This is a genomic window from Rossellomorea sp. NS-SX7, from assembly GCF_052828565.1.
Map to the genome: position 1 here is coordinate 1,668,089 of NZ_CM128249.1, position 57,671 is coordinate 1,725,759.

Below are 57,671 nucleotides of genomic sequence, written 5' to 3' on the forward strand. Positions count from 1 at the left end.
AATCGGGGATTATGAACTGGTGGACGTTTCTGAGAAAAGGTCATGCTGACGTGTGGAGGACTTTTTTATGAAACATGGGATTTGCATAATCGGAATGATTATGATTTAATACATTTATATTAAATAAATCGTAATGATTACGATTTGAAAGTTAGGAGGAAATGCAATTGGCAAAAAAATCGAAAGTGGCTAAGGAAAAGAAGCGTCAGGAGACGGTTTTGAAATATGCAGAATTAAGGAGAGAATTGAAGGAGAAAGGGGATTACGATGCGCTCCAGAAGCTCCCACGGGATTCTTCTCCTACACGTTTGAAAAACCGATGTGAGGTGACCGGGCGCCCGCGTGGATATCTCAGGAAGTTCAAGATGTCCCGTATCGCATTCCGTGAACTCGCGCATAAAGGACAGATTCCAGGTGTGAAGAAATCAAGCTGGTAAGATAGAAAGGAGCATGACAGATGAAGAATGGCATTCATCCAGACTACCATGATGTAGTATTTATGGATATGAACAGCGGTTTTACTTTCTTGACGGGTTCTACGATGAGTTCAAATGAAACAATCGAGTGGGAAGACGGCAATGTCTATCCGCTCTTGAAAGTGGAAATCAGTTCCGACACCCATCCGTTCTATACGGGAAGACAGAAATTCTCCGACCGGGGCGGGCGCGCGGAACGCTTCATGAAGAAATACAATATGAAAAAATAACCGGAAGGGGCTGCATACATGTGCAGCCCGTTTCTGGCGTAAGAAAGGTGTTAGGCATGAACGGATATATGATGGAGATACTGGCGAGAGACATCGTAAAGTCACTTTCCCCGCGACAGAGAGACATGTATCAGTATGTAGTGCAGCGAGAAGACGAACTCGCGCGGCAGGCATCAACATCGGATGAATTCATGAGTCTCCTCATTCAGCACGCTCCCCACCGGCAGGCGGCCAATCACTTTCAACTCACGTTCGGAAAGTTCATAGTGGAGATGAGGGAGATTGAAAGAGAGATCGATCGTCAGTTGACCTCTAAACTGGAAAAGGTGAAGTGGGTGGATTGTACAGAAGTGATTGAGAGTGACGGGGCAGATTCGACGAATGTGAAGTATTACTATTTTTCGGTTGGGACGGGATCTGTCAGCCGGTAAGGCAGAGATCAGTCAATGTGAGCGGAGCGGAAGTTGTACGTTATTGGCGTTTTGATAATATAGTTGGATTTTTAATAAAAAGAGTCCTGTTTTTGATAATATATACGGATTTTTGATAATATCATGCCCGTTTTTGATAATAAGTAGGCTTAAAGTCAGGATTGGGGCTGCTGCCTGCCAGTGTTCCGGATCTATTCCCGGGTGATGGAAAATAAATCATTAAAAAATTAATATTAAAAGAGCATTTTTATCAAAAACAGCCATATTCAATGGATAAATAAAGGGGGATACAAACATGCCCGAACTTTGGGAATCAAGCTTTATCGCAAATCAAACGATGTGGGGATTCGAGCCTGCAGACTCTGCCATCCGCACGAAGGACCTTTTCGTTGAAAAGAACGTGAAGGAGATCTTGATCCCGGGGATTGGCTATGGCCGGAATGCAAAGGTGTTCACTGATAACGGGATCGATGTGACAGGGATCGAGATTTCGGGGACGGCGATTGACCTGGCAAGGGAGAGCGGACTTGAGATTCCTATTTTCCATGGTTCCGTATCTGATATGCCGTTTGACGATAAGCGGTATGGCGGGATATTCAGCTATGCGCTCATACACTTATTGAGTGAGCATGAGAGAGGGAAGTTCATCAAGGACTGCTATGAGCAGCTGAAACCTGGCGGATTCATGGTGTTCACCACGATTTCAAAAGATGCCCCGATGTACGGGAAGGGGAAACAGCTTGGGGATAACTATTTCGAAATCATGGAAGGCGTGAGAATGTTCTTTTATGATGACGAATCGATCAAGCAGGAATTCGGGAACTATGGACTGGTGGACGTTTCGGAGATTGTGGAGCCGCATAAGAATGCGGAGGGGAAGCCGCCGTTTCCGTTTCATATGGTGATATGTCAGAAAGAAGGGTAAGGTAATTCGATTGGGGGTGCTTCTCGGTAAACGAACGTGTTAGCGCGTACCGGGGCAGCCTCTTTATATGGAAGAGGCTGGGGCATAGTATTTCACAAAATCAATACGAACCATATTAGTTGAGGAAACCCGAACTCGTTTGCCTGAGTTCGGGTTTTCCTTTGATGAAGACATTTTCTCTTTACTGCAGGATTCCGAATGGAGTGCAGCATCAAGAGGTTCCTCATTGCCCTGGCCCAAGATGGAGAGAGTTTTCATCTTGGGCCAGGGCCGGTGTAAATGTAAGAATGGAAGTAATGAATACTAAGCTGCTGACAATGATAGATGAAATCATCGATTTGTTCTTATCTGGAATGATAAATGTTCCGGAATACGTTAAAAACCCTGTCATCGAGAAGGTAAGAGGTTCCGTTTAGGAGAAAAAATGACAAATAGCAGGCTAATTCGCATATGAATTAGGCCGGCTTTTTTTTGTTGTTGCATTTAATTTTTGATGAATGAGCACTCCAATGGGGTACTAAATGACTTGTTAATTCTAAGCCTGTGCTTGCGGAGAACTTTATTCTTAGAGCACTTTTAGAAAGATTTATGTGATAAAATTGTAAATAATGGATATTCAGTTGACGAGTAGAATGGTTCATTAATAAAAAGGAATGTGTGCAATAAGATTAGTCTAATAAAAAAGTAATGCGAAAAATTGAGATGAAGCACATTAGTATTTTTACAGGACATAAAAATATATGGAGGTATAGAGGTATAGTTATGTGGATCATATTAGGGGTTATTGCTATAGTAGCAACTTTTATAAATATTTATATGTATAAAGCAGGAAAGGATTACAAGCTTGCTATGGCGATGGGATTATCATTTACAGCAATAGCACTTTGTGCAGAATACAGTCTTGTATCGGTGTGGGTAGAAGTGGAAGATTGGGCAGCTTTAATGGATGTAGTACCTGGTATGGAAAGGGTATTATGGTTTTTGACCATTGTTTCTATCTTACTAAATATAGCACCTATACTTTTAGAACGAAAAGGTAAGAAATAATGACTTATTGTCACACCACTGCACTAAGACTTATAACAAAATGAAGTTCTTGATAGATTCCGTCAAGGCAATAGTATGAAAGAGTGCTTAATGAAGGAGTTGGATAAAATGAATGAAAGTAAAGGTACAGAAATAGAACGCTTTTCAAAAGCAGAAAACATTCTGACTCAGATTAATAGTAAGACGAAGCTAGGCGACTTACGAAAAATCGCGAAGGACATTAAAAAAGATCACGAACTAGCTATGGAACTTTGGTCAACCGGAGATTTTCTGCCGCGACTATTGGCAATCTTAATTATGGACAAAAAACTTCTTTCACAAGATGTGCTAAATAAGCTTGATAAGGATATGCAGACTCACACATTTGATGAGCGAAATAACTTAATGGATTGGTTAATGGCTAATCAGCTCACCAAAGACAAGAAGAACATTGCATTGATGGAGTCTTGGGAAAACAGTCCTTCTGCTCTTCAAAGGCGAGCTTTCTGGTATTATCAAGCGCGATTGAGATGGACTGGACAAACACCGCCTGATAACACCGCAGACTTACTATCTTCAATTGAAGCTAATATTACACAGGAAGAACCGGAAGTTCAATGGGCTATGAATTTCACCGCAGGCTGGATAGGCGTTTATGATGAAAAGAATCGTGCACGTTGTATTAAACTTGGTGAGAAAACGGGTCTATATAAAGATGATATGGTATCAAAAGGATGTACTCCCAATTATTTGCCGGAGTTCATTACGATTGAAGTTAACAAACGAATTAATAAGTAGTTACCACTGAAAAATTCATGAAGGTTTGATGTGAAAATAAAGGAGTTCAGAGCCTCAATATGAAAATAGTAATAGGCTTGGACATTCCAGCTGAACAGTACAAATATACTGTTCAGCTGGAAATAAAAAAGGACGATTTCCACATAAATGGTGATCGTCCTTCTTCAACTAATGGGGGCGTTTGCTGAACAAGCAGCCGCCCTGCCTTGGTTTCATCAAAGCGTCTTCAGCTAACGGGCAGTTTAACGTAATAACTCAATAGTTAGTATTGGAAGGAGCATTTACATAGAATGAAAAATTGTCTATCTCTAGCTATGATATGTCTTCTGGGGATATTAACTGGCTGTAATTTATTCAAAAATGAACAATTGCCGATAGAGTTGATTGCATTTAATAGTTTAACGAGGGAAGAGGAAGATAAAATTCCTGTCTCACCTAAGGATTCTGTTGTTGCTAAAGTGACTGTAAGTGAACAACTTGGTAAACAGTTAGGTGATAAATTCACTGGTAAAACAATATATACAGTGACTTTTAACAGTACTGAAGACGCCTCGAACGGTAGACTGGTTGTTTATATTAATAAAGATAAAGAAACCGTTATTGGCAAGGGTTATGAGAAGAAAGAGTAAATAGTTGCTTCTTCAATTAAAGGAGGCTTTAATGGAATAACCCATAATATAGGGGCGCTGCAATTCGTTTGCAGCGCCCCTTTTCTAGCCGAACGCCTTTGATTGTTTCGAACCCGGGGTTCTTTGACATTATTAATAGAGAAGAGGTCCCTCTCTTTACCTCTTATGAGGGACCATTACGTAAAGCAGCTCAGCTGGTGACGGCGATTGGAGAATGGTTGTGTATGATGAGCCTGATCCAACAGGATATTCGAAACCGCCTTGTCTTATCCACATTTTACAAAGTATTCTGTTGATGCTTGGGCTTTTGATTAATATTGGATAGGTGAATGAGTAGGGACGGCTGCATAACGCCGTCCCTTGAATGATTTACCGGCAGTTTTCGTCACCCAATTCTTCCAAGCCTCACTGCAACAGGATCTACATCCTCAAACCCCTCATCCGAGAAAAAGACTGTATCCAATCGTACATTCTGCTTCCTGCAAAAGACGAGACTCCATTCATCATTCCCGACCTCCACACATGAATCATCTTCATGAAGGACATCCAGATTCAGCAGGCGGGCAACAGACTCAGGATGCTCATTGAAGGGTGCATCAATCTTCATTTTATGAATCCTTGTATGCTGTTCTTCACCTACCACATCGCTCCTTCGCTGAAGCTCGATCCGAAACTTCCATGGAGTCGAAATAAAGGTTCTTCGTTCCCCTTCGTTGATGTGCCAGTTCAGTTCGCCGGCCCGAGCAAGAATGCCTTTGTATTCCTCGTCATCCACCAGCACACCGATATGATCGAACATGTCGCGTTTCCCCTGTCCGAATGTCACATTTGTCTGGCCTTTGACCATCTCAATGATCCTGAACGCAATCTCTTTTCCTTTAAAATCATCCCAGTTCAACGGAGGGTTGAAGGATTGCATCTCTCCATTCACCTTGCCGACCCTCAGCACGGTTTCGAAGCCCTGCTGCTGATAGAATTGCTCCATTTCCTTCACTTTGTCTGTCCACCAGTGATAATGAAAAAGTTTCATGGATATTCTCCTTTTACATTTGTATTTTGGACGCCCCATAAAGAATTGCCACTTTATATATAGCATACGGGTGATTGTGTGATTTGTCTTCATAGGAAAGTTTGAACCGTTGTAAGACTTTTGACATAATGAGGAAGGTGTTGGAGCTTTGTGAAGCTTGAAAGGTTTAATGGGAATCAAATAAATAGGAGAGGGGGATTATTTTGTACTTGATGCTATCGATTTTTTTAGCGAGTATACTAGGTTTTATATTATTTATATCGGGACCCTGGGTCGGCGGCATCCTTGCTTTTGGCATCATTGCAGGTTGTTTGTTCAGGGGGCTTTATTTGTTGAATGACATACATAGAAGAGTGGCGAAAGAAATGCCGAAGCCGGATGGACTTCCCCCACAACCGATTTTTTCCCTACAAACTAAAAAAGGATAGAGCGCATCCCCCTATCCCTGACTTTCCTTTTCCTTCTGCTTCAAATAGTTATCGTATACCTCTTTTGCCTTAGGGGAAGTATGGCATGTGGACTGTCCTGTCCAAGGTTTCAATACCAGCTACATGATTGTACACATTAAAATATGGGGATAATTCTATTACATTAGTTTTAGAAAAACTAATAATAACTACTAGTAGGGAGTGATTGCTGTGTCTATTTATGATGATACAAATAAGGAATATAAATACAGAGATGTTCCTCTTTATCCTGCAATTTGCAAAGAGCTTATTCTGGAATTATTTAATAAGAAAGGAGATGTCACGATAAAAGTTATAATAAAAGAGGTTACTAATCTACATATATCAAGAGGTGGGAAAAATGCTCAAGCCAATGATATACGCAGGATGTTTAGCTTAGCCTTAAGAAAATTAAAAAAAGACGGTTGTGCAGAAAACCCAGCAAGAACACATTGGAGAATTTGTGATGATAAGATGAAAGAGTCGTCTATAGATAAAAATAATGAAATTACAGAAGTTGAGCCCCTTGAAGACATTAAAGAAAAATATAATCTTACCTATTATGGTGAAGGGGATAAAGAAGTTTATTTATATTTTCTTCCCAATTATAAGGCTTATGCAGAAAGTAATGGAGAGAAATTTTGGAGATGTAAAATCGGTGAATCAGAGGACTCATTAAGAAGGGTGTTAGATCAGGTTTCGACGGCCTTACCTGAAAATCCTATCATCACAATAATACGGTTTAATAAAAGCAAGTTACTAGAAAATTTAATTCACAAGACTCTCGAAATAAAAGACCGGAAAATTATGGATATAAGAGGAGAGGAATGGTTTTTTACAAATCCAGAAGAATTTTTAAGTATATATTATCAATGCATTGAGAGAAGTTAGGAAGCGCGGAGAGGGATCTCGTGCTTCTATTTATTTTGGAGTTAGCATTAGATTCGTCTCGATTTTTCCCAAACCATATCTGAATAAAATCGAGAGCTGGAAAGCGACGCGGATTGCTGAGTGATAAAAACGAATGCCTCATTTTGGAACCAAATCCCATCTCAACCGTACATAATGTAAAGACTAAAAAGCGGGAGGCATGATTATGAAACAATTATATATAAAGCAAAAGGTATTCAGTCTAAGCGGGAAATTTACAGTCAAGGATCACGAGGAGAAGGATCGATATTATGTAGCGGGAAGCTTCATGAAGGTTCCGAAGACTTTCTCCATTATGGATACAAACAGGGATGAAGTGGCCCTCATTACGAAAAAGGTGCTCAGCTTTTTACCGAAGTTCTTCGTAGAGGTGAATGGCCAGGAAGTATTGACGATCAAGAAGGAGTTCTCCTTTTTAAAATCACGCTATACGATTGATGCGGCAGGAATTGAGGTACGGGGTAATTGGTGGGACATGAACTTTCAGGTATTACAGCATGGCAAGGTTGTAGGGGAAGTGGATAAGAAGTGGTTCAGTTGGGGCGACAGCTACAGGGTGCAAGTGCTGGATGAAGAGATGGAGACCATTGTTATTGCGCTGGTTATTGCGATTGATTGTGTGAAGGCGGATGAGTCGGCGGCTTCGTCAGGAGGGGCGGGGTAAAGTAGAAGTGTGAAAGGGAAGACGGACAGTTTATGAAGTGGGGGACTGATCTGGAGAAAGCGTCGGATTCCCAAATTTGCAAGCGTAAGTGTGCATTAATCAACTATAAAGGGAGAGCGGCAAGAGAGGTCGGGGTTCGTAATTTATAAGCAAGAGAAACCCCTGTCTTTCCGTGGTACCCTTCAAACAAAAGGAGCGGTAGATGTGAAACGACCGGTTATGAAACAAGTGTTACTTTATATAATAGGAATGTTGATCGGGCTTACGATAGGCATTGCATTTTTTATTCCGATTGTAGAGGATACGACCATAGGTCTTGTCATTGGATTTTGTCTGGGTATTATGACAGGATTGTCGCTGCAGCCGATTGCTAATAAGAAGTGGGTTTGAATTTAAGTGAATTCCTTGACAAAAATATCGGAAGATTTGGGGCCATTCCCCCGGCGCGCTAACGTGTTAGTGTGCCAGGGGAATGGCCCTGATTTAAAGAAAAAATCAGAAATATTTTCCGTAATAGATATAGGTAAGACAAGAAACAACGAGAGTATAGATGAGTGATATCCAAAAGGCAGGGGAACGCAAAACTTGATTTTTTGTATTGTTCACAAACGCTCTGTACCCCGGCCCATGACAATAAATAATTCCTGCAGTTATTAATACACCTATTACCATCGTCCATTCCATAAATGGACGACCTGTTTTCAAAAAAGCCCAATAAGGCAATCCCAACAATATGAGCAGAGTGAATATGACTGAACTCAGTCGCAACGAAAGGTTACTTACCATCTGTCCACCTCCTTTTTCCAGAATATTCTAATAGTATAAACGAACCAGTAAATTTATGGAATATATATCTGGGAAATTTGACAAAAAAGAATTTTGTGGCCATTCCTCCAGCAAACTTAAGCGTTAGTGTGCCGGAGGAATGGCCATGTTTTAATTAGTCTTTCAACTCAGCTTGCTGATTTGGACTATTATTTTGATTCAAGATTTTCGATATGTAGATAAACCCATAGATGGTTAACCCCGAGAGAGTCCAATTTAACACCTGCCTCAGGATCAACCCTTTATCAAAGGCTTCAACGCCGTATGTGACAATGAGCCACACTTTGATCGAGGCCAGCAGGATGTCCCTGAAAGCAAATCCAAAAGTGATGAGTTTGAAAAGGTTCAGGATTCTCTTTTGATAAAAGGTGTCTTTCATTGTCATTCGGTCATACCCCTGCATTTCAACAAAGTCCAAAGCAAAGAATAGAGCGATGGGTCTATTGATAAGAATGGTAAGCACGAAAAGTGAACTCATAAAATAAGAATAATAGACCTTGTTCCAAAGTAGATTCAGAGCAGAACCGGATAGGACGTCGATTAAGGTACCGGCAAGTAAGGTACCGATCATGAAGAGGCCTAAGAGATTCACCTTCTTCAACAGAATGAACCGGATCACACTATAGATGATTCCCGGTACCGAGGACAGAAGCATCGCATAGTAATCTCCGATATAATCCCTGCCCAGATTCCATATGACGATGGGGAAAATCAGATAAAAAATAAAGTCGCCGAGGACAATTTTCTTCTGCATGTAGGGTACTCCTTTATTTTTTTATCAAACTGTCAGACTGAATTTATTTTTTTGTGAACCGCACCCCTTTGGAAAAAGGAACGAGTCAACCTTACTATTTCCTCAGGCTGTTCGAGTATCGTCCAATGCCCGCTTTCTTTTATTTCGACAACTTCAACATGTGGAAGCTGTTTCTTGAATTCATCCTTCATATGCTGTGCTGTCAGAATGTCATGTGAGCCTTGGGCGATCATGATGGGAATGCTACTCAGCGTCTTTACATGAGGCAGCAGGCTGTATGAGTCCTCTATATTCTTGGCGATTTTGCTTTGGACCACGTCATTAAATGGTATGTGTTTTTTCTTTATTAAAGTGTGTTGCGTGTACACGTAGTACGGGTCAAGGAGGTTGAGAATCTGTTTGGTGCGATTGATGCCCAGAGTATGGAGTATGCCATTAGTTAGAAACGTTAATTTCTTGAAGGTACCGAGCCTTTTCATTAGTTCAGTCTTGAATGAGGTGTATGCTCCGTTTGTTAGACCGATGGCAGCCGTTAACATCAGCTTGTTTACATGGGATGGGTATGTAACTGCGTAAGATAGTGCCAGTATACTGCCCCAGGATTCACCGAAAAGATGAATCTTCTCTAAACCCAAGGTTTGTCTCAAAGCTTCTAGATTATCTACTTCATCCTGAATGGAATACCCATCTCCTTCAACCATATGGGACATCCCGCATCCAGCCTGGTCATACAAAATTACGGTGTAGTCTTCTGCCAGCCTCTCGGCAAAGGGAAGGAAAAACTCATGACTGCCTCCGGGACCGCCGTGCAGGAACACAATTGGTTCGCCGCTTCCGAAGCGTTTGACATAGATTGATTTACCGTTGAGCGTCAGGTGTTTTTCCATCATATCCATCCTTTACAGAGTGATAATAGTCGATTCATATAAAGCGTTTATTTGTTGTTATGCTTATGCGCCATGATGAAATCTAGCATCCAGAACAGCAAAGGCATGATCATGACATATGGTTTTTTGTCAGGTGGCAATACATAGGCAAGAATCATTCCGATCAGCGCAAATGGAATCACTAGTTTCCAGTATGTAGTTTTCTTCACTATCACAGCCTCCTTAAAGATGTGCAGGCTTCTCACACCGTGATAACCGTTACTTATTCTATGCCCCCCGCGTAATCCTCCTTCACCCAATAGGTCAGCGACCCGTCCTGGTTGATCTTGTATCGCAGATTCGCTTTCTGGAGTCCTTTGATCAAGAGGGGATGGAGCTGACTCAACTTCAGATTGCTTTCCTCTATGTAGGTCGACAGGATTTCAGGATGATAGGTATTCGATTGAGAAGAAGAGGCGAGATAATCGACCGCCGCTTGTTTGATCACATAAAGCTCCATCGTTTTGGTGTGGAGGTCTTTAAAATCGCGTGGGGGCTGCAGTTCCATGAGCTTCAAATAGTTTTGTTTCACCATGATATCCGTTTCATTGATATCCATCTTGAGCGAACTCAAGTCTCCATTAGCCTCATTGATCTTTGTCATCAGCTGCTTGAAGCTTTGGTCACTAGAGCTGAAATATTGTTCACGCTCCTGGAGGTAGCTTCGGATCTTCTGGTCATGGTGGATGGTCAGTTCATTGTAGATCTTCATCGGCAGACCGCTGGCAAATAAGGCGAGCAGGATGAAGCCGATTACTCCCCAGGACCATTTGGGCGGTGTTTTCTTTTGGCGGACGGGACGGTAGATGTCATCGTACCTCGTATCCCGATGCTGATTCAGCTGTTTCATCTGTTTCCTGAAATTTTTTTGTGCTGGTGTTGCCATGATAATTATCCTCGATTCATTCTTTTTCTAGTAAAATACTCCTTTTATGTTACCATAATATTACATAATAAAAATCTTTATTTTGAATTGAGGAATCTATCATGAACCATTTCAATCTCATGCAGTTCTTTGAAGGATACGTAAGAAATTATAGAAGGCTTAATTTGTCTATTAATCATAATCGTTCGATGTTTACAAAAAGGGAAATCGACTATTTTGCCAATTTGGGAGAAATGCTTGGTTTCGAGGTTTTCATTGAGGATAGGAAAATGGATAAGGTTAAGGGGCGGTCCCGTCCAATGGATCTGGCTTGGTGGAAATGGGATAAACGGATCAGTGAAGAAGAGTACGTGTCTTTAGATTTGCACCTGGAGAGGGAGAGTGTATGGGGGAAGGATGTTGAGACGATAGAGAAGTTGTTTTCTGAAACGGAAGAAGGCTTTGTCCCCACTAATGTGATTGGTGTTCAATACATAGAATCAGAGGGTAGAATAGATTTTTTAAACAATCTGGTTTTAGAGAAAAATCGGCAGCAGCAGTCAAGTGCATTAATGGTCTATCGGTATTGGGAAGAAGAAAAAGAAATGGAAAAAGTGAGTGCCTTCTGGTTTAATCCGAGTGGAAAGCAAGAGGAGCGTCATGCGTTTTGTAAGGAAGATGAGTTGGGGTATTGGTTTATGGGTTATGAAGAGGAAGTTAATTTACCGGTGATCCCCAGTCTGCTAAAGTATTAACACTGAGGGGATTAGACCTTGAACTCCGAAAAAGTTCTGATCTATCTTGCAAGAATGGACACAACAGTATTGCTGAATCCTGCATGACTCTATCAAAATGAAATCAATCTTGGCCACGAAAAAAGCTTGGGCAGTTCCAAGCTTCTTGTTATGGCTACATAACAATATTCTACTCTCCAACCATCCCGTCTCCATCATTATCCCGCATATGAGGGTATAACCAGTGATCGCTTGTGATCGGCATGCTGAAGCCAGCTGCTTTTGCTTCTTTAATTGTCACCAGTCCACTACCGTCCGTATCGATGCTTGAGAGATCGCCGTCTGTGTTTGAATTCGTTGAGTTTGTGTCGGAGCTCTTTGAAGCGGAAGGCTTACTTTCTGTCAGGCCGAGTGATTCGTTCACTTTATCAGGGTTCACATTGTCGAATGTATCAACGATTACGTTCCCTCTTAACGTATAGGTATACTTATAACTTGAAGGGATCTGCGTTTCCGTATTTGGATAGGTGATAATGGCTTCAAAGTTAGTGGCTCCACCTGCGTCCCGGATACTTTTTTCCATATACGCTTGATCACCGTGTCGGTTAAGCGTGCTGTCTTGAGGGGTGATATTATAAGCATTCGATACACCGCCGAGAGAGTCGGCGATGATATGACCTTCATCTAATACAGCACTTTCGACGCCGGGAACCTTTGCCTCATCAGAATAGTATCTGCCAGACGATGTTACCGGCTCCGTGCGGTCATCTTGTAATACGATTTCGTCTGCAATGACGCGCACTAGCTGACCGTATTCATTCGTGAATGCCCAATACTCACGGTCCCCAAAGCCAATGTCAACGACGACGCTCGGTTGACGATACCCAGACAAATCACCACCATCGACTTCTAGGAGATCGAATCCTGGAAACTCTTCATCATTTGGTTCGGGTGAGGTTTCCTCTGTGACTGCTTCCTCTCCTTCAGGCTCATCCACAACCTCTGGAGCAGCTACTTCTTTTTCATCTTTACTATCAATAGTCTCCGTGGCTTCTACTTTCGAATCTGCTTCATTATCTGGTGGGGCTGCACATTCTGCGTTGGCACAACCAACGATATACATACTCGTTAATAGCAAGAGAAATCCGTTTATTTTCTTTTTCATTTTAGGACACCCCTATAATATGTTTCTGAATAACCGACATCATTTTACCGCAAATTCTTATTATTCCTTTGAAGTTTCACTAATCTGAATAAAATCACATTTTAAATAATATGCTGTACTAATAAGAAACCCATACCGTGTGATACGGCAAGGATTATTTTTGCAAAAAAAACTGACACCCTTTTTCAGGTGCCGGCAATACAATACATATGCGAATGTCTTCTCATTTATACGTTGGATATAGCTCGTGATCTGGAATCTGGAATTCCCGGATCTCTATATACGAAAATTCGGGCCTGCCCCCCGGTCGTCTAACGTATAAACGTGGAGGGGGTCAAACCCTAAACTTTGCGAAATATGAAGGGGGAAACAACACAGTGTATTAGTAGCATTAAATAAAAAAGCAGTAGCTTATTCCCATCCCTAGCTGCTGCTTGCTTTCTTCGCCAACCTAATTACTTCCTTTACATCAGAACCCCTAAATATAGATGTCCTATTATCATTCTTCGTAATATACACCTCTCCATAGGCGTTCTTGTCATTAAACCCAACAATAATAAAATTGTAAACTTGCTTATCTTTCAATAAAACAAATTCCTGCTTTTTAATCTAAATCACCTCTATCGTTTAAATCAGTCTAGTGAAGTTATTTATGTAGAAGAATCACTGTCTTTATGTCCCCTCACATTCTCCCAAACTTCTTCATTTAAGCGATCCACGCTGATCGCCAGAGCCATTGCAATTTTTGATAGGGTATAGGATTCAGGGATTCGTTTACCACGTTCAATCTTACTTATCGTGGTTCTAGCAAGGTCTGCTTTTTCTTCGAGTTCTGCCTGAGTATAGCCTATTTCGTCTCTTCTTAACCTTAAAAAGATGGCTATGTATTTTCCGTATAATTGCCGTTCTGTCAATGGTTTATCCAATGCTTTGACCCCTTTTACAACCATTATCAAGTTGTGAAAAATGGTGCTAAACGGACATAACGTCAATATATTACAATAAATGGATATTATTTGAGTTTTTTTTACTCCGTCTGCAGCTTTTTGGAAGCTTGGAATATTGAGCATAAAATCTGCACTCCTCTTGCTAAATCCCAAATTTAACTAAATAATAGGAATATACTGTTAGACGAAAGGCTGACTAAAATGATCGTATATGAAGCTACTAAACAAGAGTTCTTGGAAGACGTTTTTCATGATGAATTAGTCAATAATATCTGCAGCAATTACACGTCGAAGATCGGTAAGATCAATGAGCGGGAGGTTCGCTCGTGGGATAATTCGATGCAGTACATGTATCGTGTCCTTAGTGATCAAGAGATTCCTGATGACGCCGGGGTGGCGATTGAGTTTAAGATCCCGCACACGTCGCGTCGGGTAGATTTCCTAATCTCAGGGAAGGATGGCGAGAAGAATTCCATCGTGATTGTGGAACTAAAGCAGTGGGAGTCGGTTGAGGTGATCAGGGGGAAAGAGGCGATTGTAAAAACGGCGATGAATCGGGGGCTGGTGGAGACGACTCATCCGTCCTACCAAGCTTGGTCGTATGCATCTCTCATCAAGGATTACAACGAGAATGCACAGAATGAAGAGATGGAGCTGTATCCTTGTGCATATTTACATAATTACTTAAATCAAGGAAAACACGATCCCCTGACTGACCCGGTCTATGAGTATTATATGGAGCAGGCTCCAGTTTTCGTAAAGGGGCAAGCAAAAAATCTGAGGGACTTCATTAAGCGTTATATTCAGTTCGGGGACAATAAGGAGAATCTTTATAAAATTGAGCATGGTCGCATCAGGCCATCTAAGTCGCTTCAGGATTCATTGAATCAGATGCTGAAGGGTAACGAGGAGTTTGTGATGATTGATGATCAGAAGGTGGTGTATGAAGAAGCCATTCATTTGGCAAAAGAAGCTCTTCGTAAGAATATGAAGCAGGTACTGATCGTGCAGGGTGGTCCGGGTACAGGGAAATCGGTTCTCGCTATCAATCTATTGGTCCACTTAACTAATCTTAGCATGGTTTGTCAGTACGTCACTAAGAACGCGGCACCTCGAAACATCTACTCTACCAAACTGAAAAAAGATTTCAAAAAAGGACATATCGATAACTTGTTTAAGGGTTCCGGTAGCTATATTGATGCTCCTAAAGATGGGTTTGATTGTTTAATCGTTGATGAAGCCCACCGACTGAACCTAAAGTCAGGGATGTTTCAGCATCTCGGTGAAAATCAAACTAAGGAAATTATCGAAGCCTCGAAGTTTTCCATCTTCTTCATTGACGAAAGACAGCGGGTCACGTTAAAGGATCATGGCAGCATGAAAGAAATTGAACGATTTGCGAAAGAAAACAATGCACCGCTTACTATCATGAACCTCGAATCCCAATTCCGCTGCAGTGGCTCTGATGGTTACTTAGCGTGGTTGGACGAAGTCCTACAGATTAGGAAAACGGCAAACGCCAATTACATAGGAGGCCAGTACGATTTCCGAGTGTTTGATGATCCGAATGAACTGAGAAATGAAATCGAGAGAAAAAACACCAACAACAAATCCCGAATTGTTGCAGGATACTGCTGGAACTGGGATAAAGAAGGGAAGAGAAGCACAGCCTATCATGATATTAAACTTGAAGAATTCGGCTTAAGTATGAGTTGGAACTTGGATAACTCAGCGACCTGGGCGATCGATTCCGATTCAATTAAAGAAGCCGGCTGCATCCATACATGCCAAGGTCTTGAGTTTGAATACGTTGGTGTGATCGTCGGGGATGACATGAAATATGAAAATGGCCAGGTCATTACAGATCATACAAAAAGAGCAAAGACAGATTCATCTTTGAAAGGGATTAAGAAAATGCTGAAGGAAGATCCTGAAAGAGCAGAGAAGGTGGCGGATGAGATAATAAGGAATACGTATCGGACGCTTATGACTCGGGGGCAAAAGGGTTGTTATATGTATTGTACGGATCCTGAGCTTGGACATTATTTTAGGGGACGGTTTGAGGAGAGTAGTTGGGATTATGGCGGAAATGAGTTCTTTGTGGCTAGAAGTATGGTAGCTGAGGTTAAAACGGATTATTAATAAGGTTTGATACTATCTAAAATTATAAAGGAGGAATTTTATTGCCTACATATAACAAACTAGTGCGGGATAGAATACCAGAAATCATTAAAGCAACCGGAAAGACGTTTACAACAAGAATTCTTTCAGAAGAGGATTACCTTACGGAATTAAAGAAAAAGAGCTTTGAAGAGTTAGAGGAATACCACAATGCAGTGACAAGGGAAGATGCTATAGAAGAATTAGCTGATCTGATGGAGATTGTTCATGCGCTTGCTAAGTCTCGTGATACGACTCTAGACGAAATAGAAGTCATACGGCGTGAAAAGGCTGAAAAAAGAGGCTCGTTTGATAAAAAGGTTTTTTTGAAGGAAGTAGAGGATTAACTTAAAAAGGATGGGTCCAAATGAGTCATAAGCTAAAGGTAGGAGAGTTAAGAGAGTCATACTTAACGGATGAAGAGATCTGGAGAGGCTTTACAATCGTCCTTTCAAGCAAATCTGTGAAATCCTCTACCTATAAGTACGCCCTAATCAAAGCACTGATAGAAAATTTATACCAAATTAATAAGGACCTCCAAGTAACGTACGATCAGTTGGCATACACATTTACAAAAGTGTATTGGAATTTGATTGTCCATCATAACTTAACGAATCAAAACAGAGGGAAAACAGCAAGAGTGGTAACAATTATCAAGGAAGAACAGAGCAGGAATTCTATCCCTCAAGAAATGATTTTTGATAAGATACCTGAATCTATACAGTTAAAGTTAGTTAGCGAAATAAAAACCACAATGAAAGAAAATGTATTTGGGGCATTATATGGCGACACAAGAGGTGAATTTTATGCCTTCGATCATAAAACTGAACGATTAAAATTCAATCCAGCAGTCCATAGCTTCATGTTGAATTATCAAAGACTTATCACAAATCTTACAAATTATCATATGGCAGCAATGATTGAGCAATTGAATGACATTCCTAGTATAAATTATCTTCTAGGAAAGGTAGAGAGCATTGCCAAGAGATCATCCCTTAGACCATTTGAGAACATACTTTTATCACATTTTACAGCACGTTGTTTTTATTGTAATAAGGCGTTGACTGGACAAAAAAGAGAAACACATGTTGATCACTTTATTCCATGGTCATTTGTACAATCGGATCATATTTGGAATCTTGTTCTGGCTTGTAAAAAGTGTAATAGTTCAAAAAGTGATAAGTTGCCGGAAAGAGGGTTTCTGGAAGAGATAATAGAGCGTAATGAGGAGTTATTGCTTCCTGTTAATAATGAGTTACATAAGCAGATGCACAATTATAACCCAAATAAAATGATTATGCTTTATGATTATTCTGTTAAGAGTGGATTTGATGTAATTTGGACTCCTTAATTTATATTTGGTAAGTGATTTTCAATAAAATAATTTAATATATTGCAGTTATTAGTTATTTGACAATATTGTAGCTACTTAATTTCTTATGTTACTCTAGTCTTATAAAGTCTCCACAAGGAGGAAGATATGAAAAAAAACATACACGTTGTTGGGGCAGTGATATTTAAAGATAGTAAAGTTCTCTGTGCCCAAAGAGGCACCGAAAAGTCTTTACCTCTTCTTTGGGAGTTCCCTGGAGGAAAGATTGAAAAAGGTGAAAAGCCAGAACAGGCTTTAAAACGAGAAATTCAAGAGGAAATGCACTGTACGATTGATATAGGTGAGAAGATTGAGCATACAGTACATGAGTATGACTTTGGTATTGTTCATTTAACTACATACCATTGCAAGCTGATCAAAGGAGAACCAGTCTTAACTGAGCACGAAGCCATTAAGTGGTTATCACCCGATGAGTTACATACTCTTGAATGGGCACCGGCAGATATCCCTGCCATTGAAAAAATCGCAAAAGTTTATGTATAACCGGAAAAGCTATCCATTATTTGGGTAGCTTTTCTTTGTGGATATGGTTTACAGTATTGGAAAATAGGATTACAATTTTACTATAATAACTGGAAATGACTGGCCATATCGAGTGTGAAATACAATGTGGAATGTAACTTTACTACAGATGTTTTATTAATGGTGAAAGCTCATTTCTCCACATAAAAAGTGATTCCTATTTTATAGGGAAATCTGAATTTTAGTTAGTCAGGAGATCAATATGGAATTTGAAAATAAACTAATTACCAATTCAAATAATCGGAACCTTTTAAATGAACTTGTTCAATCAATCAAAGAATGTAAAAGGTTTTATTTTAGTGTAGCATTTATTAATTTTAGCGGGCTACAGCTGCTACTAGAATCGTTAAAAATAGCTGAAGAAAAGGGTACAAAAGGTCAGATTCTTACGTCTACATATTTAAATTTCACTGAACCTAAAGCTATGGAAAAGATTAAACAGTTTGAGAACATTGATCTTAAAGTTTTTGTTACGGATAAAGAGATCGGCTTCCATACAAAAGTCTATGTGTTTGAATATGAAGAAAGTTATAAGGTTATTATTGGATCTTCTAATATTACTCAGAGTGCACTTAAGAGTAATATTGAGTGGAATGTAGAAATCGTTACTAAAGAAGATGGAGCCTTTATGAGAGGTCTTCTAAAAGAATATCAGCAATTATGGAAAAATAGTCAAAATGCAGACGAAGAGTTTATTTATCAGTACGAAGAGTTCCTAAACAAAATTAAACTAAACTCAAAATCTCAACAATTGATATTTGAGAAGGCGGAATATATTGTACCAAACAGAATGCAACGAAGAGCAATGGAAAATCTAGAAAGATTAAGAACCTATGGAGAAAACAAAGCATTAGTTATATCAGCTACCGGTACCGGTAAAACATATATGTCGGCTTTTGATGTAAAGGCATTTCAACCGAAAAAGTTATTGTTTCTTGTACATAGAGAAGAAATATTAAAAAAAGCAAAAGATACTTTTGAAACACTTATTGTGAATAAGGAGATAACCTTTGGTCTTTTTACAGGTAATCATAAACAAACGAGTGCAGATTATTTATTCTCCACAATCCAAACCATGACTAGATGTTATGAGGATTTTAAGCAAGATGAGTTTGATTATATTATTTATGATGAAGCACATCACGCTACAAGCCCCTCTTATCAAAAAGTGATGGATTACTTTACACCTGAGTTCACCCTCGGTATGACAGCCACACCAGAGAGAAGCGATGACGGGAACGTGTTTGACTTATTTAATAACAATGTGGCTTTAGAAGTACGTTTACATGAAGCATTAGATGATGAATTAATCATTCCGTTTCATTATTTTGGCATTACGGACGTTGAAGGTGTAGACCTGAGTGATGTTTCAGTCGATGATATTGCTGAAGTAACTAAAAGACTTAAGGTTAATAAACGGGTTGACTTCATTATCGAGCAGATGAATTTCTACGGCCATGATGGAAATAAGAGAAAATGTCTCGGTTTTTGTGCCAGCATAGAACACGCTGAATACATGGCAAACGAGTTCAATAAAAGAGGATATAAGAGTGTTAGTTTACATGGTGGGGATTCTATTGAAAAGAGAGAAAGTTACGTTAAGCGATTAGAAGACGATGAAGATGATTTAGAATTTATTTTTACTGTAGATATCTTTAATGAAGGGGTAGATATTCCTTCAATAAATTCTGTACTCATGTTGCGGCCAACAAACTCGCCAATAATATTTATTCAACAATTAGGTCGTGGACTTCGTAAACACGCAAATAAATCTTTTTTAACAGTTCTCGATTTTATAGGGAATCACAGTAAAGTATTTTTAATTGCCATTGCTCTAAATGGTAGCCGTTATTATGACAAAGAAAGCTTAAAGCTAGCGATAGCCACAGGGTTTGCCAATATTCCAGGAGCCACTCATATCCAAATGGATGAGATAGCTCAAGAGCGTATATTAGAACAGATTGATAGGGAAAACTTTAATTCCATGAAATATTTAAAGGAAGAGTACTTCGAATTTAAAAAGTTAAATCAAGGTAAGATTCCTTTATACCTTATGGATTATTTGAAGTATGATGGAGCACCAGATCCCACTAAATTCATTGATAAAGAAAAGTCATATCTTCAATTTGTAGCTAAAGTAGAAAAAGACGACAGGATTAAGAAGTTACTTTTGGATGATACGTTTGAAAGAATTCTAAAAGAGCTATCAAGCAAGTTACCTCTTAAGAGAATCTATGAATTTATTATCTTGCGTTACTTAATGAATCATGAAGAAATTACTCTACACAAGGCAAAACATGAAATTTTGAAAATTGTCGAAGGAGTAGAAGAAGATAGCATTTTTCATGCCTTTGAGTATTTAAATCAAGATTACTATGATAGTGTTCAAAAAAGAACTAAGGAAAAGTTAGTGGATCATCGTGACAGTCGATTAGTTAAAACGAACGCATTTAAGACTACTTTAGAAAACAAGGAGTATTATCTTTTCATTGAAGATATTTTGAATTACGGTATTTTCCGCTATGAAAAAGAATACAAAAATAAGAATTATGGTGTTCCACATTTTAAACTTTATGAACAATACCAAATGGTGGACGCAGCACTTCTATCAAATTATCGAAAAGCTCATAGTTCTTTTAGGGGTTCAGGACTACTTGCTAATGGAAATGATTATTTTCTATTTATTGATCTCCATAAAGAGGAAGATATTAAGGAAAGTATAAATTATAAGGATAAGTTTATCGATACACAGTATTTTCAATGGCAAACGCCAAATAGTACTGGTCAATCTTCAGAACGCGGAAAGAACATTATTTTTAATAAACAAAGGAATATAAACCTTCACCTTTTTATTAGAAAGTATAAACAAATTGACGGAAAGATTGAGCCTTATATTTATATTGGAAAAGGTAATTCTGTGGAGTATGAAGGGGAAAAGCCTATAACAGTTAAAATGGAATTGGAGCATGAAATTCCTTCGAATTTGTATACGGAGTTTACAAAGAAAGTATAGTCTTCTCGTTTGAGAAGGCTATTTTTTGAAAAAGCAATTTCGTATTGATTGCATGCTCGTTATCAGAAAAAATAAAAGTGTCTGTGTATGGTTGTTTAGAACAAGGAGAATCTTTCCCTTTTCCTCCCCATAGTATGCTAGTCTAGAATCAGAAAATAACAATTTAGTAGGTGAATACAATGTTGAACCTTACTCACTATCAATCTTTATTTGATGAAAATAATACGGAATTCAGGTGCCGGCGAGTGCTTGATGAAGTAGCTCCTAGCGTAACGGGGATTTTTGAACGATTTATAGATTCAAAGGAGCTTCCTTTGGGTGAAGAGTTATATATTCGTAACTACGATATGACCTTGACGACAACTTATCATGATTCTCGAAATCCTACTTATGCAGAAAAGAAAAAGAACTCTGATATGGGCAGGAAGTACTTTGTTGGTCTATATATGAAATCTTCCGGGAAGGAATATAACCTATTCAACCTGGAATTGAACGGAATCGATCGTTCATTATTAATACATACAGAAGTAAGCTTTATACCTTTTTGGTCCTGGGTCAGGAGTGGTGATATAGGAAGAGTGCTAGCCTCGATTCCCGAAGGTTATTCGATATTTACGGGTTGGAAGGAAAAAACGAAGGTACCAAAAGAGGAGTTTGAAGGGTATGTGAAAAGCTGTATCAAGCCAAGGAAGAGGCCGTGGTTTCAAGTTGGTAAAGGTTTTGCTCTGGATGGTCAGATGCACGAGGAAGAACTGAAAGGGCATTTACAAGAAGTCTGGGGCAAAATGAATGAGTTCAGAAATCACTTGAATAATGAACTAAGCACGGGACGGAGAGCGTTGGAAGCTTTAGAACAATTGTCGGTTATAAGGGATATTGAGGAAACGAAAATACTGGGACGTGAATATAGGGTAGAGATTTCTGCAGCAGAAAAATATAAATCCCAGGGAAAGAGGCAATCTTTTCAAATAAATGACGGGGACCAGATGATTACCAAAGGGCATATTGATTATTTGGACTATCATGATAAGAACTCCCCATTCCAAACGATTGTCGTGCGGGTTGCTGGGGGCAACCAGATTTTCACCAATGTGCGGGAAATTCTCTCTGAGGGTACAAAAGAATGGTGGATCAAGAAGTTATTTGCCACTCAAAGTATGGATAATCAGGAAATCAAGGCGAAAGCCATGCGCTTGCTTCAGGAGCATGGGATCAAAGTGGACGATACCTCCTATTATGTTGGTACATATGATAATGACACCGAAATGTTCAATGAAGGGGCGCATCAGGTGAAGAAGAATTTCATCGATGCAGCTCTGCTATTTGCCCATGCCAGGAAAGCGGTTGAATTGCCTTTTGATCATGATGGAGAGGAACCTGAAATCGAAGATGGGGAAGATTCCGAAGAGATAGACACGCTAGAACCGAACTTCAGATTCGGAGAAATACTTGACATGATAGAGAACAGTCAATTCACTTTTTCCAGGGCGATTGTACGTGATCTGCATCTCAATCTGACCGCACTAGATGACAAGCATTTCGTGGTATTGAGCGGGATTTCGGGGACTGGAAAAACGCAGATATGCCGCCTTTATGCCAATGCTGTATATGGGCTGGATTATGAAAGTGATAATCCGTATTTCAGCATCATACCTGTACGCCCCGATTGGACGGATGCCAGCTCCTTGTTCGGTTACTATAGTTCCTTTGAGAAGCGGTACGTGAAAACTGAATTCCTGAAAGTGATATTGAATGCTTTGAAGGAACGTGAAAAGCCCCATTTCATCTTGCTTGATGAAATGAACCTGGCCCGTGTTGAATATTATCTGAGCGATTACCTAAGTGCTGTGGAATCAAGGAAGGAAATCCCTCTACATCATGATGATCATGTGGAGGATGTCCCCAAAAAACTGACTATCCCGCCCAATGTTTACATTCTGGGGACAATTAATGTGGACGAGACCACCCATTCCATATCGGATAAGGTGTTGGACCGGGCATTTGTGATGACATTGTCGGATGTGGACTTCACGACCTTCTGGAAAAGGATTGACTCGGATATCAAGGGAGTCCTATCAAGGGAATTCGATTTGCTGAAAGAATTGCATGCCACTTTAACTGCTTATGACCTTCATTTTGGTTACCGGACGATGGGGGAGATGCTTCAAAAGCTATATGCAAATCATCAATTGGGAACAGAGCATGCGATGGAAGCAATGGAGTCATTAGACGGTGTGATAGCAGAGAAAGTGCTCACCAAGATACGCGGTGATGAACGAATATCCGATATGTTAGGGGAGCTTAATCGATGGTTGTCCGTTAACTTGGAAGGAAGCGATGTTTCCTTGCATCATGTGAAAAGGATGCAAAAGGAGCTGGAATATTATGGTGCAACTCAGTTCTGGAGATAAACAATTGGAAATCTGGCTGCCTGCTGAGGGTTGGAAGCCATTTTTAGAAGCCTTTTTAACAGAGGCTACGGAGTACAAACTACGGTATGGAGGGGAAGTAATTGATCTAAGAGTACAAGGGATGCCGCTGCCTTTCCATCGAGATGGCGACTTCCTCTACACCACCTTCATTGCCCCTTTTCAAAGCGGCAGTATTAAGGTGTGCTTAAATGGCCAAGAACGTGAAACATTCATCTATCCTGATTCTCGAAAGCTGACGGAACAGCAATTTGATTTGATGATCGAGGAGATTTTAGAGGAAAGTAATACATGTTTTCAACTGAATGGATTGGAGAGGGAAGTAAGTGCTTCAGGGTGGAACCGGGGAGCTTCATGGACACAGTGGATATATATCGAAAGCTCATTCCAGCAGCTACGCAGGATTTTTACCCGTATTGAGAAACAACCATTCAGTAGTCTCATCAAACTTCCCATCAATCAAAAGAGGGAACGGATACAGCGCGTCGAACAGAAGACACTGCACTGGCTTGATAAAAGTGGGTACGGGGAACAGCCCCCCCTCCATGTTGAGACCGCCAAAACGTTTGAGACGGTAGATATATATGAAAATCAGGTTCTGAAAAAGCAGCTGTTTGACTTAAGTACTCTTTTACGGTCCTATATGGAAGTGGAACGGACAGGGGTAGCAATGACTGCCATGAAATATCATTCCATCATCAGGAGATGGTTGAACGCTCCTTTCATCCATGAGGTTTCCATACATCAGGGGCCGTATACAATCACTCAGAAATTCAGGAAACATCCGGTGTACCGACTTTGGTACCAATGGTTCGAACAACTTTACCGGCATAACAGGGAAGGTATCGGATTCGACTATCCGATTGCCCTGAAAGATACGTTCGAATTATATGAGATGTGGTGTTTCATGAAAATCGTAGGGATTTTGAGGGAACTGGACTTGGTTGAGGATATCCGCGACTTATATAGGACCACCGAGAGTGGACTATTTTTGGACTTGTCCCTAAACAAGGAAAGTCGGATTGAACTTCGGGGTGGTATGTCCCTCTATTTTCAGCGTACCTATCAATATAATTCTGGAAAATTCCATACTTTTACCCAAAGGATGATACCGGATATCGTACTGGAGTATGGGGAGGGGATCATCATATTCGATCCTAAATATAGAGTGCCAGGGAATCTGGGGACGGCACTTGGTGAGATGCATAAGTACCGGGATGGAATCTTACATAGGAAGACAGAAGGAAGAGCCGTCCGGGAAGTGTATATTCTGACCCCGACTAATGAAGATTCCGCGGAGTCGATGAGGTACTTTCAAGACTGGTATCATGAACGTTATAAAATGGGGGCTATTCAAATGGTGCCTGGGGGTGAAAATGAACGACTGAAGGATTTAATTTCAAAGGTTATTAGTGAAGTAATTTATTATTAGGCAGGGATTAGACCTTAAAATCACATGAAATACTTTAGTATGTGCTGAGTTCATTTCATTCAAAAATAAGAATTTCAGCTGACAGTTCTGGAAATTCCCATACTTCTTTATTTATAAATAAAAAACAGAGCCGAAGGCATATCATGCCTTCGGCTCTGTTTCTTATCAACTGTTAATTACTCTTTTATTAGACTTGTTTAAGATAATATCCCCAACCCGCTGCATTTGCTCTTGATCAAAGATTTCATCGAATTCTAATCTTCTTTTCCCATATTGTATCTTCAAACCTTTTTCGAGCAATCCGTCTTTAAACCAATTGACGTTGATTACTGTCTGGTATCTGAATTTATCCATAAATGTCAGGTTTTTATTTAAAAACAAAATCCTTTTATTTGTGGGGATTAAATAACCCTTGATTTCTTGTTTCTTCGTTTTATCATATTCACAGTGAATAAAGGTCAGTGCTTTTTCGTTCGGTTCAAATACGTTGGTTAATAGGGATTGGAAGAAAGCTCTGTTTTTCTTAATCTCGTTATATTCATAAGTGGTGTATGAGCTATTACGAGTATCCATAACTTGAGAAATTAGATTTTCTATTTCCCTTTTTTCTTCTGCTTCTTTTTCCCGACGTACTCGTTCACGATCTTGTTGCTGCAGGATGCGGATACGTTGTTGTTCTTCAGCATTTTTCTTTTTTTCTTCTTTTAGTTGGAGATGACGATCCTCATTTTTAGTCCGATAACTAGCAACTTTTTCTTTAATCATGGTCTGATCTTGTTTTTTTGTGAGTGTCTTAACGAAGAAATCTTCGACTTTATAACATAGCTTTTGATAAACGCCCATTTTTTTCACCTCTTAACTTATCATTTTCTTGGCAACGTATAGCCTTCTTCCTAACCAACCTAATGCTGCTAATCCAAATCCACCGGCAGCAGTTGATCTTGCCTTTTGTTGTTGTTCTTCATGTTCTTTATATCCGAGCTCATAATAATGCTTGAATATTTTTTCCCCTTTAACAAATTCATTTGGAATTGATAATTTTTCCCCTTGTTGACCTAAATAAAATCCAGCTTCTTCAATCTTTTCGACTTCTTTGTTTGAATCAAAGCCATTTTTAAACCAAGAGTTGAATTTATCATTCTCGTAACCTGGATCTTTAAATTCAATCAATGAAAAGGCTGCTTCATATCCTTTGTCATAATACTCTTGTTTTAATTCCGCTTGAGCTTTTTTATAACCAGTTTCATAGGCATCGATTAGTGAATCATCCTGCGTCGTAGGAGGGGAATGTTGATCCTTTTTCCCATCATCGTATCCTTTTTTGGTGAACTCTTGCTTCTTTGCTTCTAGACGTTCTTTTAATGCTTTATTAAAACCATCCTCGTAGGCTTTTTTCAATCCTTTATGGGAAGCATATTCTTTAGGCAAAGATAATTTGTCTTGCTTTTGACCAAGGGAGTAACCTGCCTCTGAAGCTTTTTTCTTTTCTTTTTCAATTTTGGTCTTTCCTTCGTTATAACCCTTGTCATAACCTGTGGCATATCCCACATTAAAAGCATCAGATCCTTCTGATGTTGAACTATTAGAAGCAGACTCATTGTAACCGTCTTTTAACCCTTGGGCATACCCATGTTCTTCTCCGTTTGCTTTATCTGCTTCATCCTGTTGTTGTTGAGCTTGTTCAGGACTGTTATTAATCCTTGTTTTATCATAACCGCTTGGAGCTTCGCACGGTATGCCGTCATCAACTACTCCATTTCCCCAGCCATCAAGGTTTTCTGGGTCATATGTAGCTGAATATCCCTTAGAATTCCAGTAATCCACTACTTCATCATAGCTGCCAAAATCAGAACAATCTTTATCGTTTCTGGTCGCTGCCGGCTGGGTAGTTGCAGATGAGCTACCATTGTCGGAAGATGTTCCCCCGCCATTGTGAGAATGATAACCGGTGCATAGTCCTTTTGCCTTTGATTTATCACTACAGTTATGACCACCACTAGAGTCTGTTCTTCCACTGTGTGCGAAGGCAATCGATCCAAAGACTACAGAAAATAATAAAGTAATAGCAAAAACTTTTTTTATCATTTTTTTCCTCCATTGTTTGAAAATTACTCAATTTTCATTATAAAGTTAAATATTGGTGTTTTCTAGATGCTAAATTTATGTTTATGAGGAAGAATGTAAATTTATTTTGAAAAGCCATTTATAAAATTGTCCAATATTGTGGTACAGATATTAAAAGTGTTAAAAGAAATACTTTGTTTATCATTTTCCTTGTAATTACTTATCCAATATTGTGTGGGGACGATTCCAATTTTTTCGAAGAGAGCCGTCCCCAGTTAACGGGGAAGGGTCAAGAACAGTTCTATGTTCTTGACCCTTCTTTCAATAATATTGATAATAACTTAAAGGAATAATAAAAATATTCTTCCTCCTAAATATCAACTGGATACTTCTCACCATTCTTCTCTAACTTCTCCTCAACAATCTACTTAATATCCAACTCAAGATCAGAACAAAGCATCAACGAGTAAATTAGAACATCTGCGATTTCTTCCCGGATGTTCTCTTTATTTTCCTGAAGTGCTTTCTCGTTGCTGATCCATTGGAAATCTTCCTGGAGCTCTGCTGCTTCAATTGAGATGGAGATGGCAAGATCCTTTGGATTGTGATATTGTCTCCAATTTCGTTCATCCCTGAATTTATTTACTGAATTAATCATTCTCTGTATATCACTCATAATCTTTATCTCCTTTGCACTGCAACTCCAGTAACCTATTTCTTAACTTAGGATCTGTGGCATAAATATATAGGCCGCTGATCCCGCGTTTCATCAGAACGTTGATAGAGTTCAAGATGATTTCTTCTTTAATCACCTGGTTTTTTCCGAGGATAGGTCTGTTCTTGAAATGAATGCCCCGGAGTCGTTATACTTTGAAGGGTCAATAACCAGCCGGTCATTTTCTTCATCATAACCAACCGAGGGGCCAAGGACCACTCCAACATAATTCAGGTCAAATCCCTAAACAGTATAAATCGAGCCGACCTCTTTGACGGATTCCGGATATTCTGCCCACGTAATATTATCTTTAGTGCTATTCTAGGGCATGTTGATTCCTTTCCTTCTTTATCTACGATGTAGGTCTTCTTATCTTTTTATGAAGGTAATCAAAGGTTGATACAATGCGAGAAAGACCGACTTTATCATTATTACTCTTAATGGCTTCTTTAAAGGCTGAAGCTTCTTCAAAAATTTTCAACACAAACTTTGAATCAGGTGGTAAAGGAAGTAACTCTTTAGCAACAAAATGATCAATCCATCTCATGGTTTCAGGATTGGCGTTCATCCTCAATTGATAAGTCAATTTTATTGTTTTGGCATTGTATTGATTTCTAATGATATACGATTGGATATTTGTTTAAGGGGACTGATTTTACTTGATTGAGATGTTCACGCTTGAAATCTTTTTTTCCACAATAAGTTCGTGCATTCTCTTAACCTCATTATCTCTTTTTGAAAATATTAACATGCAATGTCTTAGTTTTTCATACATTCATTCTTACAACAGGATGACTACGCTTAATAAATATTCTTTTAAGAATATTCTTGGGTTTTATTGTAAAATATTGTCTGAAAGTGTTTTAATGGTAATAGGAAGAATTTCTTAAGGAAACTATTGATTAGTAGGTATAAGTGCATTGTCCGTTGCCTTATGATACCTAGTATTGGAAATGAAATTCCGGTATAGAATTTTAGCAAAATCCAATTTTAAATATAGTTATTCAGAGTAATACTTTATTTATCCCTTTATATGAAGGGTCACACTATAAGAAACGTGAAAATAAATTATAAAGCTCTATATAAGATCTGAATAAATTGAGGTGAGTATAAGATTGAGAAGGAGAATAATAAAAAAACTTGCATATAGTTTTTCCTTAGAGGAGTGTGAAATTGAGAGCACGGTAAACAACTTCAACTATATACCAACATACAGCACTCGAATTATAAAAAATAGGAAGGTGATAGATAAATCAAAGTTATTAGCGAATGAAAATATAGCATTAGAATATTATAAGGATTTAATTAATTCTTATTCTACATTTTCGTTTCCAAATAGATCTTTTATTATGACGGAATTGATGAACATTATTCCATATTTACATTGTTATAATTCTTATACTATCTATAAATTTGATTTTAAGGAATTCTTTTATAATATTGATTTAAAAAATTGCTTTAAATTTATCAATGAAGATCTATCCTTAAAATCAAGAGAATATAAATTTTTGAAAAATTATTTAAATAATTTAAATGAATGTACACCAGGTATAGGATTGCACAATTCACTTGTTGAAATTGCAGGAACTCGATTTGATTTAAAAGTAATGAATAATTTTAAAGACATGGGGCTGCTTACTTATTGTAGGTATGTTGATGATTGTATATTGATATTAGATGAAAAGCTAGATGAAACCATAATTGTCAAGGAAATTAAAAAGTTAATGAAAGAAGTATTTGGGCAGAAACTCTCAATCAATGAAAGTAAAACTGACTATTACAATTGTGATGATACTAATTATAAGTTTACATATCTAGGGTATGTTTTTGAAAAGGGCCAATCTAAAAAAGTCCCGTATAAATTAGGAATAGCACCAAAAAAACTAAATAAATATGTTACTAAAATAAATGAAATTGTAATCGAGTACAAACATGATCAAGATATTGAAGCTCTGAGTCTTAAGCTAGAACTGATGTTCAAGAGAGTAGTTTTTTATGGAAGCCGAAAATCTAATGAGAGAAAGAAGTGGCAGGTTAGAGGGATTGGTGATAGCTATAAGGAATTAAAAAGGTTTATGAAAGATAATGACAACCTCAAAAATCTAACTAAAGAAACAGCAGACTTATTTGAATGGACCATAAGAGAATGTTTTAGAATAAATGGGATTCATACTCCACCAAAGATACATAATCAATTAAAAAACAAAAAGTTTGCTAGCTGTTTTATTAATAATAGAGCAACATTGTTACATCGAAAGATTGGTTTAAATCATAAACAGTTAAAAGAAGTGGTCGGTATATTAGATAGGAGAAACTTAGACAGGTATGGTTATAAAGAACTTGCAAACATTTTGTTAAATAAGGTTATATAGGAAATGACGAGATAGAATCTCGTCATTTCTTTAAGAACTAGCTAAAGCTAGCTCTTGATATTGTGTAAGTATAATTTATCAATTTTTTTTAGAGGTGTCAATTAATGGAGCAAAGTAATAAATTTAATAGGCAATCATTCGATTTCCTTTTAACTGATCTGTTACCTTATGAAAAAGGCAATCACTATACCCATAGATATTTCTACGAATACTTACAAGGTAATAAAAAGAAATTCAATCATTTAATTAAATTAATATCAAAAGAAAAGGAATTTTTTAATCCTAAATGGCATTCGGCTCCACTTAAATTCAAAATATCCAAAAAAGAGGAGAGCTTTAGAGAAATCTCTTTGATTAACCCTTTTGGTTTAATAGAGGCCTTATCTTTTATAGATATTTTTGAAAATGATATTCTGAACATTATTCATAATAAAAACTCATTCTCCGCTAGAAAACCAAATAGAGTTAACAAACTTACTTATAAAAAGGATAAGAACCAAACTGTTTATTATTCGAATGAAAAATCAAAAGAGCAACTTCTTATTTCATTAGAAGCAAGTGGCACTTTTTTTAAACACAGTCCGTTTAAAAACATTAATCAACTCATAAATCATAGAAGTTTTATATATTTGCGAGATAAATTTGATTTTTTAATGAAGCTGGATATTCAAGATTGTTATCCAAGCATTTATACTCATTCTTACAAATGGTTAGTATCTAATAAGATTTATGATTCCAAAAAACTATCTAATTCAAATTCTATCTACAAAAATATTGATTCCTTTTTACAAAACATTAATGGCTCTAAGACAAATGGTATTCTAGTTGGACCGGAGATATCAAGATTATTAGCTGAATTTCTTTTTATACATCTTGATCAGATATTAATAATGAATTTATCTGAAGAAAAATTATTCATCAATAAAGATTATTATATTTATAGGTTTGTAGATGACTTTTTTATTTTTACTAATTCAGCTGAGGTTGAGGATACAATAAGAAATGAGATCAATAACTTATTAAATAGGTTTCAGCTTAAAATTAATCATTCAAAGTTAACTAAATTTAATAAAGAAAATAATGTGAATGAATGGAAAAATGATATCGGAAAGATGGTCTCTGAGATAGAGGGCATATTTACTAATGAAGTGAACGTATTTATTAGTAAGGCTAATTCACTATTTAGTAGTTTAGAAGATACAGAAATGAATGCGGCATTTAAACAAGTTGCATCAACAATTGGAAACCTTGAAGAAATGACTACAAGTAAGAAAAAATCAAATTATGCTAAAAAGAAGAGGTATATCGACCTTAGAAGAATGTTAATATCTATTGTCAATACTACTAAAGAGGACTCTTTAGTTTGTTCGTACCTTCTGAGTACTATATTAAAAAAGATTGAAGAGCAGAAGGGAAAAAAATTCTATATAAACATGGCGATAAATGAACTAATTTCATTTGTTTTTTATGTATATTCAAGAAAAGTTTCTTATACTTCGACTCAAAAATTAATTAGAATACTTTCGCTTCTTATTGAAAAAGAAACGCCTGGGATTATAGAATTTATTGAAAGAAATATCCAAAGGTTTGAAAAAGATATTTTTTCGCGTTTCACAAGTGATTGGATTGATTTAATTCTTTTCTTTGCAAACTATGATATAGGAATTACAGTTGATCTAATAGAAAAAATAAAACAGCAAATATTAAAGGATGACAATCCCAAAAACCTAGCGACTCTTTGTATTTTTGAAAATAACACCAATTTTTCTGACCGGAGTTTAGTTAGAATAACTAACCAATTAATAAAAAATAAAGTTCAAAAATTAAATTGGAATGACTTTTTTCAGGATGAACTTTGCTGGTGGGTCTATATTTTTCTTAGTTACCCTAAGTTAAATAGAATATTAAGAAAAGAAATCTTAGATAATTTAGGAATTATTAAAGGTACCTTAAGAGATTCACCTAGTGATTTGGCGAAGAACTTAGTTTTGGATTTCTTACTTACTAACACAGACCATTTTATCTTATGGAAATTTACAAATGAGGATTATTATTCAAATTTTTATTATTATACAAAGGACAGAACTGTCTTTAATCCAGATGTTGTCGACCAAGTAAGTATTTCTAGATAAAGCTTTTTACCTGGATTTCGAACTCAATAGAGGTTAGTTGAAGTCGGTTCATAATAATTTGATTAGTAAGATTAACTACCTTAAACAACAAGTTTTTGATGCAGCGTGGGGACGGTTCCTGCTCTGCTTTTTTTATTTAATTAAGCAGGATGAGAACCGTCCCCAGTGAACGATTTAATAGGATGATTCCCGCTGACCCTAGAGAGGATGAACATTTTTCATCCATAATATAACAATTTACAATTTAATTCTTTAATTTCTATTAAATGTCATCGTCACTTTTGGGATATTTAGTAGAGTGGAAGAAGGGTGTAAGCTTAATTTATATTATTATGTAGACAAATACATCAAAGTTGTCTCTTATACCAAACCACAATTGTATTTTTCGCTTTCCCTCTAATTAATACTATGTAACAAAGCCTCTAAAGTGGTAAGCTAGTGTTTCAGTGTCAAGATAATGAACAGGAGGTCAACCCATGAATATAGATAACAACGATATATTGATTCGTTTACGATATGCTTTGGATATAAAAAATACAGAGATGGTGGAGATTTTTAAGCTTGGCGGCATGGATTTCTCTAAAGATGAGGTGATGAAGGTCCTGACCAAATCAGTGGATGAGGATGATCAACAGGAAAATCATATACCATGTGATGATGAAGTGTTCGAGTCTTTCTTAAATGGCTTCATTACATATAAAAGAGGCAAAAAGGAGCCTAAGCCAGGACAACCGGAACGGCCGGCAATAACGTATGAACACGTAAATAATCTTCTCCTCAAGAAAGTTAAAATTGCGCTCTCTTTGACAAGTGAAGATATGATCGACATCCTGGAAGATGCGGGTGTGAAGGTCACCAAAGGCGAAATGAGTGCCATTTTACGGAGAGAAGGCCATAAGAATTATCAAATTTGTGGTGACCGATATGCCAGGAATTTCTTGAAAGGATTAACGATTAGATACAGGGGATAAATCATGAATCATACTTTTTCAGGTGAGACGCTACATTTTGATATTAAGTACAAAAATCGAAAATCCATCGGTATTTATCTTGATGGTTATGGAAATGTCGAGGTGCATGCCCCGAAAGGTACGCCGGACGAGTCTATCATTGAATTATTAGAGGATAAATGGGATGTGATCCTGAGGAATTCGAAAGAAAGGAAGGACCGTCTGAATGGGCCCCAGGAAAAGGTCTATGTTCAGGGTGAGCAGTTTCTGTATTTAGGTAAGGTCTTTCCTATAGAAATCCATCACTATCCATCCAGCCCGCAGGATCATGTCCTGTTTGATGAAACGACAATCCATGTCTATGTCAAAAAGCTGGAGGATGAACGAATCAAACAAGCTTTGAAACGTTTTTATTATCAACAGTGTAAAGCGTTAGTAGAGAAAAGTATTTCTTCACACCAGCATTATTTTAAAACAAAGCCGCATTCCATCCGAATTACAGACAGCACCAAAACATGGGGAACCTGTGACGCCAAAAGGCAGCTGACCTTCAATTGGAAGTTGGCCATGGCTCCCCGAGAAGTGGTCGATTATGTAGTCGTCCATGAAATGTGCCATATGGTGCATCTCAATCATGACCGTTCCTTCTGGAGACTTGTTGGAAAAATCGTGCCGGACTATAAAGAGAAAGAAAACTGGCTGGCAGCATCCAGTTGGAAAATGACGGTGTAGTAGGGTGGGAGAGTAGTGTAATCCGGTTTGACGGAAGCTTAGCTGAGGGAGCGGGTGGGAAAGCCACGGAGACAGGTACCCTGGTTTTTTTCAATTTTGATAAAAGACCGGAGTACCTGTCCCTCTGGTTTTTATATAGAAGCATTTGTAGATAGCGAATTTCGCTTGAAAGCAAGGAAGAAGCTTGAAGCTTTTGCTGAAGGCGGTATGGAAATTTTAATTGAAGAAGTATTCGGCCACCGCTGGGACGGCAACCGTCTCGATCCGACTTATGGAGAATATGAGGTTGATGTTTTGAGTTATTTTTATGGGGAAGCGATTGAAGTTCCTTTTTAAGCTTGTTTGGAAGAGAGTGCTTTTTAGAGCACTCTTTTCTCATATTAATAGATTAGAAACGCTTTAAGATACCAGTTAATATACTAGGGGACGGTGATGCAATAATTACTTTAGCCCCCAATAAAGCTTATCGGGAAATTTAGAGCTTTAGCTGCTTGAGAGATAAATAAGTACCGGATGGAATTCGGCTAAGTGGATGAGATACTTATAAAGGTGGTTATCATGAAGTTTATATAATTGGAGTTATTTAAATGGTATACAGGGATGAAGGAAGGACAAAAGGATTTTTTTCAACAGTTGTTATAGTAGAAATAATAGACAGGACTTATATTTGTTTAACCTATTGGTACCTTAAATACATAAGAAACTAGTTGCATGGGGTCAAGAACTTTAGCAGACATGGAGATGAAATATTGAAGCATAGCCAAACCAAAAAGGAGAAGATTATGATATCACTTCTCCTTTTTATTAATCAAATAATTTCAGATTGGGTGTTAAACCAAAATTTAGTTCGCTTGGTGTCTCTAAGCCAATACGATGTTCAATCATCAATTCAATAAATTGATTTCCATCTATTAGAATAATACCTCTGCCTTCACTTTTGTTTACAGCCTTGTTAGTATAGCTTGAGGTGGTAACAAAATAAGCTCCACTAGTATGTTTCTGGCTCCAAGCACCAATGAAGTCACGGATGTCCTGTTCACCTACAAGGTTGTTTTCAGAATATCTTTTTATTTGAACCGGAATTTCTCCTTGTTTAAGTGGAGTTCTATAAAGTAGTCCATCTATGCCGCCATCACCACTTTTTTTAGTAATTTCTCCATAAGGTGCTTCGTTAGATTCAATTAAAACCTTTATGACTAAGGATTCAAAATTATAAGCATTCATCTTCATCAATAAAGACTTAATGTATCTTCTTAAATTTATTGAATAATCTTTGTAAGCTTTCATTAAAGAATCCAATGTTTCAATGTGCTTATGTGCAAATGGAGCTTCAGGTGTTGTAAGCTCATCTGTATCTTCCGTAAAAGGTTGCCCCTTCCATATATTATAAAAGTTGGTTTGGGGATTAATTACTAACTGCCTACCGTTATCTGTTAATAGCAACAAGCCGTCATTTATCTCTTTTATTAAGTTTAATTGAAAGGCTTTTTCTAAGATTGGGCTGACTTCATAATCTTCAATCTCTTCATCTAAATCAGATTCAATCCTTTTTATTAGCTGCTCTTTAGTGCATGATGTTATATCGACATTTCTTAAGATCGATTTAAAGACATCAACAACAAAATCATTCATTGTTAACTTTTCCTCTTTCCTCAATACTCTGTCTTACCTGATCCATAGTTAATAAACAATAATTCCAGTGTTCATTACTTTTGGCTACTTTATCTACATTTTCATTTCTGGCTTTAGTAACCAAGTAACTAACTAGAGGCTCGATCATTTCTTCAACTTCCTTTTGGTTAGTTGGATCAAAGCCTTCTAACCATTTATAGTAACCGTCATCGTCTTTTGTTACTAACATTCTAAAGGATCCTATTATGGGATGAACTAATCCTGCAGGCACATCATACTTCATTCCGTTTAATGTGTTTTTTTGACCATCTGAATAAGTTGTAATGTTTCGGAAATTTTTATACATGAACTTCTTGTCCGACTTGGAAAAACCTATATTGGCATAGTTACCTGTACTGGTTGAATCTAGGGCCCCTACCCTGTTGTAAATATCTGGAATATTCTTTTCTGAAAAAGTGTATATAGTAAACAATCCAGGTATTATAGCGGCCATTTTTACATATTCAGAATCACGTTCTTCTTCTGCAGCATTTTCCATTTCTAAAATATATGCTTTAATTATTGGGTCAGCCCCTGAAGCCCACTTCATAGGTGGAACGGAGGGTTTACGACTATATTTAGATTTCGTTGAGTATTTAGGAGTTCTTTCTAGATTGAATAAGTCTAATAAACGAATAATATTTTCAACTGGTAACATTTTAGATCCATCTTCCGTTTTTTCAAATTGTTTATACATAATTCTATCTGCAAATGGAAGGTTTGATAGCAGATCTTTTAAGATATCAAACCCTCCTTGCAAATTCACGATTGATCTTGTAAGCACTTGTGCAGAGGTATTCCTTGCCTCTGCCAAACGTGAAACATCAGTGAAATTTACAGTTATTTCAAATCTTACAAATGCATCGAGAAGTTCTTCATTCTTCCTATAGTCCATAACTGTATTTTTGATGATTTTATAGGTATGGCCTCCATCGATGTTACCTTCATGCTCTTTATCCATAGTTACTTCTAGAACTTCAGGATTGAGTTGAGTTTCATCTTCAAAAATCACATTGCTTAACACTACTACTTTATGAGCAACCAAAACTATTCCTCGGTTCAATAGGTAAAATGCCTGGTTATGAGGTCGTCCGTCTTCAACGATATCGGTGTTTTTTAAGCTTTGCGCTATTCTTCTTGATGGTGTCGTTTTGATATTTTGTTCCCGGGGGTTTTTCTTCATAGGGATTGTAACATCATCTCCTAGTCCTAAGTCCATAACATGAATAAATGCTGAATAAATAAGTGTGTGAGGCCAGTTATTTATATCTGGCATATGATTATGGTTGGAAAGGAATTGTCTTAGATCATGGGGATCAAACATGGTGGTGATTTGATCAGTTCTAACTCTTAGAATGAAATTTTCTTCGTCTTCTTCAAAGCGTTTTAATATCGTAGGCATGATTGCTTCACTCCCTATCTGGATTTAGCTTAATCTTTTTATTATACATCTAATTGTAGAATGAGTTTATAAACTAGTGTCTTCTATTCATTATATCTTATCAAAGTATTTAAGCGTATAGAAGTCTACAATGAAAGCAAGCCCCGAAGTTCGGTTCACTTAAAATCGCGCGGAAAATATTCAGGCTTTGTTTTAAAATTTCTTCCCGGTGAACCACGAATAGTAGCTTTACCTTCCCGCTTCATGGGGACGATTCTCTTGCTTCCAAAATACAAGGACCGTCCCCAGTCAACACCACCAGCACATCGCAACACCTCCACTTTTATCATCTCAGGTCTATAAAGGGTATAATAATGGCAACAACATTGCTTGCGGGATGCAAGGCGCGGAGGTGATCCCTTGTCTAAGTCGGTTTGTATTATTGGTGCGGGTGTGGGCGGATTGACGGCGGCTGCCTATTTGGCGAAAGAAGGGTATAAGGTGACGGTCCTTGAAAAAGCCACGACCGTTGGAGGTTCAGCGGGGTGGTATGTTCGGAAGGGACGAAAGTTTCCCACAGGTGCAACGATTGCGTTTGGCTTAGAGGAAAATGGCTTGTTAAGAACCTTATTGAGGGAACTGGATATCGATCTGCCTGCTGAGGAACTGCTTCATCCAATGGATGTCATTTTGCCGGAAGGGAAGGTTTCGATTGTTAAAAGTCCGGCATTGTGGGCACAGGAACTGAAGGAAGCGTTTCAGCCGAGAAACGGGGATGTGGTAAGGTTCTGGGAGGCTCTTCAACGAATAAGTGATGATGTCCTGGCTGTGACAGAAAGCAGGGTTTCGTTGCCCGTCAGAAAACGATATGATTTGGGAAGCTTGCCCCGTCACGCTGTACAGCATCCAAGATCGATGGCCCGCTTGGCACGATATGCTCTGTATACAGTGGAAGATCTCATGAGGAAGTATCATCTTGACTCGTATGAACCACTGCGTCAACTACTGAACGCCCAGCTTCTTGATGCGGTGCAGACGGATGTGAGGGAGGCAGCCTTGCTTCCATCGAGTCTGGCTCTGACGATTTATCGAAGAGGCAGTTTTTTTATCGAAAACGGTATGGGCCAGCTGGGAAAAGCCCTGGCACACCGAATTAAAGATCTCGGCGGCGAGATTGTGAAAGTGTCTCCGGTTGAAAGCCTTGTCTATGAAAAAAGCAGGAAACAATGGAATGTGGCCAGCCGTAAATGTACGGCTTCCTTCGATTTTGTGATCAACAATTCAGGCATCTCCTTTGGGGAGGGAACGAGATACGAAAACGGGAACGAGTTTTCCTGGGGAGCCTTTCGAGTCGATGCCATTTTGTCTGAAGATGGGTTGAGTGAGTCGTTAAAGGAAATGCCATTGCCTTTCGCTTATCAAATCGTTCCGAGTCTGGATTCTCCCTCTCTTAGGGCAAACACCCATGGACCTGTTTATGTCACCTTCAATCATTCTGTTGACTCGAAAGGTGAATTGGTTGAAGGGGAAGTGATGATGACGGTCTCGCTGCATACTGAATTAGAGAACTGGTCGGGATATACAGAGGATGAGTACAAGCGAATCAAGGAGAGGGTGACAGAAGAGATTCTCGCGGAGATCGGGAAGGTCATTCCGGTAAAAGAGAACCTGCTGTTTGCAGAAGCGGGCACTCCCCTAACATATGAGCGCTATATCGGAAAAAGGGCCGTCGGGGGCTTCCCGCTGACCGTTCGAAATGCCATCACCAAGCCGAAAAGTGTCCGGTCTTCACTGCCCAAGCTATACATTGTCGGTGAACAGGTCTTTCCGGGGCCGGGTACGTTATCTTCGGCTCTTAGCGGTTATTATGCGGCGAGGAGTATTATGAAGGATCATAAGTAAGGGTGTCGTATTTCTCTATTATAGAGAAGGACGACACCTTTTTTGTATTAAAATGGAGGAAAGTCAGCAAATCTCCAAATGGGGAGGAGGACCTCATATTGAAAACCCCTGTACAAAGGGGTTTTTAAATGAACGCGGGTCCGGTTTTCTTCTTTGAGAATCGTTTTCAATCCACTTTTCAACTTTTTCAATCCACATTTTAAAAATACGATCCACTTTCCGGATTTACGTGCGAGATTTTCATTTTTCATGCCACTTTGCTCTGTTTTCAAGCAACTTGTCGAATATAATCTTTAGACGGTGGTTTCAACTTTCCGTCAACAAGCCGTGGGGACAGGTACCACGGTTTTTTATTTGAAAAAAGACCGGAGTGCCTGTCACGAAGTTCATATGTTTGATTATTACGAATTTTCTGTCTCCCAAATAGAGAAACATGCTACTATAAAAGATAGAAAGCCAAAAAAGGGGATGGTCTTATGAGGGGTACCGAGCTGTTTATTAATGACCACTTGCTTGATCTTATATTTGAGAGTGCTTATTACGGGATTGTCATTGTGGATCGCGATGGGATGATCCAATACATAAGCAATAACTATTGCGCGTTTCTAGGGGTAGACCGGGATACGGTGATTGGCGAGCATGTTACGGATGTGATTGAAAACACCAGAATGCATCTTATACCGCGGACAGGGCAAAAGGATATGGCAGATGTGCAGCTACTCAGGGGAGAGTTCGTCATTGCCAATCGCATTCCCATCATCGAAAACAATGAAATCCTTGGGGCGATTGGGACCATCCTTTTCAAGGATCTTGATGATTGGAAGCAAATGAACAGTCATATCAAGGATGTCCTTTCAGAGCTTAATTATTATCGTAATGAATGGGAAGCCGAAAATGGCCTTAAGTATTCCCTGCATGATCTAATCGGACATACACCGGAGGTCACCGAGTTAAAAGAACGTGTGAAACGGGTGGCGAGCGGGGATATTTCCGTACTGCTCAGGGGAGAGAGCGGAACCGGAAAGGAGATTCTGGCCCAGAGTATACATAAACTGAGTGAGCGGAGCGAGAAGCCATTCGTCAAAGTCAATTGCGGTTCGATTCCGGAGCATTTACTCGAATCGGAGCTTTTCGGGTATGAGGAAGGAGCCTTTACGGGGGCGAAAAAAGGGGGGAAGATCGGGAAATTTGAGTTCGCGGCCGGCGGGACGATTTTTCTCGATGAGATCGGGGATATGCCGCAGCATATGCAGGTAAAGCTGCTGCGTGTTCTGCAGGAAAAGGAGTTCGAACCGGTGGGGGCACTACAGCCGAAAAAGATTAATATCCGTGTCATTGCAGCAACGAATCGTCCCTTGGAAAAAATGATCGAAGACAAGCTGTTTCGTGAAGATTTATTTTACCGGATTAATGCAGTGCAGCTGTTCATTCCTCCGCTAAGAGCGAGAAGAGAGGATATCCATTTGCTTGTTGAACATTTTCTTAAAAGAGTAACTGCCCGGATTGGAAAGCGTGTCACATCTGTCAGCCCAGAAGCCCTATCCCTCATTGAACAATATGACTGGCCGGGGAATATAAGGGAGCTTGAGAATGTCATCGATGCAGGTGTCCATCTATCAGACGGTGAAGTAATGGGGATTGAGGCGCTGCCGGATTACTTAAGAAACAGCCAAACCACCAAGATGGAAAAGCGAAGCCTGAAGAGCATCATAGAGGAAACAGAAAAGAAAGCAATTGAGAGAGCGTTAAAGCAGTGCGGTTACGACAAAAATAAGGCTGCTGAGTCGCTTGGAATTGGGAATTCCACGATATACGACAAAATTAAGAAATACGCTATTACAGAGAGTGTTGAATAAATCCGGGAGTTCGGAATCTTTTCCGAGCTCCCGGATTTTTCTTCTCTTTATTCACATACAACGTGTTTAAGGATTTATTTGTACTGGATAATAACTAGAAAATTCAGAAAATTAAAAGCGTATTCTAGGTGTTCGGAAAGAACTTCAGTTTTAGATGCTCCCCAATTCCAGGGAAATCAAGTGAATCCTGGAATTTCTTTTTTGGCACGAATCTTGCAATAGGTATTTGTAAAGGGAAAAAGAAAGGAGGAGAGCATGTAAAAGAAGAAAAAAATTTTCACTCAAAATGTATGCGCTTACAAATAAGAGGAGGGAGTCTATTGGATGTCGGTTATTTTACAAGAAGAATGGCGAACGATTTGAACCCAGGGAACCCTTCCAAAATGGCCATTAAAGAAGAGTCGGGAATGTCGTGGACATACAAGGATCTTCATCGGATATCGAATGGTTATGCAAATAAGCTTCGGGAAATGGGTGTGAGGAAAGGGGATCGCGTTGGGATTCTGCTCTATAACTGCCTGGAATATTTCGGTCTTTATTTCGCTGCTGCCAAGATTGGGGCGATTGCTGTCCGGCTTAATTTTCGGCTTTCAAGCAAGGAGTTTGAATATCTGCTGAACGACTCTGATACAAAAATACTTTGTTTTCATTCAGATTTGGCCAGTGAGCTGGAGCCGGTACGGAGCGGAGTCTCTGTGCAGCGGTATATTTGCCTTCAAAACGAAGACGGGCACATTCCAAATTGGGCTGAGAGTTGGCGGGTTTTAGAAAATGGGCCAACAGACGAACTGAAATCTGAAACGATTAAACTGAACGAACCGGTCATGCTGATGTATACGTCGGGAACCACCGGCAGGCCAAAGGGTGCCATCTGGACTCACGAAACGACCTTTTGGTTCTCATCTATGCAGGCATTAAAGTGGAATTTTAACGGAAATGAGGTCGCGATGACGACCGGACCCCTTTACCATGTGGGTGCCATGGAGGATATCGCCCTGCCCATCCTGATGATGGGCGGAACGGTGATCATCACAAAAAGCCAAGGTTTTGAGATTGGCAGAATCTTGGGAGTGATGGAAAAGGAGCGTGTGAGCGATTGTTTTTTATTCCCCTTCATGATTTATGAAATGCTAAATGATCCGGATATTGGCAGGTATCAGTTGAACGACTTGAAGACGATTTACACAGGTGGAGATCCCCTCATGCCCTGGGCGATAGAAAAATTAAAAAATCATTTTCCGCATATAGGGGTCGTTCAGGTTTACGGGCTGACGGAAGGGACACCGATCGCCGCATCCTTGAACCCAGAGGATGTGTTTACAAAAGGCCATACGGTTGGAAAACCTCTGCCTCTGACTGAGATTCAGATCATTGATGAAAATGGGGATGGGCTCCCTGCAGGGGAGGTCGGGGAGATTGCCATCAAGAGTCCTGCTGTTTCAGCCGGCTATTGGAGAAAGCCTGATGCCACACGGGAAACTTTCGTGAACGGTTTTTGCCGGACAGGGGATTTGGGCCGGTTCGATCAGGATGGCTACCTGACAATTGCAGGCAGGAAGAAAGATATGATCCGAAGCGGAGGCGAGAATATATATGCCGCTGAAATCGAGGATGTACTCTACCGGATTGACGGCATAAGGGAAGTCTCGATTATTGGCGTACCAGATCCTCACTATATCGAAGCGGTTTGCGCCATTGTCGTGAAAAAGGAGGGAGCCCATCTTACAGAACACGAAATTATTGATTACTGTAAAAGTCAGCTTGCCAGCTACAAAAAGCCAAGGAAGGTCATATTCGTTAATGAATTGCCGCGCACACCATCCGGGAAGGTGCAAAAGTTCATTTTAAGAAATCAATACAGCCATAGGTAAGGAGGGTACGAATGAAAAAAATCCAAGTTGTTTCATGGTCAAAACAGCAAGGTATCGCCACGGTCACCATTGATAATCCGCCTGTGAATGTGCTGAGCGCCGAGGTAATTGAACAATTGTCAGCTGCCGTTGATGAAATTGGAAGCGATTCCAGTGTGAAGGTCGTCATTCTGACCGGGGCCGGTGAAAAGGCATTTGTAGCTGGAGGAGATATAAAGGGTTTTCCTGACTGGACTGGCAAAGGGGTGGAACTGGCCAAGCGAAAGTCACTTTGGCTGCAGGAACCGCTCAATAAGATTGAACGGCTGCCCCAGCCTACGATCGCGGCGATTAATGGCTTTGCATTAGGCGGCGGCTGCGAACTTGCTATAAGCTGTGATATTCGGATTGCTGAAGAACAGGTCAAGATCGGCCTTCCTGAAATAAAGCTGGGGTTATTCCCGGGGGCGGGAGGGACGCAGAGACTGCCGAGGCTTATAGGGAAAGCAAGGGCGAAGGAAATGATTTTTACCGGAGAGCCATTGACCGCTGAAGAAGCGAAACAAATTGGTCTGGTCAATCACGTTGTTGCAAAAGGCGGGTCATTGAAAAAAGCAGTTGAGCTTGCCGGAAAAATCAGTCGGTATTCTTCTCCATCCTTGTCTTTTGCCAAACTCTCCATTGATAACGGTTTTGAGCAGCATGTGGATGAAGGGCTTGTTACCGAAGCTGAATATTTCGGGCAGGTCTTTCAAACGAAGGACGTAAAGGAGGGGGTAGAGGCTTTCATCCAAAAACGGGAGCCAAATTTTCTTGACAGGTAATTATTTTAAAAGGAGGAATTGACTTGTTTGGATTATCACCGCTATTGACATTCATGTTATTTGTATTTTGGCCAGGTGCCATTGTGGCAGCAGGAATTTGGGGAGCATTGGCTTTTAAAAATAATGAAGAGGAGGATGTTTCATGATATTAGCCATTGGGATTATTTATTTGCTTGTGATATTGGTAATAGGACTGCTTTCCATGAGGCATCAAAAGGATATGGATACATTTTATACGGGAGGGAGGAGGTTCGGGCCCTGGCTTGTGGCTCTCGCCGTTTCTTCCACCACCATGTCGGGGTACGGGTTCATCGGGCTGACGGGACTCGTTTATGAACATGGCTATGCCATATTTATGATCGGGATCTTTGCAACAGCAGGAATATTTGTCAGCTTTCTAGTTTTGGCGAAGCCGATGAGGCGAATCACACAAAAATTCGGTGCATTGACGATTCCAGATCTTCTGGAAGTCCGGTACAACAGTAAGGCCATTCGTGCGATCACCGCCCTAGCGATATTGGGCGGCGCGATCGGTTATCAGATGGCTCAATACAAAGCGCTGGGGAACATGCTGCAAACTGTTCTTGGTGTGGACTATAAGCTCGCGTTGTTTATCGGTGTTGCCATTTTGACCGTTTACGTGGTCGGCGGCGGCATGATCAGCGCTGTCTGGACGGATTTCATTCAGATGATCGTCATGGTGGTAGGTGCTCTGATCGTCTTTATCGGCGGCATGAAAATGGTCGGCGGTATGTCCCAGCTTAACTCGGAACTTGCGGGCATAAACCCTGATATGGTGCAGGCATTCCATACAACAGGCCCAATCGGCATTTTTGCTTTTATCTCTTATTTCTTCATTTATGTAATCGGCCATCAAGGACAGCCGCATGTTGTTTCAAAGTTCTACATGATCAAAAAACTTTCCATGCTGAAATGGGCGTGCATCATTGCTGCTGGTACATATGGACTCACTGCCCTCTTATGGTTTGTCGGCCTGTACACAAAAGTAATGGTCAATCGCGGGGAAATGGCGGCTCCTGCCTCTCCGGATATGGTGGCACCTATGTTTATCGAAACCTTCTTCCCGCCGGTGATTGCCGGATTAATCTTCGCCGCTGTCATGGCCGCCATCATGTCAACAAGCGAGGCGTTCCTGTTAGTTGCAAGCTCCTCCATCGTCAGGGATATCTATCAACAGATTATCAAAAAAGGAGAAAAGCTTCCGGAAAAGAAAGAATTGTCCCTGTCGAGATGGTTTACATTGGCCATCATCGTTTTGACATTCCTGCTTTCGCTGAATCCGCCGGACCTCGTCGGTTGGCTCGGCAACGCTTCATGGGGCATTTTTGCAGCTTCATTGGTACCGGTATTAAGTATCGGAATCCTTTGGAAGCGAGCCACTAGAGTAGCAGCCATCTGGTCATCGGCCCTTGGATTTGTCTTCAGTATCGGGCTTTATATTTTAAAAGTGAAGGGCGTCTATGTTCCAGCCCTTGACACGGGTGCCATTGCGATGATGATCTCAACCGCGTCCCTGGTCGGAATCTCCCTTATTACCAAACAAGAAGCAAGTCCTATATTCGAAAAAACCTCAAAAGAAAAATCAGCTGGGGAAGACCCGGCCGCAGCGAACTTTTCTTAATTGTTGGTGACAGGTGCTTTTCGCTTTGGAGCGTGAGAAGTGCCTGTCACTTTTTTGTTGGTTTTGAGCCTTGGGAACAGGTACCGTGGTTTTTGTCAATTTTGAAAAAGAGACCGGAGTACCTGGTCCTTTGATGTTCTTCGGCATGCCTCCAAATTTCAATTACCTATAAAAACAAGATAAGCATGGTCGAAGAAGGATATTAGATGTATGTGTAGAATGAAGAATATAGGTATATTAGAGTGGTTCGTGGATTTATGGTGTTTTTTGTTTTTATAAGAAGATTGAAAGATGAGGGGGGACAGGATATGTTTGGGGAAACGTTGCCTGCATGGTTTTGGGCTATTTATTACCTCTTTTTCTTAACAGTATTAGGGGCTTCGATATTTAGCGTTGTAAAAAAGAAGCATAAGGGTATGTCCTGGTTGGCCATTCTATTCACTATTACCATCCCGATGGTCGGCTTTATGAATAGCATTGGCAGGGCACATGAAATGAATGAGTTTGAACATTTGATCAGTCAGCTGCAGGAGGGGGCTGTATGGTCTTACTTTACCGTACTGGGGGATCTATTCCTTGTAACTTGGCTTGGGTTTCTTCTGTTTAATAGGAAGAATAAGAGACAGGTAATATAAATTGAAACGTAACTAGTGGCATCGTTTTAATTGTATGAAGAAGTCCCTAAATGATTAGGGGATTTTTATTTTGGACATAGCAGTTACGACCATATACACATCAAAAAAAGCGAGCTCTATGCTTGCTTTTTAGATGTTTCCTATTCTCTTTTAGAACGATTCCGTCCTGCTGCCTATCCACGATCTTACCCAAACATCCCTTTAATCGATTTAATGACCTTCAGTGCTTCTTTATTCTTTTTATCTATTTTGGTTTCGCCTTTAAGATGCGTGACTTTTTTGGGGGTTGGTTTCTTATTTGGATTCTTGTCCATGTTTTTTCCCTCCTGTCAGGGTTCCATTACTATCCATCTTATTCAGGAGGGGGAAGAAGTATACAACTAAATAATAAAGCAGGATGCATGATTGCTTCCTGCGAATGGTGTTACTTCTATTGGTTGTTGATGAATTGCAGCACCTTTTTATTCAACTGCTGGACATTTCGCGACATTTTACTCGTTGATTTGTCAGAGAGATGGGTCACTCTGGAAGCAGTGGCTGTCACTTTAACCCGCCGGCCGTTTACCGTGATCACTTTGCCTTTTCTTGATTCTTTTTCTTTAGATTGCCCGATCATGTAAAACCCTCCCTTAATGAAGTGGTCTTTCTATCATTATACCACGATTCATTTTAAAGAGAATAGAAGAGATAGATTAAATTGGTGATGTGGATCGCATCTACCTCTAACACATCACCAATTTCCTTTTTCAAGACGATAATGAACTGGTCTGTATTCATAAATACCGGTACAAGCATGCTTTCGTCATCAACAAGGGACACGACAGCTGATTGTGTCAGGCTTTCTACATCCTCTTCCTCACTGTTTAAATCAAAATTGTTTATGGTCTTGATTTGTTCCAATGTCATCCTTATTCCTTCTGTTAAGCGATAGGCTTCGACAAGCATTTGGATTTCATCATCAGCCAGTCCTCCTATCACAGCCGGATCTAGATCATCTACTGAAAACTCTATATCTCGGACCCGGTGAATTTGTACGTCGAATCCAAACTTCTCAGCATACATATCCAGATAGTTTTTTAACTCTTGTTCCGTGTAACTCCTTGAAGGTGAGAGAAGCTCATTGTTTTTCTGAATCATTTCAGACATCGCTTCAACCCGATAGACCATTGCCTTATGAATCTTGTCATTGGTCTTGATGATATCTTCCACATAATCGGTGTATTGAAACTCGGCACTCCAAATTTTCATAATGCTCGGAGTCAGAAGAACGGCTAAATCCATAAAAATCACGATGGCAGTCAGGGTCAAGATAAACTCCCAATTAGACAATTGGATTTCATCCATCAACAAACCGAGGGATATCGCTCCTATAAACAATGTATAAAGGGTTTTCCGCAGCGTTCGAAGAGACAAATGATATTTTAATGGATTAAAGATGAAAAAAACCAAATTCGCCACCGAAAAGACCAACAAAACCACGATGTAAATTTTAAACGCCATATCAACCCTCCATTGGTTATTTCGTTTCCTGTCTAACAATCTATTATTCTAATTTTCAGTAAACTTCCTGTCTATTTTATCTTACCGGAAAGTAGGTAGATGATTCCATTTATTTTTCTTAGGTAGAGTAGGGGCTTACCCCGTGCTTCTTTATTACAGCTGGTATAGGCCCGTCCCGGATTGCGTGAATGCAGTCTGGGACGGGTTTTTTATCTTTTTTGAAAAAAATTTGAATCAGGGTGTCCTTTTCAACGCTCATTCACTATATAGAAAGTGAATATGTAAAAGGAGTGATTTGCGGGACGAGGGGACAGGTTCATTGTACCAGTTGGGTTCAGGGAGGAATGGGTGGTGGAGACAAGTACCTTGTCCCGGTTGGAATGGTCAATTTTATAAAAGATGGGGAGATGATGGTGGTGTTTATGACGAAGACTGCGGTTGAGGCGGGGGATTCTTTTATAGAAGAGAGCAGGAAGCTGTACCGGCTGGTGATCGACATGGTGGGGGCTGTGGAAGTGAGGGAGGATGGGCTGGGGTTCTTGAGCTATAGGGAGATTTGGCGGGCTTACTGTGAGCGGGGGATGTTTTGGTTACATAAAGAGGGGTTTGCGGTGATGATGGATGAGTTGACTTGGATGGAGGAGGAAGGACTTGTTAGGAGGGAGAGGGTTACTGGGGGGAGTTGGTTTGGGATTGGAGGGAGAGTAACTAAAGGATCTAATCTTGCAAGGTATTGTTTACTTGGGTCCATATGCATTGTTTTATTAATAGGTATGAAACCAAATCTGATAAAAGCTGGTGAGTAATAGAGGAAATCCTGTAATAAGTATGGAAGAAGTAACGGAACCATCACATTACTCAGGGCAAGGGAGAGAGACATATGTCTGAAGGAATTGGTACCATTCAGGGAGTGCTTGAGAATTACAAACATGCTGTTAACGAGAGGGATAATGATAAATTTTTAAATGCGTATTCATCTGACGTCCATATTTATGATTGCTGGGGGAGTTGGGAATGCAAAGGGAAAAATGCGTGGAGTGAAAACGTTTTTAACTGGTTTAACGGCTTAAGAGAAGATGGTGATGTACTTAAAGTGGAGATTGATGAAGTAGTGATTGAAGAAAGTACGAGCCTCGCATTTGTTCATTGCTCTGTTACATTTGCTGCTTACAAAGAAGGATCCGATGAGAAACTTCGTCAGATGACCAATCGATTTACATTTGGTTTGAAAAGAGTAAACGGCTCTTGGTTGATTACACATGAACATTCATCTTTACCGATTAATATGGAGGACGGGAAGGGTATGTTTCATTTGAGGTAAGGAGAAAAGGTACGCTGATTAGAATGAGACATGGACATGTCTCATTGGTTTTCGGTGTTTTTTTAACGAACAGACAAGAATGGTGGGGGATTCATGGACAAGATCATACATAGGATAGCCAATTAGATAAGCAGTAATTTGACTTTGTGATTAAGAATTCAGATGAAGAGTGGGTTTTGGAAAAAGAATAGCACGGAATTTTGATAATAAATAGTCGTGTAATTTAATTGATACTTTATAAAAAAACGCGTCCCCACGCGTTTTTTCTTTTGCCCAAAATCTTTTTAACAAAAAATTTCAAAAACATATTGTAAAGCGCTTTCAATTATCATATAATTTCAATAAATCGATTTAGTAAACCGGTTTAGTAAATCGGTTTATGAAGTGGAGAGTTGGAGAGTAGTTCATGAAAAAAGTAACGATTGCTGACGTTGCTCAGCATGCAAAAGTATCTAAGAGTACCGTTTCCCAGTACTTGAATAATCGTTTTGATTATATGAGGGAAGAAACGAAGAACCGAATAGAAGAATCAATCCAGGAGCTTGGCTACAGGCCTAACATTGTAGCAAGAAGCCTGAAGCAGAAGTCGACGACGACGATCGGTGTGATCGTGGCGAATATCCTTCACACGTTTTCGACCCAGGTGATCCGTGCAATCGAAGACACCTGTCACGAAGCAGAGTTTCACACGATTGTCTGTAACGCGGATGATGATCCTGAAAAGGAACGGAAGTACATCGAGATGCTTCGTGCTAAGCAGGTGGATGGGATCATCCTGCTGCCTACCGGGGATAATGCGGCATTGTACAATGAGATGCTGAAGGAAGGCTACCCGATCGTGTTTGTTGACCGGACGGTGCCGGATGTGGCGATTCCATCCATGTTGCTTGATAACGAGAAAGCTGCCGGCATGGGAGTCCAGCATTTCATCGATCGCGGTTACACGAAGATCGGGATCATCACCAATGTGATCCGGAATGTGACCCCGAGGATGGAAAGGATCAATGGCTATAGGCACACGATGGAAGCAAACGGCCTTGAGGTCCGGGATGAGTATATCAGGAGCCTAGAAGTAAGCAGGATCAAAGAAGGGGTGCGGGAACTGTTAGCTCTCGAAGATCCCCCTGAAGCGATTCTTGCCGGTAATGATTTAACACTGATTGAAATCTTGAAATATGTAAAAGAAATGAACGTGAAAATACCAGAGGATTTGGCCATCATCGGGATTGATGATGTGTCCTTTGCCGGTTTTTATGAACCGGGATTGACAATCGTTGCCCAGCCTACCTTCGAGATCGGAAAGAAAGCAGCGGAATTTCTATTGAATAAAATCCAGAAAAAAGAGGATCAAGATGAGGGTCTCGTATTCCGTTTTGACCCCAAGCTGATCATTCGAGAATCTTGTTAGATAGAAAGGGTGTTACCCATGAACGATGTAGTGACGATTGGCGATGCGATGATCACACTTGATCCGTCATCGACCGGCCCGATGCGGTTTGTCTCTTCTTTCGAACGCAAAATTGGAGGAGCGGAGCTGAACTTTGCGATTGGCTGTGCGAGGTTGGGATTGAAGACCGGCTGGGTCAGCCGCCTCGGTAATGATGAGTTCGGCAGGCATATCTTTAATACCGTCCGCGGTGAAGGAGTCGATGTGTCCCAAGTGGAAATGGCGGATGGATATCCGACTTCCCTTAATTTCAAGGAGATTATGGGAGACGGGAGTGTAAGGACTTTTTATTACAGGGACCGTTCTCCGACAACCACTTTAACGAAGGAAACCCTAAATGATGAGTTTTTGAAGAACACGAAGATTTTACATATCACCGGGGTATTTCCTGCAGTGGATAAAACGAAAAACATCGAGCTGATCAGGCATGCGATCACAGAAGCAAAAAAGCACGGGGTGATGATTTCGTGCGATCCAAATATCCGATTGAAATTATGGAGTGAGGACGAGGCAAGGGACGTGTTAAGGAGCTTTCTCCCGTATGTTGACATCCTGTTAACGGGAGTGGAGGAAGCTCAGCTGCTGTTCGGCACCACAGATCCACACGAGATCATTGAGCACTGCAAGGCATTTGGTATCTCCCATTTGGCGATAAAGCAGGGTGAAGAAGGATCCGTTGGCTATTCTGCAGGTGAATATGTTGAAGCTCCTGCAGTGAAGGCGAAAAAGGTAGTGGATACTGTAGGGGCCGGTGATGGATTCGATGCAGGATTCATTTACGGAGTCCTACAGGAATGGCCGTTGGAGAAGTCGCTTCATTTTGCGAATATCATTGGCTCGATGGTCGTCAGTGTGACGGGGGACAACGAAGGGCTGCCTTATTTGGAAGATGTCCTCGTCCACATGGGCGAAAAAGCCAGGGTGGAAAGATAGGTGAAGGGATGAATATTCAAGTGGCACTTGACCGCCTGACCAGGGAAGAATGTTTTCAGATTCTCGAAAAGACCGAACCGTTCGTGGACTGGATCGAGGTCGGCACCGGTGTGATCAAGGAATACGGGATGTCAGTGATCAGGGACATCCGGCAGGCTTATCCTGATAAGGTGATTGTCGCGGATATGAAGACATGCGATGCCGGAAAACATGAAGCGGTTCAAGCTTTTGACGCTGGTGCAGACATCACGACAGTCATGGCATTCTCCGCGGATAAAACCATTATGGATACACTCGAAGTGGCAGAGTCACGCGGAAAGAGAGTGATGATCGATCTTCTTGGAATCTCGGAAAAGGATAGAGTCCTAGAATTAAAGGATCTGGGAGTCACGCTTGTCAGTTTGCATATCGGAAAAGACATGCAGGAAGCTGGTGAAGAAACAGGCAGCCTGTTCGACCTGACACAAGGAATCAGCGGACTCGAGTCGGCAGTGGCAGGAGGAATCACATTGGAGACCCTGCCCGGCATTGTTGAAAAATGGCCGGACACGGTCATTATTGGCAGCGCTATCACAAAGGCAGGAGACCCTGCAGAGGCTGCAAGGGCGATGAAGGGACTGGTTAGTACATGCAATCGATCATAACGACAGTAGCCAACGAAATTTCAGAAGTTTTATCAAACGTACAAGAGGATGAAGCGATCCATCTTTCTGAACATTTGAAGAAGGCCAACCGGATTTTTGTATACGGTGAAGGACGATCGGGATTGATGGGAAAAGCATTTGCGATGCGCCTTATGCATGGTGGCTTCCCTGTGTATGTCATCGGGGAAACCATTACACCCAGCATGGAAAAAGGGGATTTGCTCATTGCCATTTCAGGCTCCGGTTCAACCGGGGCAATTGTCCAATTTGCCTCCAAGGCGAAAGAAATCGGGGCGGGGGGGTTCCTTGTGACCACGAACCGGGAATCAAAGCTTGCTTCGATCTGCGACGGGATCCTTTGCATTCCCGCAGCCACCAAGTACCGAAGGCAGGGTGAGCCAGAGACGATTCAGCCTCTCGGGAATCAATTCGACCAATCGGTTCACCTGGTTCTCGACGCGATCATCATCGGGACCCTTGAGCAGGAAGATACGAATGAAGCCATGGTAAAACGCCATGCAAATATGGAGTGAATGGAGTGATGATGAAGTGAACCCGGTGGAGTTTATCAAAAAAGAAGTACTTGTGGCCGTCATTAGGGAAGCCGCGCCTCAAACGATCCTTCCCATTGTCACTGCCTTGTATGAAGGCGGAGTGAAAGTCATTGAAATCACGGCTGAGACCCCGAAGTTTACAAGTTTGATAGAGAGTGTAAGAGAGGAATTTGATGGCAGGGTCCTGACAGGTGCGGGCACCGTACTGGATCCGGAAACGGCAAGGGCCGCCATCATGGCAGGCAGCGAATTCATCGTCTCTCCATCATTCAATCCGGAAACGGTGAAGATGACAAAACGCTACGGCATACCAAGCATACCTGGAGCCCTGACTCCAACGGAAATCCTGAATGCATATGAGCTCGGGGCAGATATGATAAAGGTCTTTCCTGCAAATACATTCGGTCCTGGCTATGTCCGGAATATTCATGGCCCTTTCCCGACGATTCCGTTGATGGTTACCGGGGGGATCAACATGGATAATATCGAGGAATACATCGAGGCAGGAGCATTGGCCGTAGGACTGGGGAGCAACTTGGTGAATACGAAGCATCTGCATCACGAAGAGGATTTTCAACGCTTGACGCAAAAAGCACGCGAATATGCACGGATTGTTCAAAAGGTAAAGGCTGTTCAATCAATTTAAACCAATTTAAGGGGGAACTTGGGATGAAGAAATTTGTATCGATTTCATTTGTGTTAATGTTGGCTCTTTCCGGTATTCTGGCAGGTTGCGGTAGCAAAGAAACTGGAGGAGAAGGGGAGAAAAAAATCAAAATCGTAGCAGCACATAACCAGACATCACCAGATAATCCTTATCAAACAGGGCTGCTGAAATTCAAAGAAGTAGCAGAAAGTAAATCAAACGGAGATATTGATGTGGAAGTACATGCAGGAACAATTGGAACGGAAGAATCAGAACTTGTTGAAAAGTTGAAGCTTGGCGGAGCGGATGTTGTGCTTGTCTCACCTGGTTTCATGACTCAGACAGGAATTAAGGAAATCGATCTTCTTGCCCTTCCTTACCTTTTCGACAGCTATGAGCACTGGGAAAAGACAGTTGACGGAGAAGTCGGGGAAGAAATGGCGAAGTTGATCAACGAGAAGTCGAACAATGATTTCAAATTAATCGGTTACTGGTCTGCAGGTGTCAGACACTATTACGGGAAAAAGCCGATCGAAAAAATGGAAGATTTAAAGGGCATGACGTTCAGAACACAGACTTCTGGTGTGGTAGCAGATTATTGGAAGGAAGTCGGAGCGATTCCAACTTCAATCGCATGGGGAGAATTGTATCAGGCCCTTCAGCAAAACGTAGTCGACTCAGCTGAAAACTCGTATCCATACTTCGTTCAGCAGAACCACCACAAAACAGAGAATGGTAAATATATCTCTGAAACAGGTCATGATTATACAACACGTTTCCTGTTAGTGAACGGAAAGAAGTTTGATTCCTATACAAAAGAACAGCAGGATATCATCATCGAAGCAGCAGAGGCTTCCGTGAAAGCTGAAAGAGAAGCGGTGTATGCACAAGAGGAAGAATACAAAGAGAAAGCGATCGATGAGGGAGCGGAAGTGAACGAAATCGACCGCGCGCCATTCATTAAACTGGCAGAACCTATTCAACTTGAAGCCGCGAAGAACATGGGTGCGGAAGGTCTGCTAGAGAAAATCAACAAGCTTAAGTAAAACGTTCTTTAAAGGGAAGAGACGATCTGTTCTTCCCTTTAATTGTGAAAGGGGGAAGACGATCAATATGATTAAAGCTCTTGAAAAAATACAGATGACCATCGGTGCTATTTTCTTGCTTATCTTTTTTGCGGCTATCATAGTCCAGATCGTCACCAGACACCTCGGGATTTCAGTCATATGGACAGAGGAAGTGGCCAACTACTCGTTCATTTGGTCGGTCTTTATGGGGGCTTCCGTCATGGTGAGCAAACGGGAACATTTCAGCTTCGATTTTCTTATCGGTAAGTTGAAAGGAAAGTCGAAACTATCTTTACTGATCGTGATTGATGCGGTCATACTATTATTCTCATTTGCCCTGTTTTACTATGGAATCGTGGCAGTGCAGAACTTCTGGAACTACAATTGGACGTCCATTCCAGAATTGAAGATGGGATACGTATGGATTTCCATCCCGATCATGGGTGCGACCATGATGATTTACTCCGCAAGTCAGTTGTTCAACAGTATCAAAGATCTTAAAGGAAGGGGGGCACAGGCATGATTGGTATAGGGTTGGTTGTATTGTTTCTTATTCTGATGCTGATCGGTGTTCCTATTGCCTTTGTGATTGGGATTGTTGCTCTCCTCGGTATCTTTACGGTTCCTTATATCCCTGAAGTGACGGTTCCAATGAAGATGCTGAATGGAATCGATTCGTTTGTCCTGCTTGCGGTGCCGTTATTCATCCTTGCAGCGAACCTGATGAACCACGGGAAGATTTCACAAAAGCTGATTGATCTTTCCCTGACCATGGTCGGTCACATAAGGGGCGGTCTGGCCCACGCGAACATCCTGGTCTCCATGATTTTTGCCGGGGTGTCAGGTGCGGCGCAGGCTGATACAGCAGGGGTGGGTAAAATCCTGATCCCGAACATGAAGAAACAGGGGTATGATACCGAAACGGCAGTCGGAGTGACAGCAGCTTCTTCTACGATTGGTGTCATCATCCCGCCTAGTATCCCGATGATCATTTTCGCAGGTTTGACGAATGCATCGGTGGGAGCGTTATTTCTTGGAGGGATTGTTCCCGGTGTCCTGATTGGACTTGGCATGATGCTCTTTATTTATATCATGGCCTTGAAAAGAGGATATCCAAGGTCGAAACGTGCAACATTCAGCCAGTTTTTCAAGTTGGTGTATGAGACGGTACCTGCCCTCATTACGCCAATCATCATTATCGGCGGAATCATTTCAGGGTTTTTCACCCCGACCGAAGCAGCAGCCGTTGCTTGCTTGTACACATTATTGATTTGTATGTTTTTCTATAAAACTCTGAAACTATCCGATCTTCCAAAGATCATCAAGGATACACTGGCACTAAGCTCACTGTCCCTCTTTGCCCTTGCCGCTGCAAGCGCTTTGGGTGAACTGATGAGTTACTATCAATTATCGGTCAAGGCACAGGAATTCTTTGTGAACAACGTAGGGGCAGAGTGGGTCTTCATCCTGATCATTATTGCCTTCTTCCTGTTTGTCGGTACGTTCATGGACGCGATCCCTGCGATGATCTTATTCGTACCAGTCATCCTGCCGACAGCCAATCTATTTGGGATGGAGCCGGTGCACCTGGGGCTGATTGTAGTTATGACATTGGCCATTGGTCTGGTCACTCCACCGTATGGTTTATGTCTGCTCCTGGCAGCGAAAATCGGCAATCTCAGCATTGAGAAATCCTTCTCTGCCGTCATGCCGTATATAGTGATTGTCCTAGTGGTCCTATTGTTTGTGGCATTTTTACCGGGCGTGGCTTTCTATATTCCTAAACTCATCAATCCAAGCCTGTTTTAGCGGGCAGGGTTTGAGCGACTGAACAGATTTGATAAGGAGAGTGAAAGATGATGGTGAAGAGAGAAGTATTGAGCAGCGAAGGATCCATGATGCTCGTGAAGGTGGAACTGGCGGAAGGGTTCGTCGGTGACATCGACCAGCATCCTGAAGAACAACTAAGCTTCATTGAAAAAGGGCAAGTGGAATTTGAAGTGGACGGTGAAAAAAGGATTCTGAATGCAGGGGATACGCAGTATATCCCTTCGAGCATCCAGCATCGGGTGAAGGTGATCGAGGAATGTGTGATATTGGATATGTTTTCTCCGATAAGGAAGGATTTGCTGGAAGGGTAAAGTGGATAGGAGAGCGTCAACCCGGTTTGGGGTTGGGGCTCTTTTTTTATGGATACATATAATGGAAGAAGAGCATTGCTCAAATTTAGTATATTTGAAATAATTGGTATAATGTTAATAGAATAAGAGTTTTTCATGTGAGAGGATGAAGCGAGTGTCTAAAAAGAAAAATGAAACCCTTGAATGGTTGAAATCTTTGGTTGTTGCGTTCGTCATCGTATTGATTGTTCGAACCTTCTTATTTACCCCTATCCTCGTTGACGGAGCTTCCATGAATACGACATTACATGACCATGAACGTATGATTGTATCCAAATTAGGTGAGCCGGAAAGATTTGATATCGTTGTTTTTCACGCAAATGAGAAACAGGATTACATTAAGCGTGTGATCGGTTTGCCTGGCGATAAAATCGAGTACAAAAACGACATTTTATATGTAAATGGAAAAGCGTATAAGGAGCCATACCTCGATGATCAGAAAGAAACAATAGAGGGTGACTTAACCAAGTCCTTCACTTTGGAGGATACTGCTGTCCGACAGGCCACTGTACCCCAAGGGCATGTATTCGTTATGGGTGATAACAGACAGAACAGCACAGACAGCAGGATGATAGGAGCAATCCCTATTGAGGAGATCGTAGGGACCACGAATGTTGTTTTTTATCCATTGAAGGATATGAGGATCATTAAAAATGAATAGTTTCTGGGAATAGAAGCTGAAGATTGAGCGGTTGGTCTTCGGCTTCCCATTTATTCCTGATGAGGGGTAATCATGTATGCAAAAGAAAAAAATAACGATCTTGATTGCTGCAGTGATGGTTCTGGTCGCAGCCTATGCCTGGTATCAATCCACTAAGGTATACGGTAATGATAAGGAATCCATCATCAAAGTGATAAAGTCGGTGGAAGGCTATGAGGATAAAGACATTCACATTGTACAAATCAACGATTTTGATGATATCAGAATTGCAGGGTTTTTAGCCGATCATAAGCCATCCTATATCCTGTTTGCCAAAAACGATATGGGGAACTATGTGTGGAAGCATATTGAATCCAATCAAGAAGAGGCAATTGCGATGTTTTTACCTGGTAGGGCCATTAAAAAAATCATGTTCGTGGCGAATGATGAAAATGGCGTTGCCAAAATGACGGTAGATATTAATGGGGAAACACTGGAGCAAGCATTCCCTCCTTACGAGCCGAGCGTAACCTGGGTTGATTTGCCTGAATCAAAAGATAATGGATATGAGTATCGGAACTACAAATATTATGATGAAAATGGGGATTTGATTGAAGAGTTTGAATGATTGATTGTGAATCGAGGGAAGGGTTATGCAACTAAAGCGTCAAAGGCTTTGATTGATTATTTGTTCACTTATACAAGTGTAGAAATCCTTAACGCAATAGCTTTGATAAACAACGTCTCATCAAATAAAGTAATTGAAAAATGTGAATTTACCTATCGGGGGCAACAGACGATAGAAAATGAACGTTATAATCATTATGTATTGAATAAGTCTGAGTGGAGGAAAGGGGTAGGGTTGTGACGGTTCCGATTCTACCCTTTACCATTTTCAAAAGATATGACTTATGACCACAAGAATTGAAATGAGATTCTTGTGGTCTCGCATGAGGTAATGCAACAGTCTTATAAAACTAAAGGGGCGCTTTTATTGCCTTCTTAAATTATTGGGCAGGGTTATAAAGAATTGATTTTGGAATTTTCTTTATTTCTGATTTAATTTTGACAAAGTGGGTGCTTTATTTCAATGGATTTTAAGATTACGGAATTACAGGGTTTTACTCATCAAATAGGACATTTAGTTTCACAGATGGATTATGTTAGAAAGACAACGCTAGACGCCGTAAAAGGATTAACTACTGAAGAGTTGGATTTTTTGCCAAGCGAGGATTCTAATAGTATCGGAGCATTATTATTACA

General features: G+C 40.3%; 63 protein-coding genes and 1 pseudogene (1 of these 64 cut by a window edge). 46 read left to right on the top strand and 18 right to left on the bottom strand.

Annotated elements, in window-relative coordinates; translation table 11 throughout:
* Positions 1-167 precede the first annotated feature (167 nt).
* The 8 genes from rpsN to ACUXV2_RS08160 all read left to right on the top strand — a co-directional run bounded on the left by rpsN (position 168) and on the right by ACUXV2_RS08160 (position 4,515).
* Positions 168-437 carry a 30S ribosomal protein S14 gene (gene rpsN, locus ACUXV2_RS08125; protein WP_446246506.1) on the top strand — a complete coding sequence of 90 codons (270 nt, stop codon included), beginning with the start codon at positions 168-170 and terminating at the stop codon, positions 435-437.
* A 20-nt stretch (positions 438-457) separates the two neighbouring features.
* A complete protein-coding gene (locus tag ACUXV2_RS08130; RefSeq protein WP_446246507.1) occupies positions 458-706 on the top strand; it encodes a type B 50S ribosomal protein L31 in 249 nt (82 codons plus the stop codon).
* A 56-nt stretch (positions 707-762) separates the two neighbouring features.
* Positions 763-1,137, top strand: a complete 375-nt coding sequence (locus ACUXV2_RS08135; RefSeq protein WP_446246508.1) for a hypothetical protein — start codon at positions 763-765, stop codon at positions 1,135-1,137.
* Between the two features lie 295 nt (positions 1,138-1,432).
* Positions 1,433-2,062, top strand: a complete 630-nt coding sequence (locus tag ACUXV2_RS08140) for a class I SAM-dependent methyltransferase (RefSeq protein WP_446246509.1) — start codon at positions 1,433-1,435, stop codon at positions 2,060-2,062.
* Positions 2,063-2,226: 164 nt separating this feature from the next.
* A complete protein-coding gene (locus ACUXV2_RS08145) occupies positions 2,227-2,478 on the top strand; it encodes a hypothetical protein (protein ID WP_446246510.1) in 252 nt (83 codons plus the stop codon).
* Positions 2,479-2,824: 346 nt separating this feature from the next.
* The gene (locus tag ACUXV2_RS08150; protein ID WP_446246511.1) at positions 2,825-3,109 is read left to right on the top strand and encodes a hypothetical protein; all 285 of its coding nucleotides are present in this window, start codon (positions 2,825-2,827) and stop codon (positions 3,107-3,109) included.
* A gap of 108 nt (positions 3,110-3,217) precedes the next feature.
* Positions 3,218-3,886 carry a DNA alkylation repair protein gene (locus ACUXV2_RS08155; protein ID WP_446246512.1) on the top strand — a complete coding sequence of 223 codons (669 nt, stop codon included), beginning with the start codon at positions 3,218-3,220 and terminating at the stop codon, positions 3,884-3,886.
* Positions 3,887-4,176: 290 nt separating this feature from the next.
* Positions 4,177-4,515 (top strand): hypothetical protein, encoded by a 339-nt coding sequence (locus ACUXV2_RS08160; protein ID WP_446246513.1) that lies wholly within the window; start codon positions 4,177-4,179, stop codon positions 4,513-4,515.
* Positions 4,516-4,900: 385 nt separating this feature from the next.
* On the opposite strand, the gene ACUXV2_RS08165 is transcribed toward ACUXV2_RS08160, so the two are convergent.
* Complete coding sequence (locus ACUXV2_RS08165; RefSeq protein WP_446246514.1) at positions 4,901-5,545, bottom strand: hypothetical protein; 645 nt, start codon at positions 5,543-5,545, stop codon at positions 4,901-4,903.
* A 638-nt stretch (positions 5,546-6,183) separates the two neighbouring features.
* On the opposite strand from ACUXV2_RS08165, the gene ACUXV2_RS08170 reads away from it, so the two are divergent.
* From ACUXV2_RS08170 to ACUXV2_RS08180, 3 genes are all read left to right on the top strand, one after another.
* Entirely contained in the window at positions 6,184-6,882 is a 699-nt protein-coding gene (locus ACUXV2_RS08170; RefSeq protein ID WP_446246515.1) for a GIY-YIG nuclease family protein, read from the top strand.
* A 205-nt stretch (positions 6,883-7,087) separates the two neighbouring features.
* Positions 7,088-7,585, top strand: a complete 498-nt coding sequence (locus ACUXV2_RS08175) for an LURP-one-related/scramblase family protein (RefSeq protein WP_446246516.1) — start codon at positions 7,088-7,090, stop codon at positions 7,583-7,585.
* Positions 7,586-7,789: 204 nt separating this feature from the next.
* A complete protein-coding gene (locus ACUXV2_RS08180; protein ID WP_446246517.1) occupies positions 7,790-7,975 on the top strand; it encodes a hypothetical protein in 186 nt (61 codons plus the stop codon).
* Positions 7,976-8,525: 550 nt separating this feature from the next.
* Here the strand turns inward: ACUXV2_RS08180 and ACUXV2_RS08185 are convergent.
* The 4 genes from ACUXV2_RS08185 to ACUXV2_RS08200 are packed head-to-tail and all read right to left on the bottom strand — an operon-like array spanning position 8,526 to position 10,976.
* The gene (locus ACUXV2_RS08185; protein ID WP_446246518.1) at positions 8,526-9,164 is read right to left on the bottom strand and encodes a VC0807 family protein; all 639 of its coding nucleotides are present in this window, start codon (positions 9,162-9,164) and stop codon (positions 8,526-8,528) included.
* Positions 9,165-9,196: 32 nt separating this feature from the next.
* Positions 9,197-10,051 (bottom strand): alpha/beta fold hydrolase, encoded by an 855-nt coding sequence (locus tag ACUXV2_RS08190; protein ID WP_446246519.1) that lies wholly within the window; start codon positions 10,049-10,051, stop codon positions 9,197-9,199.
* A 47-nt stretch (positions 10,052-10,098) separates the two neighbouring features.
* Positions 10,099-10,260 carry a hypothetical protein gene (locus ACUXV2_RS08195; protein ID WP_446246520.1) on the bottom strand — a complete coding sequence of 54 codons (162 nt, stop codon included), beginning with the start codon at positions 10,258-10,260 and terminating at the stop codon, positions 10,099-10,101.
* Positions 10,261-10,313: 53 nt separating this feature from the next.
* Positions 10,314-10,976 carry a hypothetical protein gene (locus ACUXV2_RS08200; RefSeq protein ID WP_446246521.1) on the bottom strand — a complete coding sequence of 221 codons (663 nt, stop codon included), beginning with the start codon at positions 10,974-10,976 and terminating at the stop codon, positions 10,314-10,316.
* A 164-nt stretch (positions 10,977-11,140) separates the two neighbouring features.
* On the opposite strand from ACUXV2_RS08200, the gene ACUXV2_RS08205 reads away from it, so the two are divergent.
* Positions 11,141-11,710: a hypothetical protein gene (locus ACUXV2_RS08205; RefSeq protein WP_446246522.1), complete on the top strand. Its 570-nt coding sequence runs from the start codon at positions 11,141-11,143 to the stop codon at positions 11,708-11,710.
* A 169-nt stretch (positions 11,711-11,879) separates the two neighbouring features.
* On the opposite strand, the gene ACUXV2_RS08210 is transcribed toward ACUXV2_RS08205, so the two are convergent.
* Complete coding sequence (locus ACUXV2_RS08210; RefSeq protein ID WP_446246523.1) at positions 11,880-12,854, bottom strand: DNA/RNA non-specific endonuclease; 975 nt, start codon at positions 12,852-12,854, stop codon at positions 11,880-11,882.
* 650 nt (positions 12,855-13,504) lie between these two features.
* Complete coding sequence (locus tag ACUXV2_RS08215) at positions 13,505-13,780, bottom strand: helix-turn-helix domain-containing protein (protein ID WP_446246524.1); 276 nt, start codon at positions 13,778-13,780, stop codon at positions 13,505-13,507.
* Between the two features lie 222 nt (positions 13,781-14,002).
* Between ACUXV2_RS08215 and ACUXV2_RS08220 the strand changes: the two genes are divergently transcribed.
* The 7 genes from ACUXV2_RS08220 (at position 14,003) to ACUXV2_RS08250 (ending at position 24,750) form a co-directional block, all read left to right on the top strand.
* Positions 14,003-15,943, top strand: a complete 1,941-nt coding sequence (locus tag ACUXV2_RS08220) for a DNA/RNA helicase domain-containing protein (protein ID WP_446246525.1) — start codon at positions 14,003-14,005, stop codon at positions 15,941-15,943.
* Positions 15,944-15,984: 41 nt separating this feature from the next.
* A complete protein-coding gene (locus tag ACUXV2_RS08225; RefSeq protein WP_446246526.1) occupies positions 15,985-16,308 on the top strand; it encodes a nucleoside triphosphate pyrophosphohydrolase in 324 nt (107 codons plus the stop codon).
* Positions 16,309-16,328: 20 nt separating this feature from the next.
* Complete coding sequence (locus ACUXV2_RS08230; protein ID WP_446246527.1) at positions 16,329-17,312, top strand: HNH endonuclease; 984 nt, start codon at positions 16,329-16,331, stop codon at positions 17,310-17,312.
* Positions 17,313-17,441: 129 nt separating this feature from the next.
* Positions 17,442-17,837, top strand: coding sequence for a (deoxy)nucleoside triphosphate pyrophosphohydrolase (locus ACUXV2_RS08235; RefSeq protein WP_446246528.1), 396 nt, complete (start codon positions 17,442-17,444; stop codon positions 17,835-17,837).
* Between the two features lie 241 nt (positions 17,838-18,078).
* Positions 18,079-20,889 (top strand): DEAD/DEAH box helicase, encoded by a 2,811-nt coding sequence (locus ACUXV2_RS08240; RefSeq protein ID WP_446246529.1) that lies wholly within the window; start codon positions 18,079-18,081, stop codon positions 20,887-20,889.
* Positions 20,890-21,068: 179 nt separating this feature from the next.
* On the top strand, positions 21,069-23,300 hold the full coding sequence (locus ACUXV2_RS08245; protein WP_446246530.1) for an McrB family protein: 2,232 nt from the start codon (positions 21,069-21,071) through the stop codon (positions 23,298-23,300).
* On the top strand, positions 23,275-24,750 hold the full coding sequence (locus ACUXV2_RS08250; RefSeq protein WP_446246531.1) for a DUF2357 domain-containing protein: 1,476 nt from the start codon (positions 23,275-23,277) through the stop codon (positions 24,748-24,750). The genes ACUXV2_RS08245 and ACUXV2_RS08250 overlap by 26 nt, the downstream gene beginning before the upstream one ends.
* Positions 24,751-24,915: 165 nt before the next feature.
* Here ACUXV2_RS08250 and ACUXV2_RS08255 read toward each other — a convergent pair whose 3' ends face one another.
* The 6 genes from ACUXV2_RS08255 to ACUXV2_RS08280 all read right to left on the bottom strand — a co-directional run bounded on the left by ACUXV2_RS08255 (position 24,916) and on the right by ACUXV2_RS08280 (position 28,163).
* The gene (locus ACUXV2_RS08255) at positions 24,916-25,593 is read right to left on the bottom strand and encodes a PH domain-containing protein (RefSeq protein WP_446246532.1); all 678 of its coding nucleotides are present in this window, start codon (positions 25,591-25,593) and stop codon (positions 24,916-24,918) included.
* Positions 25,594-25,605: 12 nt separating this feature from the next.
* Positions 25,606-26,835, bottom strand: coding sequence for a YHYH domain-containing protein (locus ACUXV2_RS08260; protein WP_446246533.1), 1,230 nt, complete (start codon positions 26,833-26,835; stop codon positions 25,606-25,608).
* A 403-nt stretch (positions 26,836-27,238) separates the two neighbouring features.
* On the bottom strand, positions 27,239-27,490 hold the full coding sequence (locus tag ACUXV2_RS08265) for a nucleotide pyrophosphohydrolase (protein WP_446246534.1): 252 nt from the start codon (positions 27,488-27,490) through the stop codon (positions 27,239-27,241).
* Entirely contained in the window at positions 27,483-27,626 is a 144-nt protein-coding gene (locus ACUXV2_RS08270) for a DNA/RNA helicase domain-containing protein (protein WP_446246535.1), read from the bottom strand. The genes ACUXV2_RS08265 and ACUXV2_RS08270 overlap by 8 nt, the downstream gene beginning before the upstream one ends.
* Positions 27,623-27,748, bottom strand: a complete 126-nt coding sequence (locus ACUXV2_RS08275) for a hypothetical protein (RefSeq protein WP_446246536.1) — start codon at positions 27,746-27,748, stop codon at positions 27,623-27,625. Before ACUXV2_RS08275 ends, ACUXV2_RS08270 begins: the two co-directional genes overlap by 4 nt.
* A gap of 133 nt (positions 27,749-27,881) precedes the next feature.
* Entirely contained in the window at positions 27,882-28,163 is a 282-nt protein-coding gene (locus ACUXV2_RS08280) for a DNA/RNA helicase domain-containing protein (protein WP_446247025.1), read from the bottom strand.
* A gap of 481 nt (positions 28,164-28,644) precedes the next feature.
* Here ACUXV2_RS08280 and ACUXV2_RS08285 point away from each other — a divergent pair, with 481 nt between their 5' ends.
* The 5 genes from ACUXV2_RS08285 to ACUXV2_RS08305 all read left to right on the top strand — a co-directional run bounded on the left by ACUXV2_RS08285 (position 28,645) and on the right by ACUXV2_RS08305 (position 34,051).
* Positions 28,645-29,901 (top strand): reverse transcriptase domain-containing protein, encoded by a 1,257-nt coding sequence (locus ACUXV2_RS08285; RefSeq protein ID WP_446246537.1) that lies wholly within the window; start codon positions 28,645-28,647, stop codon positions 29,899-29,901.
* A gap of 104 nt (positions 29,902-30,005) precedes the next feature.
* Positions 30,006-32,033 (top strand): RNA-directed DNA polymerase, encoded by a 2,028-nt coding sequence (locus ACUXV2_RS08290; RefSeq protein ID WP_446246538.1) that lies wholly within the window; start codon positions 30,006-30,008, stop codon positions 32,031-32,033.
* 476 nt (positions 32,034-32,509) lie between these two features.
* Positions 32,510-33,004 (top strand): DUF1456 family protein, encoded by a 495-nt coding sequence (locus ACUXV2_RS08295; RefSeq protein ID WP_446246539.1) that lies wholly within the window; start codon positions 32,510-32,512, stop codon positions 33,002-33,004.
* Positions 33,005-33,007: 3 nt separating this feature from the next.
* Positions 33,008-33,715, top strand: a complete 708-nt coding sequence (locus ACUXV2_RS08300; RefSeq protein WP_446246540.1) for a M48 family metallopeptidase — start codon at positions 33,008-33,010, stop codon at positions 33,713-33,715.
* A gap of 207 nt (positions 33,716-33,922) precedes the next feature.
* Positions 33,923-34,051, top strand: a complete 129-nt coding sequence (locus ACUXV2_RS08305) for a hypothetical protein (protein ID WP_446246541.1) — start codon at positions 33,923-33,925, stop codon at positions 34,049-34,051.
* Positions 34,052-34,519: 468 nt separating this feature from the next.
* Here the strand turns inward: ACUXV2_RS08305 and ACUXV2_RS08310 are convergent, their stop codons facing one another.
* Together ACUXV2_RS08310 and ACUXV2_RS08315 are read right to left on the bottom strand one after the other, a co-directional pair.
* A complete protein-coding gene (locus tag ACUXV2_RS08310) occupies positions 34,520-35,347 on the bottom strand; it encodes a restriction endonuclease (protein WP_446246542.1) in 828 nt (275 codons plus the stop codon).
* Positions 35,340-36,788, bottom strand: coding sequence for an AIPR family protein (locus tag ACUXV2_RS08315; protein WP_446246543.1), 1,449 nt, complete (start codon positions 36,786-36,788; stop codon positions 35,340-35,342). Before ACUXV2_RS08315 ends, ACUXV2_RS08310 begins: the two co-directional genes overlap by 8 nt.
* Before the next feature lie 399 nt (positions 36,789-37,187).
* On the opposite strand from ACUXV2_RS08315, the gene ACUXV2_RS08320 reads away from it, so the two are divergent.
* The 7 genes from ACUXV2_RS08320 to ACUXV2_RS08350 all read left to right on the top strand — a co-directional run bounded on the left by ACUXV2_RS08320 (position 37,188) and on the right by ACUXV2_RS08350 (position 45,476).
* Positions 37,188-38,669 (top strand): phytoene desaturase family protein, encoded by a 1,482-nt coding sequence (locus ACUXV2_RS08320; protein WP_446246544.1) that lies wholly within the window; start codon positions 37,188-37,190, stop codon positions 38,667-38,669.
* 476 nt (positions 38,670-39,145) lie between these two features.
* Positions 39,146-40,525, top strand: a complete 1,380-nt coding sequence (locus ACUXV2_RS08325) for a sigma-54 interaction domain-containing protein (protein WP_446246545.1) — start codon at positions 39,146-39,148, stop codon at positions 40,523-40,525.
* 320 nt (positions 40,526-40,845) lie between these two features.
* On the top strand, positions 40,846-42,396 hold the full coding sequence (locus tag ACUXV2_RS08330; protein ID WP_446246546.1) for a class I adenylate-forming enzyme family protein: 1,551 nt from the start codon (positions 40,846-40,848) through the stop codon (positions 42,394-42,396).
* Positions 42,397-42,407: 11 nt separating this feature from the next.
* Positions 42,408-43,199, top strand: a complete 792-nt coding sequence (locus ACUXV2_RS08335; protein WP_446246547.1) for an enoyl-CoA hydratase — start codon at positions 42,408-42,410, stop codon at positions 43,197-43,199.
* A 23-nt stretch (positions 43,200-43,222) separates the two neighbouring features.
* Positions 43,223-43,345: a hypothetical protein gene (locus ACUXV2_RS08340; RefSeq protein WP_446246548.1), complete on the top strand. Its 123-nt coding sequence runs from the start codon at positions 43,223-43,225 to the stop codon at positions 43,343-43,345.
* Positions 43,342-44,841: a sodium/proline symporter gene (locus tag ACUXV2_RS08345; RefSeq protein ID WP_446246549.1), complete on the top strand. Its 1,500-nt coding sequence runs from the start codon at positions 43,342-43,344 to the stop codon at positions 44,839-44,841. The genes ACUXV2_RS08340 and ACUXV2_RS08345 overlap by 4 nt, the downstream gene beginning before the upstream one ends.
* A 308-nt stretch (positions 44,842-45,149) precedes the next feature.
* The gene (locus ACUXV2_RS08350; protein ID WP_446246550.1) at positions 45,150-45,476 is read left to right on the top strand and encodes a hypothetical protein; all 327 of its coding nucleotides are present in this window, start codon (positions 45,150-45,152) and stop codon (positions 45,474-45,476) included.
* A 185-nt stretch (positions 45,477-45,661) separates the two neighbouring features.
* On the opposite strand, the gene ACUXV2_RS08355 is transcribed toward ACUXV2_RS08350, so the two are convergent.
* The 3 genes from ACUXV2_RS08355 to ACUXV2_RS08365 form a co-directional block, all read right to left on the bottom strand.
* Positions 45,662-45,790, bottom strand: a complete 129-nt coding sequence (locus ACUXV2_RS08355; protein WP_286163102.1) for a hypothetical protein — start codon at positions 45,788-45,790, stop codon at positions 45,662-45,664.
* Between the two features lie 116 nt (positions 45,791-45,906).
* On the bottom strand, positions 45,907-46,092 hold the full coding sequence (locus ACUXV2_RS08360) for a hypothetical protein (protein ID WP_446246551.1): 186 nt from the start codon (positions 46,090-46,092) through the stop codon (positions 45,907-45,909).
* A gap of 53 nt (positions 46,093-46,145) precedes the next feature.
* Positions 46,146-46,976 carry a type II toxin-antitoxin system SpoIISA family toxin gene (locus tag ACUXV2_RS08365; protein WP_446246552.1) on the bottom strand — a complete coding sequence of 277 codons (831 nt, stop codon included), beginning with the start codon at positions 46,974-46,976 and terminating at the stop codon, positions 46,146-46,148.
* Between the two features lie 344 nt (positions 46,977-47,320).
* Here ACUXV2_RS08365 and ACUXV2_RS08370 point away from each other — a divergent pair, with 344 nt between their 5' ends.
* The 15 genes and pseudogenes from ACUXV2_RS08370 to ACUXV2_RS08440 all read left to right on the top strand — a co-directional run.
* Positions 47,321-47,782, top strand: coding sequence for a hypothetical protein (locus tag ACUXV2_RS08370; RefSeq protein WP_446246553.1), 462 nt, complete (start codon positions 47,321-47,323; stop codon positions 47,780-47,782).
* Between the two features lie 74 nt (positions 47,783-47,856).
* Entirely contained in the window at positions 47,857-48,297 is a 441-nt protein-coding gene (locus ACUXV2_RS08375) for a YybH family protein (protein WP_446246554.1), read from the top strand.
* Positions 48,298-48,703: 406 nt separating this feature from the next.
* Positions 48,704-49,705: a LacI family DNA-binding transcriptional regulator gene (locus tag ACUXV2_RS08380; RefSeq protein WP_446246555.1), complete on the top strand. Its 1,002-nt coding sequence runs from the start codon at positions 48,704-48,706 to the stop codon at positions 49,703-49,705.
* Between the two features lie 18 nt (positions 49,706-49,723).
* Positions 49,724-50,677, top strand: a complete 954-nt coding sequence (locus ACUXV2_RS08385; protein WP_446246556.1) for a sugar kinase — start codon at positions 49,724-49,726, stop codon at positions 50,675-50,677.
* Between the two features lie 8 nt (positions 50,678-50,685).
* Positions 50,686-51,321 carry a 3-hexulose-6-phosphate synthase gene (gene hxlA / locus ACUXV2_RS08390; protein ID WP_446246557.1) on the top strand — a complete coding sequence of 212 codons (636 nt, stop codon included), beginning with the start codon at positions 50,686-50,688 and terminating at the stop codon, positions 51,319-51,321.
* A complete protein-coding gene (hxlB, locus tag ACUXV2_RS08395; protein ID WP_446246558.1) occupies positions 51,306-51,854 on the top strand; it encodes a 6-phospho-3-hexuloisomerase in 549 nt (182 codons plus the stop codon). Before hxlA ends, hxlB begins: the two co-directional genes overlap by 16 nt.
* Positions 51,838-52,521, top strand: coding sequence for a bifunctional 4-hydroxy-2-oxoglutarate aldolase/2-dehydro-3-deoxy-phosphogluconate aldolase (locus ACUXV2_RS08400; protein WP_446246559.1), 684 nt, complete (start codon positions 51,838-51,840; stop codon positions 52,519-52,521). Before hxlB ends, ACUXV2_RS08400 begins: the two co-directional genes overlap by 17 nt.
* Positions 52,522-52,544: 23 nt before the next feature.
* The gene (locus ACUXV2_RS08405) at positions 52,545-53,567 is read left to right on the top strand and encodes a TRAP transporter substrate-binding protein (RefSeq protein ID WP_446246560.1); all 1,023 of its coding nucleotides are present in this window, start codon (positions 52,545-52,547) and stop codon (positions 53,565-53,567) included.
* 67 nt (positions 53,568-53,634) lie between these two features.
* Entirely contained in the window at positions 53,635-54,111 is a 477-nt protein-coding gene (locus ACUXV2_RS08410; protein ID WP_446246561.1) for a TRAP transporter small permease, read from the top strand.
* The gene (locus tag ACUXV2_RS08415) at positions 54,108-55,397 is read left to right on the top strand and encodes a TRAP transporter large permease (RefSeq protein WP_446246562.1); all 1,290 of its coding nucleotides are present in this window, start codon (positions 54,108-54,110) and stop codon (positions 55,395-55,397) included. Before ACUXV2_RS08410 ends, ACUXV2_RS08415 begins: the two co-directional genes overlap by 4 nt.
* A 47-nt stretch (positions 55,398-55,444) precedes the next feature.
* Positions 55,445-55,729, top strand: a complete 285-nt coding sequence (locus ACUXV2_RS08420) for a cupin domain-containing protein (RefSeq protein ID WP_446246563.1) — start codon at positions 55,445-55,447, stop codon at positions 55,727-55,729.
* A 154-nt stretch (positions 55,730-55,883) separates the two neighbouring features.
* Positions 55,884-56,429: a signal peptidase I gene (gene lepB / locus ACUXV2_RS08425; protein ID WP_446246564.1), complete on the top strand. Its 546-nt coding sequence runs from the start codon at positions 55,884-55,886 to the stop codon at positions 56,427-56,429.
* Between the two features lie 76 nt (positions 56,430-56,505).
* Complete coding sequence (locus tag ACUXV2_RS08430) at positions 56,506-57,036, top strand: hypothetical protein (RefSeq protein ID WP_446246565.1); 531 nt, start codon at positions 56,506-56,508, stop codon at positions 57,034-57,036.
* Between the two features lie 12 nt (positions 57,037-57,048).
* Positions 57,049-57,276, top strand: a pseudogene (locus ACUXV2_RS08435) (GNAT family N-acetyltransferase); the annotation flags it as partial.
* 222 nt (positions 57,277-57,498) lie between these two features.
* Positions 57,499-57,671, top strand: partial view of a DinB family protein gene (locus ACUXV2_RS08440; RefSeq protein ID WP_446246566.1) — the beginning only. The gene runs 340 nt beyond the window's last position; the window shows 173 of its 513 coding nt (coding positions 1-173); its start codon is at positions 57,499-57,501; the stop codon falls past the right edge of the window.

Excerpts from the sequence above, each read along its gene's own strand:
- ACUXV2_RS08130 (WP_446246507.1), top strand. The coding sequence starts at position 458 with ATGAAGAATGGCATTCATCCAGACTACCATGATGTAGTATTTATGGAT.
- ACUXV2_RS08135 (WP_446246508.1), top strand. The coding sequence starts at position 763 with ATGAACGGATATATGATGGAGATACTGGCGAGAGACATCGTAAAGTCA.
- ACUXV2_RS08140 (WP_446246509.1), top strand. The coding sequence starts at position 1,433 with ATGCCCGAACTTTGGGAATCAAGCTTTATCGCAAATCAAACGATGTGG.
- ACUXV2_RS08145 (WP_446246510.1), top strand. The coding sequence starts at position 2,227 with ATGAAGACATTTTCTCTTTACTGCAGGATTCCGAATGGAGTGCAGCAT.
- ACUXV2_RS08150 (WP_446246511.1), top strand. The coding sequence starts at position 2,825 with ATGTGGATCATATTAGGGGTTATTGCTATAGTAGCAACTTTTATAAAT.
- ACUXV2_RS08155 (WP_446246512.1), top strand. The coding sequence starts at position 3,218 with ATGAATGAAAGTAAAGGTACAGAAATAGAACGCTTTTCAAAAGCAGAA.
- ACUXV2_RS08160 (WP_446246513.1), top strand. The coding sequence starts at position 4,177 with ATGAAAAATTGTCTATCTCTAGCTATGATATGTCTTCTGGGGATATTA.
- ACUXV2_RS08165 (WP_446246514.1), bottom strand. The coding sequence starts at position 5,545 with ATGAAACTTTTTCATTATCACTGGTGGACAGACAAAGTGAAGGAAATG.
- ACUXV2_RS08175 (WP_446246516.1), top strand. The coding sequence starts at position 7,088 with ATGAAACAATTATATATAAAGCAAAAGGTATTCAGTCTAAGCGGGAAA.
- ACUXV2_RS08185 (WP_446246518.1), bottom strand. The coding sequence starts at position 9,164 with ATGCAGAAGAAAATTGTCCTCGGCGACTTTATTTTTTATCTGATTTTC.
- ACUXV2_RS08190 (WP_446246519.1), bottom strand. The coding sequence starts at position 10,051 with ATGGAAAAACACCTGACGCTCAACGGTAAATCAATCTATGTCAAACGC.
- ACUXV2_RS08200 (WP_446246521.1), bottom strand. The coding sequence starts at position 10,976 with ATGGCAACACCAGCACAAAAAAATTTCAGGAAACAGATGAAACAGCTG.
- ACUXV2_RS08210 (WP_446246523.1), bottom strand. The coding sequence starts at position 12,854 with ATGAAAAAGAAAATAAACGGATTTCTCTTGCTATTAACGAGTATGTAT.
- ACUXV2_RS08220 (WP_446246525.1), top strand. The coding sequence starts at position 14,003 with ATGATCGTATATGAAGCTACTAAACAAGAGTTCTTGGAAGACGTTTTT.
- ACUXV2_RS08230 (WP_446246527.1), top strand. The coding sequence starts at position 16,329 with ATGAGTCATAAGCTAAAGGTAGGAGAGTTAAGAGAGTCATACTTAACG.
- ACUXV2_RS08235 (WP_446246528.1), top strand. The coding sequence starts at position 17,442 with ATGAAAAAAAACATACACGTTGTTGGGGCAGTGATATTTAAAGATAGT.
- ACUXV2_RS08240 (WP_446246529.1), top strand. The coding sequence starts at position 18,079 with ATGGAATTTGAAAATAAACTAATTACCAATTCAAATAATCGGAACCTT.
- ACUXV2_RS08245 (WP_446246530.1), top strand. The coding sequence starts at position 21,069 with ATGTTGAACCTTACTCACTATCAATCTTTATTTGATGAAAATAATACG.
- ACUXV2_RS08250 (WP_446246531.1), top strand. The coding sequence starts at position 23,275 with ATGGTGCAACTCAGTTCTGGAGATAAACAATTGGAAATCTGGCTGCCT.
- ACUXV2_RS08255 (WP_446246532.1), bottom strand. The coding sequence starts at position 25,593 with ATGGGCGTTTATCAAAAGCTATGTTATAAAGTCGAAGATTTCTTCGTT.
- ACUXV2_RS08260 (WP_446246533.1), bottom strand. The coding sequence starts at position 26,835 with ATGATAAAAAAAGTTTTTGCTATTACTTTATTATTTTCTGTAGTCTTT.
- ACUXV2_RS08265 (WP_446246534.1), bottom strand. The coding sequence starts at position 27,490 with ATGAGTGATATACAGAGAATGATTAATTCAGTAAATAAATTCAGGGAT.
- ACUXV2_RS08290 (WP_446246538.1), top strand. The coding sequence starts at position 30,006 with ATGGAGCAAAGTAATAAATTTAATAGGCAATCATTCGATTTCCTTTTA.
- ACUXV2_RS08295 (WP_446246539.1), top strand. The coding sequence starts at position 32,510 with ATGAATATAGATAACAACGATATATTGATTCGTTTACGATATGCTTTG.
- ACUXV2_RS08300 (WP_446246540.1), top strand. The coding sequence starts at position 33,008 with ATGAATCATACTTTTTCAGGTGAGACGCTACATTTTGATATTAAGTAC.
- ACUXV2_RS08305 (WP_446246541.1), top strand. The coding sequence starts at position 33,923 with ATGGAAATTTTAATTGAAGAAGTATTCGGCCACCGCTGGGACGGCAAC.
- ACUXV2_RS08310 (WP_446246542.1), bottom strand. The coding sequence starts at position 35,347 with ATGAATGATTTTGTTGTTGATGTCTTTAAATCGATCTTAAGAAATGTC.
- ACUXV2_RS08315 (WP_446246543.1), bottom strand. The coding sequence starts at position 36,788 with ATGCCTACGATATTAAAACGCTTTGAAGAAGACGAAGAAAATTTCATT.
- ACUXV2_RS08325 (WP_446246545.1), top strand. The coding sequence starts at position 39,146 with ATGAGGGGTACCGAGCTGTTTATTAATGACCACTTGCTTGATCTTATA.
- ACUXV2_RS08335 (WP_446246547.1), top strand. The coding sequence starts at position 42,408 with ATGAAAAAAATCCAAGTTGTTTCATGGTCAAAACAGCAAGGTATCGCC.
- ACUXV2_RS08345 (WP_446246549.1), top strand. The coding sequence starts at position 43,342 with ATGATATTAGCCATTGGGATTATTTATTTGCTTGTGATATTGGTAATA.
- ACUXV2_RS08350 (WP_446246550.1), top strand. The coding sequence starts at position 45,150 with ATGTTTGGGGAAACGTTGCCTGCATGGTTTTGGGCTATTTATTACCTC.
- ACUXV2_RS08355 (WP_286163102.1), bottom strand. The coding sequence starts at position 45,790 with ATGGACAAGAATCCAAATAAGAAACCAACCCCCAAAAAAGTCACGCAT.
- ACUXV2_RS08360 (WP_446246551.1), bottom strand. The coding sequence starts at position 46,092 with ATGATCGGGCAATCTAAAGAAAAAGAATCAAGAAAAGGCAAAGTGATC.
- ACUXV2_RS08365 (WP_446246552.1), bottom strand. The coding sequence starts at position 46,976 with ATGGCGTTTAAAATTTACATCGTGGTTTTGTTGGTCTTTTCGGTGGCG.
- ACUXV2_RS08370 (WP_446246553.1), top strand. The coding sequence starts at position 47,321 with ATGGGTGGTGGAGACAAGTACCTTGTCCCGGTTGGAATGGTCAATTTT.
- ACUXV2_RS08375 (WP_446246554.1), top strand. The coding sequence starts at position 47,857 with ATGTCTGAAGGAATTGGTACCATTCAGGGAGTGCTTGAGAATTACAAA.
- ACUXV2_RS08380 (WP_446246555.1), top strand. The coding sequence starts at position 48,704 with ATGAAAAAAGTAACGATTGCTGACGTTGCTCAGCATGCAAAAGTATCT.
- ACUXV2_RS08385 (WP_446246556.1), top strand. The coding sequence starts at position 49,724 with ATGAACGATGTAGTGACGATTGGCGATGCGATGATCACACTTGATCCG.
- hxlA (WP_446246557.1), top strand. The coding sequence starts at position 50,686 with ATGAATATTCAAGTGGCACTTGACCGCCTGACCAGGGAAGAATGTTTT.
- hxlB (WP_446246558.1), top strand. The coding sequence starts at position 51,306 with ATGCAATCGATCATAACGACAGTAGCCAACGAAATTTCAGAAGTTTTA.
- ACUXV2_RS08400 (WP_446246559.1), top strand. The coding sequence starts at position 51,838 with ATGCAAATATGGAGTGAATGGAGTGATGATGAAGTGAACCCGGTGGAG.
- ACUXV2_RS08405 (WP_446246560.1), top strand. The coding sequence starts at position 52,545 with ATGAAGAAATTTGTATCGATTTCATTTGTGTTAATGTTGGCTCTTTCC.
- ACUXV2_RS08410 (WP_446246561.1), top strand. The coding sequence starts at position 53,635 with ATGATTAAAGCTCTTGAAAAAATACAGATGACCATCGGTGCTATTTTC.
- ACUXV2_RS08415 (WP_446246562.1), top strand. The coding sequence starts at position 54,108 with ATGATTGGTATAGGGTTGGTTGTATTGTTTCTTATTCTGATGCTGATC.
- ACUXV2_RS08420 (WP_446246563.1), top strand. The coding sequence starts at position 55,445 with ATGATGGTGAAGAGAGAAGTATTGAGCAGCGAAGGATCCATGATGCTC.
- ACUXV2_RS08430 (WP_446246565.1), top strand. The coding sequence starts at position 56,506 with ATGCAAAAGAAAAAAATAACGATCTTGATTGCTGCAGTGATGGTTCTG.